Annotated in this window: 47 protein-coding genes (1 of these 47 cut by a window edge); 25 read left to right on the top strand and 22 right to left on the bottom strand. The window is 68.1% G+C overall.

Annotated elements, in window-relative coordinates; all coding sequences use genetic code 11:
• Positions 1–842 precede the first annotated feature (842 nt).
• From DM194_RS27600 to DM194_RS27580, 5 genes are all read left to right on the top strand, one after another.
• Positions 843–1,595, top strand: a complete 753-nt coding sequence (locus tag DM194_RS27600; RefSeq protein ID WP_111070818.1) for a phage tail protein — start codon at positions 843–845, stop codon at positions 1,593–1,595.
• The gene (locus DM194_RS27595; RefSeq protein ID WP_111070817.1) at positions 1,595–1,918 is read left to right on the top strand and encodes a DUF6916 family protein; all 324 of its coding nucleotides are present in this window, start codon (positions 1,595–1,597) and stop codon (positions 1,916–1,918) included. The genes DM194_RS27600 and DM194_RS27595 overlap by 1 nt, the downstream gene beginning before the upstream one ends.
• 112 nt (positions 1,919–2,030) lie before the next feature.
• Positions 2,031–2,678, top strand: a complete 648-nt coding sequence (locus tag DM194_RS27590) for a GNAT family N-acetyltransferase (protein WP_111070816.1) — start codon at positions 2,031–2,033, stop codon at positions 2,676–2,678.
• 1 nt (position 2,679) lies between these two features.
• Complete coding sequence (locus DM194_RS27585) at positions 2,680–3,471, top strand: 2OG-Fe(II) oxygenase (RefSeq protein ID WP_111070815.1); 792 nt, start codon at positions 2,680–2,682, stop codon at positions 3,469–3,471.
• A gap of 35 nt (positions 3,472–3,506) precedes the next feature.
• Positions 3,507–4,205 (top strand): hypothetical protein, encoded by a 699-nt coding sequence (locus DM194_RS27580; protein ID WP_111070814.1) that lies wholly within the window; start codon positions 3,507–3,509, stop codon positions 4,203–4,205.
• A gap of 355 nt (positions 4,206–4,560) precedes the next feature.
• On the opposite strand, the gene DM194_RS29045 is transcribed toward DM194_RS27580, so the two are convergent.
• Both DM194_RS29045 and DM194_RS29040 read right to left on the bottom strand, forming a co-directional pair.
• Positions 4,561–4,689: a hypothetical protein gene (locus DM194_RS29045; protein WP_281280358.1), complete on the bottom strand. Its 129-nt coding sequence runs from the start codon at positions 4,687–4,689 to the stop codon at positions 4,561–4,563.
• Positions 4,690–4,732: 43 nt separating this feature from the next.
• Positions 4,733–4,864 (bottom strand): hypothetical protein, encoded by a 132-nt coding sequence (locus DM194_RS29040; RefSeq protein WP_281280357.1) that lies wholly within the window; start codon positions 4,862–4,864, stop codon positions 4,733–4,735.
• A gap of 382 nt (positions 4,865–5,246) precedes the next feature.
• On the opposite strand from DM194_RS29040, the gene DM194_RS29035 reads away from it, so the two are divergent.
• From DM194_RS29035 to DM194_RS27545, 6 genes are all read left to right on the top strand, one after another.
• Entirely contained in the window at positions 5,247–5,738 is a 492-nt protein-coding gene (locus DM194_RS29035) for an RT0821/Lpp0805 family surface protein (protein ID WP_111070812.1), read from the top strand.
• 349 nt (positions 5,739–6,087) lie between these two features.
• A complete protein-coding gene (locus DM194_RS27565; protein ID WP_111070811.1) occupies positions 6,088–7,434 on the top strand; it encodes an FkbM family methyltransferase in 1,347 nt (448 codons plus the stop codon).
• A gap of 93 nt (positions 7,435–7,527) precedes the next feature.
• On the top strand, positions 7,528–8,616 hold the full coding sequence (locus DM194_RS27560) for a tetratricopeptide repeat protein (protein ID WP_111070810.1): 1,089 nt from the start codon (positions 7,528–7,530) through the stop codon (positions 8,614–8,616).
• Positions 8,613–9,719 carry a hypothetical protein gene (locus DM194_RS27555; protein ID WP_111070809.1) on the top strand — a complete coding sequence of 369 codons (1,107 nt, stop codon included), beginning with the start codon at positions 8,613–8,615 and terminating at the stop codon, positions 9,717–9,719. The genes DM194_RS27560 and DM194_RS27555 overlap by 4 nt, the downstream gene beginning before the upstream one ends.
• Before the next feature lie 19 nt (positions 9,720–9,738).
• Positions 9,739–11,004 carry a glycosyltransferase gene (locus tag DM194_RS27550; RefSeq protein ID WP_162630205.1) on the top strand — a complete coding sequence of 422 codons (1,266 nt, stop codon included), beginning with the start codon at positions 9,739–9,741 and terminating at the stop codon, positions 11,002–11,004.
• An 81-nt stretch (positions 11,005–11,085) separates the two neighbouring features.
• Positions 11,086–11,850, top strand: coding sequence for a class I SAM-dependent methyltransferase (locus DM194_RS27545; RefSeq protein WP_162630204.1), 765 nt, complete (start codon positions 11,086–11,088; stop codon positions 11,848–11,850).
• Between the two features lie 20 nt (positions 11,851–11,870).
• On the opposite strand, the gene DM194_RS27540 is transcribed toward DM194_RS27545, so the two are convergent.
• From DM194_RS27540 to DM194_RS27530, 3 genes are all read right to left on the bottom strand, one after another.
• A complete protein-coding gene (locus DM194_RS27540; protein WP_111070806.1) occupies positions 11,871–12,941 on the bottom strand; it encodes a glycosyltransferase family protein in 1,071 nt (356 codons plus the stop codon).
• A 26-nt stretch (positions 12,942–12,967) separates the two neighbouring features.
• On the bottom strand, positions 12,968–13,654 hold the full coding sequence (locus DM194_RS27535) for a TylF/MycF/NovP-related O-methyltransferase (protein WP_111070805.1): 687 nt from the start codon (positions 13,652–13,654) through the stop codon (positions 12,968–12,970).
• A gap of 247 nt (positions 13,655–13,901) precedes the next feature.
• On the bottom strand, positions 13,902–14,555 hold the full coding sequence (locus tag DM194_RS27530) for an FkbM family methyltransferase (RefSeq protein WP_162630203.1): 654 nt from the start codon (positions 14,553–14,555) through the stop codon (positions 13,902–13,904).
• A gap of 505 nt (positions 14,556–15,060) precedes the next feature.
• On the opposite strand from DM194_RS27530, the gene DM194_RS27525 reads away from it, so the two are divergent.
• Both DM194_RS27525 and DM194_RS27520 read left to right on the top strand, forming a co-directional pair.
• On the top strand, positions 15,061–15,951 hold the full coding sequence (locus DM194_RS27525) for an FkbM family methyltransferase (RefSeq protein ID WP_162630202.1): 891 nt from the start codon (positions 15,061–15,063) through the stop codon (positions 15,949–15,951).
• 3 nt (positions 15,952–15,954) lie between these two features.
• Positions 15,955–18,066, top strand: a complete 2,112-nt coding sequence (locus DM194_RS27520; RefSeq protein WP_111070802.1) for a glycosyltransferase family protein — start codon at positions 15,955–15,957, stop codon at positions 18,064–18,066.
• Between the two features lie 102 nt (positions 18,067–18,168).
• On the opposite strand, the gene DM194_RS27515 is transcribed toward DM194_RS27520, so the two are convergent.
• Complete coding sequence (locus tag DM194_RS27515) at positions 18,169–20,589, bottom strand: hypothetical protein (RefSeq protein ID WP_111070801.1); 2,421 nt, start codon at positions 20,587–20,589, stop codon at positions 18,169–18,171.
• A 17-nt stretch (positions 20,590–20,606) separates the two neighbouring features.
• Positions 20,607–21,701: a 3-oxoacyl-ACP synthase III family protein gene (locus tag DM194_RS27510; RefSeq protein ID WP_111070800.1), complete on the bottom strand. Its 1,095-nt coding sequence runs from the start codon at positions 21,699–21,701 to the stop codon at positions 20,607–20,609.
• Between the two features lie 252 nt (positions 21,702–21,953).
• Between DM194_RS27510 and DM194_RS27505 the strand changes: the two genes are divergently transcribed.
• Both DM194_RS27505 and DM194_RS27500 read left to right on the top strand, forming a co-directional pair.
• Entirely contained in the window at positions 21,954–22,733 is a 780-nt protein-coding gene (locus DM194_RS27505) for an SDR family NAD(P)-dependent oxidoreductase (RefSeq protein WP_111070799.1), read from the top strand.
• A 46-nt stretch (positions 22,734–22,779) separates the two neighbouring features.
• The gene (locus DM194_RS27500) at positions 22,780–23,343 is read left to right on the top strand and encodes a GNAT family N-acetyltransferase (RefSeq protein ID WP_111070798.1); all 564 of its coding nucleotides are present in this window, start codon (positions 22,780–22,782) and stop codon (positions 23,341–23,343) included.
• Between the two features lie 89 nt (positions 23,344–23,432).
• Here DM194_RS27500 and DM194_RS27495 read toward each other — a convergent pair whose 3' ends face one another.
• The 4 genes from DM194_RS27495 to DM194_RS28380 all read right to left on the bottom strand — a co-directional run bounded on the left by DM194_RS27495 (position 23,433) and on the right by DM194_RS28380 (position 30,462).
• Complete coding sequence (locus DM194_RS27495; protein WP_111070797.1) at positions 23,433–24,566, bottom strand: aromatic ring-hydroxylating oxygenase subunit alpha; 1,134 nt, start codon at positions 24,564–24,566, stop codon at positions 23,433–23,435.
• Between the two features lie 69 nt (positions 24,567–24,635).
• A complete protein-coding gene (locus tag DM194_RS27490) occupies positions 24,636–25,778 on the bottom strand; it encodes a sialidase family protein (RefSeq protein WP_246024696.1) in 1,143 nt (380 codons plus the stop codon).
• A 138-nt stretch (positions 25,779–25,916) separates the two neighbouring features.
• Entirely contained in the window at positions 25,917–26,861 is a 945-nt protein-coding gene (locus DM194_RS27485) for a glycosyltransferase family 2 protein (protein ID WP_111070847.1), read from the bottom strand.
• 13 nt (positions 26,862–26,874) lie between these two features.
• Positions 26,875–30,462, bottom strand: coding sequence for a glycosyltransferase (locus tag DM194_RS28380; RefSeq protein WP_246024712.1), 3,588 nt, complete (start codon positions 30,460–30,462; stop codon positions 26,875–26,877).
• 381 nt (positions 30,463–30,843) lie between these two features.
• Between DM194_RS28380 and DM194_RS27470 the strand changes: the two genes are divergently transcribed.
• The 8 genes from DM194_RS27470 to DM194_RS27435 all read left to right on the top strand — a co-directional run bounded on the left by DM194_RS27470 (position 30,844) and on the right by DM194_RS27435 (position 35,748).
• Positions 30,844–31,503, top strand: coding sequence for an NUDIX hydrolase (locus tag DM194_RS27470; protein WP_111070795.1), 660 nt, complete (start codon positions 30,844–30,846; stop codon positions 31,501–31,503).
• 26 nt (positions 31,504–31,529) lie between these two features.
• Positions 31,530–31,853, top strand: a complete 324-nt coding sequence (locus tag DM194_RS27465) for a hypothetical protein (protein ID WP_111070794.1) — start codon at positions 31,530–31,532, stop codon at positions 31,851–31,853.
• 426 nt (positions 31,854–32,279) lie between these two features.
• The gene (locus DM194_RS27460; RefSeq protein ID WP_111070793.1) at positions 32,280–32,501 is read left to right on the top strand and encodes a hypothetical protein; all 222 of its coding nucleotides are present in this window, start codon (positions 32,280–32,282) and stop codon (positions 32,499–32,501) included.
• Between the two features lie 47 nt (positions 32,502–32,548).
• Complete coding sequence (locus DM194_RS27455; RefSeq protein ID WP_111070792.1) at positions 32,549–32,770, top strand: hypothetical protein; 222 nt, start codon at positions 32,549–32,551, stop codon at positions 32,768–32,770.
• Positions 32,771–32,909: 139 nt separating this feature from the next.
• Positions 32,910–33,311 (top strand): hypothetical protein, encoded by a 402-nt coding sequence (locus DM194_RS27450; protein ID WP_111070791.1) that lies wholly within the window; start codon positions 32,910–32,912, stop codon positions 33,309–33,311.
• A 3-nt stretch (positions 33,312–33,314) separates the two neighbouring features.
• Complete coding sequence (locus tag DM194_RS27445) at positions 33,315–33,677, top strand: hypothetical protein (protein ID WP_111070790.1); 363 nt, start codon at positions 33,315–33,317, stop codon at positions 33,675–33,677.
• Entirely contained in the window at positions 33,674–34,615 is a 942-nt protein-coding gene (locus DM194_RS28880) for a LysM peptidoglycan-binding domain-containing protein (protein ID WP_246024695.1), read from the top strand. The genes DM194_RS27445 and DM194_RS28880 overlap by 4 nt, the downstream gene beginning before the upstream one ends.
• Positions 34,616–34,647: 32 nt before the next feature.
• The gene (locus DM194_RS27435; RefSeq protein WP_111070789.1) at positions 34,648–35,748 is read left to right on the top strand and encodes a hypothetical protein; all 1,101 of its coding nucleotides are present in this window, start codon (positions 34,648–34,650) and stop codon (positions 35,746–35,748) included.
• A gap of 20 nt (positions 35,749–35,768) precedes the next feature.
• Here the strand turns inward: DM194_RS27435 and DM194_RS27430 are convergent, their stop codons facing one another.
• From DM194_RS27430 to DM194_RS27415, 4 genes are all read right to left on the bottom strand, one after another.
• Complete coding sequence (locus DM194_RS27430; RefSeq protein ID WP_111070788.1) at positions 35,769–37,286, bottom strand: glycosyltransferase; 1,518 nt, start codon at positions 37,284–37,286, stop codon at positions 35,769–35,771.
• On the bottom strand, positions 37,283–38,386 hold the full coding sequence (locus tag DM194_RS27425) for a lysylphosphatidylglycerol synthase transmembrane domain-containing protein (RefSeq protein WP_246024694.1): 1,104 nt from the start codon (positions 38,384–38,386) through the stop codon (positions 37,283–37,285). The genes DM194_RS27430 and DM194_RS27425 overlap by 4 nt, the downstream gene beginning before the upstream one ends.
• 142 nt (positions 38,387–38,528) lie before the next feature.
• Positions 38,529–41,273, bottom strand: a complete 2,745-nt coding sequence (locus DM194_RS27420; protein WP_111070787.1) for a right-handed parallel beta-helix repeat-containing protein — start codon at positions 41,271–41,273, stop codon at positions 38,529–38,531.
• Positions 41,274–41,461: 188 nt separating this feature from the next.
• Positions 41,462–42,532, bottom strand: a complete 1,071-nt coding sequence (locus DM194_RS27415) for a M23 family metallopeptidase (protein ID WP_111070845.1) — start codon at positions 42,530–42,532, stop codon at positions 41,462–41,464.
• A 227-nt stretch (positions 42,533–42,759) separates the two neighbouring features.
• Here DM194_RS27415 and DM194_RS29030 point away from each other — a divergent pair, with 227 nt between their 5' ends.
• Positions 42,760–44,205, top strand: coding sequence for a carbohydrate-binding domain-containing protein (locus DM194_RS29030; RefSeq protein ID WP_162630200.1), 1,446 nt, complete (start codon positions 42,760–42,762; stop codon positions 44,203–44,205).
• A gap of 75 nt (positions 44,206–44,280) precedes the next feature.
• Here DM194_RS29030 and DM194_RS27405 read toward each other — a convergent pair whose 3' ends face one another.
• Together DM194_RS27405 and DM194_RS27400 are read right to left on the bottom strand one after the other, a co-directional pair.
• Positions 44,281–45,840 (bottom strand): HlyD family type I secretion periplasmic adaptor subunit, encoded by a 1,560-nt coding sequence (locus tag DM194_RS27405; RefSeq protein ID WP_246024693.1) that lies wholly within the window; start codon positions 45,838–45,840, stop codon positions 44,281–44,283.
• Between the two features lie 14 nt (positions 45,841–45,854).
• Positions 45,855–48,185 carry a type I secretion system permease/ATPase gene (locus DM194_RS27400; protein WP_425457350.1) on the bottom strand — a complete coding sequence of 777 codons (2,331 nt, stop codon included), beginning with the start codon at positions 48,183–48,185 and terminating at the stop codon, positions 45,855–45,857.
• A gap of 262 nt (positions 48,186–48,447) precedes the next feature.
• Here DM194_RS27400 and DM194_RS27395 point away from each other — a divergent pair, with 262 nt between their 5' ends.
• A complete protein-coding gene (locus DM194_RS27395) occupies positions 48,448–49,404 on the top strand; it encodes a hypothetical protein (protein ID WP_111070786.1) in 957 nt (318 codons plus the stop codon).
• An 85-nt stretch (positions 49,405–49,489) separates the two neighbouring features.
• Here DM194_RS27395 and DM194_RS28860 read toward each other — a convergent pair whose 3' ends face one another.
• The 5 genes from DM194_RS28860 to DM194_RS27370 form a co-directional block, all read right to left on the bottom strand.
• The gene (locus tag DM194_RS28860; RefSeq protein ID WP_246024692.1) at positions 49,490–52,498 is read right to left on the bottom strand and encodes a DUF4347 domain-containing protein; all 3,009 of its coding nucleotides are present in this window, start codon (positions 52,496–52,498) and stop codon (positions 49,490–49,492) included.
• A 466-nt stretch (positions 52,499–52,964) separates the two neighbouring features.
• On the bottom strand, positions 52,965–53,564 hold the full coding sequence (locus DM194_RS27385) for an IMPACT family protein (RefSeq protein WP_111070785.1): 600 nt from the start codon (positions 53,562–53,564) through the stop codon (positions 52,965–52,967).
• Positions 53,565–53,583: 19 nt separating this feature from the next.
• Positions 53,584–56,019, bottom strand: coding sequence for a calcium-binding protein (locus DM194_RS27380; protein WP_111070784.1), 2,436 nt, complete (start codon positions 56,017–56,019; stop codon positions 53,584–53,586).
• Between the two features lie 87 nt (positions 56,020–56,106).
• Entirely contained in the window at positions 56,107–56,403 is a 297-nt protein-coding gene (locus DM194_RS27375) for a hypothetical protein (RefSeq protein ID WP_044553747.1), read from the bottom strand.
• Between the two features lie 154 nt (positions 56,404–56,557).
• Positions 56,558–57,671, bottom strand: the 3' portion of a protein-coding gene (locus DM194_RS27370) for a flippase (RefSeq protein WP_111070783.1). Its footprint extends 380 nt past the window's final position; 1,114 of the gene's 1,494 nt are visible here — the last part of the coding sequence; the start codon falls outside the window, past its right edge; its stop codon occupies positions 56,558–56,560.

Below are 57,671 nucleotides of genomic sequence, written 5' to 3'. Positions count from 1 at the left end.
AGAACAGTTAAGGAAGTTTTGCGTGCGGATCGTCCGCTGAACCAGGGCTGCGGATCGGATACGGAGGCGTACATACTCCTGCATGTCGTCTTCGGAAAAATTCCCAGGAAATCACGGTTTTCTGAGTGAATGTGCCGGGAAAGAACCGGAAATCCGATTTCATGGGTTCTTAATTTCGCGAAAACAGGGTGTTTTCGGGCTGAAATGAAGACGCATGGGGGAAAATTGAGAATGGGCGGCGTCCTGTGCGACCGGACGCCGCCATGCCGGCGGTTCTTGGCGATGACTTTCAAAGGACATGATCGGCAGGAGGGGATGGCACTTCCCGGCCGCTGTTCATGCGAGGATGAAGAAAATCCTTTTGTGGGAATTTGACTTTCGGACGCGATTGACCTCCCCGCGAGAGGGCGCGGCAAGACTCCAAACGGCGCTTGGTGGGTGCGCATGCATTGCGATGCATTATTGAAATATTATTCGTTTTATTGGAAATAAATATGCGGCCATGCTGCATGCCGGTGGCGAAACCGGCGGAAAGCCTCTACCCTGCACCGACGATTTTTGGTCTGTCATCCCTCCTGAGACACAACTGGCGCGCAAAAGGCTGATCAGCTTCTTTCGTACAGGCGGTCGGTCTAGAGGGGAAAATCTATTTTTTGGCCAATGTTATATGTGTACAGTGATCGCAATTCATTACAAGAAAGCAAACATCGCGAGAAAATGAGTCGGAATATCGACTCTCGCGGATTGCATTGGTATAGGATGACAACCGGTCAAGAGAGATCTTCAAGCCGGATCCCGTTCATTGTGCAAAGCACAAAAATATTCGAAAGAGAGGATTTGCAATGGATCCGATGCTCGGTATGGTGTTCATGGTTCCGTGGAACTGGGCGCCGGCGGATTATGTCCGCTGCAACGGCCAGCAGATGAGCATCCAGCAATATGCGGCGGTTTACTCCCTGCTCGGCACCGTCTACGGTGGCAACGGCTCCACCAACTTCAACGTTCCGAACCTGCAGTGCCGCATGCCGATGGGCTATGGCCAGAGCACACTGACGGGTGCGCCCGGCGTGCTGAACGTCGGCCAGCTCGGTGGCGCCTTCGTCTCCACCCTGAACCAGGCCAACATCCCGCTCCACATCCACACCTCCACCTTCACCGCCGGCGGCGCCGGCGGCACCTCCACCATCACCGGCACGGCGACACTGCCGACCTCCACCGTCATCCCCAGTCTGGCGGTGAACGGGTCGATCACCCAGAACTCGATGACCACCACCACCATCGGCGGAACTGCGGTGCCGTCGCCGACCGCCAATGTTCTTGGCCGCGGCTCGGCAACCAATAACGCGTATTATCCGACGGCTCAGGCCAACGTTGCCGGTCCGGCCGCCAGCTTCACCCTCAGCACCGATGCGACCACCATTGCCGGTTCCGCGTCCGGCCCGGTCACCCTGACCGCCACCGGCGGCACCGGCGGCGGCACCGTCACGGTCGGCCCGAACGTCGGCGGTGCCGGTATTCCCTTCGGCACCGTGTCGCCCTATCTGGCGCTGAACTTCATCATCGCCATCAACGGCACCTATCCGATGCGCAACTGATGACCGATATCAGCCAACTCTCCGCCGGCCTCTTTTCCCCCCATCTGAACAGCGTCTTCACCATGACGTCGGAAGAAGGGGTGGTGATCGAGGCGACGCTGACGTCCTGCACGGAAAGCCCCAAGGGCACCATGCCCGGCAGCCCGCGCACCGCCTTCAGCCTGATCCTGGAATGCCCGGCCGACGGGCTGCCCTTCTTCAACGGGGCGTCCTTCACCGTCACCCATCCGCAGATGCCGGCCTTCGGGCCGGTCCATATGGAGCGGATCCTGCCGGAAGCCGGCGGATCGGACCGGGCGGTATTCCAGATCACGTTCAACTGAGGCTGACGTCACGGTCGGCCGCCGCCTTTCCCTTGGGGGTTCCCTCCGGGAAAGGCGGCGGCCTTCCGCCCTTCAGTGATTTGCCATTCCTTCGCGGAGGATGCGTCGAACCATGTCCGGCTTTTCCGGTTCCTTTTCCTTCCCCGGCAACCTGACCGTCCGCTTCGCCACCGCCGGCGACGAAAGCTTCCTGCTGGACCTGTTCATCGAGGCGCGCCCCTGGCTGGCCTGGGCGCAGGGGAGCCCCGATTTCCTGCGCGCGCTGTACGAACAGCAGTACCGGGCGATGCGGGTAGGGCAGGAGACGGTCTATCCCGAACACATCGATCTGGTGATCGAGAAGGCCGGCGACCGCGTCGGCCAGGTGGTGGTCGATCTCGGCTATCGGAACTGGCGGGTGTCGGAACTGCAGGTTCTGGAACGCGCCCGCGGCAAGGGCATCGGGTCGGACGTGCTGCGCGGGTTGCAGGCGGCGGCGACCGGGCCGATGATGGGCATCACGCTGTCCACCCCGATCATCGGGTCGCATGGGCGGCAGGTCTACCAGCGCCTGGGCTTCCGCACCACCGGCTACGAGCCGCCGCATTTCCACATGGGCTGGCTGCCTCCCGGCCATCCGGAAGCCGACGCGCTGGAAGCCCTGTCCGTCCAGGTGGAGGCCCAGGCACAGGCCCACATCACCAGAATGATGGCCATGCAGGCCCAGGCCCAAGCCCAGGCCCAGGCCCAAGCCATGAGTGCCGCGAAAGGCGGAAATTGACGTGCGTTCACTGCTTGCCGGCGTCACCCCGGCCGACATCCGGACCGATCCCTTTCCCCACATCGTCCTGTCCGACGTTCTGGACGAAGACACCCACCGGGCGCTGAACGCCGGCTTTCCCGGCTTCGCCCAGATCGGCTGGGCCGACCCGAGCCGCGCGCCGGGCAGCAACCGCCGATACCAGCTGTCGGCCTCGCTCATCATGAACCATCCGGAACTGCCGCAGGTGTGGAAGGACTTCGTCCGCCGGCACAGTTCCCCCGAATGGCTGTCCGAGGTGGCGGCGCTGTTCCGCGGCCATTGGCCGGACGGCCTGCTGCGCACGCTGGGCGGAAGCCTGACCGGGCATGGGACGGGATTGTTCCTGCGCGACGGCTTCGACCGGGCGCGGATCCTGATGGATGCGCGGGCCGAGATCAATACGCCGGTCACCGGCCCGGCCTCATCCTCGCGCGGGCCCCATCTGGACACGCCGAACCGGCTGTTCACCTGCCTCTATTACCTGCGCCGGCCGGAAGACGACGCCGAAGGCGGCGACCTGGAACTGTTCCGCTGGAAGGGCGGCCGCATCGCCAGCCTGGAACATTACGAGCTGCCGGCCGACGCGGTGGAGCGGGCGGCCGTCATCCCCTACCGTTCAAACCGGATGGTCATCTTCCCGCAGAGCGCCCACGCCCTGCACGGCGTCGGCATCCGCCATCCCACCCAGCACACCCGCCAATACGTCTTCATGAGCGCTGAGATCGAAGAGGATTGGCTGACTGCAGGGCAGGGGACGGAGCAGATGGCCTGACCGCTCCGCCACGAAAACGAGGAAATCCCCAAGCGATGCGTCTCCTGGTTTATGGCATGCAGTCGAGCGGCGCGACCGCCTTCACCCTGTTCCTGGCCCAGCGGCCGGATTGCCTGGCGCTGGTCGACATCCTCAACAACTACGCCGCCCCGCGGGTGGACACCGGGCTGGACATGGTGGTGAAGGCGGTGGTCACCACCGCCTATCCGCTGGAGGTCCACCGGGAACGCTTCCGCCCCGACCGCACCGTCCTGCTGCTGCGCGACCCGCGCGACACTTACCGCAGCCTGTCTACCAAGTCCTACCGCAACCATTCCGGCCTGATCGACGAGAAGTTCGCCCTGATCGACGAGGTCTTCGCCGGCCGGGAGGACCGCTTCGACGCGGTGGTGCATTACGAGGATTTCGTCGCCCGCAATCCCCTCGTGCCGGCCGCGATGACGGCGCTTGGCTGGCCGGTGGACGACAGCTTCTACGACTACCGCCGCCGCCACGAGGAACTGGCCGGCGCCCTGTGGCGGCATGTGCCCGACCTGATGGACCGCATCGAGTTCGCCTTCGGCAACGTGCAGGGCCGGGCGGTGTCGGAGCGGTTCCGCGACAAGCCGCGCGATCCGGATCTGGAAGCCCAGGCGCTGGAAGCCCAAGCGCTGGAAGCGAAGCTGGAGACGCTCTGCCCGCGCCTGCTCACCCATTACCGGCAGCGCGTTCCAAACCTTCACCCTTCAGCTTGAAGCGGGCCGCAATCCGCTTTGACCGCGACGGCGGCCCCGGCCGCCCGTGCGGCCGAAGCCCGACCGGCGAATGAGATCATGTAAATTTAAAGCGAATGCAAATTCGCTTTAGGGATAAGGTTCCGCGACAGATCTTGGTGTCTTCTGATATCTGCGGTCATTGATGATGACGGCTGGGATGATGACGGCTGGCATCCGCGCCGATAGGGCAGCGGAGGCTTCTGTGGACCCCGCGCAGAGGCGCCAGGTGCCGTCCCAGAAACGACAAAGCGCCGTCCGGGCGGGCGGCGCTCTTGTCGGTGCGGCTGGCGACATGCCAACCTGGCAGCTGGACGTCGTCGGTGCTGATCGGTGATCAGAGGACGGCGAAAAGGCGGGACTTTTCGATCCAGGCGTTCATGAAGGCAACGAAGCCCTTCAGGAAGCTGTCCGAGGAACGGTTGTCTTTGCGGGCATGGAAGTCAGAAAGGTTTGCGTAGGCCATCGTTAGTCTCCGTCATGTATGAGGAAGGGTTTCGAACCGAGGCTCAGCGGGTGGTCAGAGCCTGGAAGATGAAGAAGGCCGGGGTGGCCTGGAACCAGGACACCAGGAAGTCACGGATGGCCGGACGGCCTTGCGAGGCGGTGGGCCGGGTGGTCGAGAAGGTGAGGGTCGTCATCGCTCTCTCTCCATCGTCTGTTGAAGAGAAGATATCCTGGTATACCAAATACCAGAAACGCAAAGGCCGCAAACCGGCGATGCCAATAAATTACGGCCGCACGGATGACTTGCCGGTATTGCAGATGGCTGTACAGAATGTTGATACCGTCAATCAAATGACATGAAAGATGGATGAGGCGAGGCGGCATGCTCATGCATCGAGGATGCAAAGCGAGGCCTATCTCCGCGGTGAACCGCGACGTCTCCTCCAGCCGCAAGGCCGGATGAGGGAGACCCCTTCGACAAGAAAGAGGAGACGTCGCCGGGAGAGGGCGGCTGCACAAACGGCACCGCTTGCGCTATAACCGGGGGACAATCCTCGGAAAGGAAGAGAGCCTCCGATGCGTGCCCACAGCCGTTTCCCCCGGATCGCAGCCGTCGCGCTGCTTGCGCTGTCCACCACGCTGGCCGGCTGCCAGACCGGTTCGATGGGCAGCAAGGAGGGGTTCGGCACCGTCGGCGGCGCCGTTGCCGGCGGCCTGATCGGTTCGCGCTTCGGCGGTGGCTCGGGCAAGCTGGTGGCGGTCGGCATCGGCACGCTGCTGGGCGCCTTCGCCGGGCGGGAACTCGGCGCCTCGCTCGACCGCGCCGACCAGGCCTATGCCGACCGCGCCGCCTATCAGGCCTACAGTGCCCCCATCGGCCAGCGGATCAGCTGGAACAACCCGCAGTCCGGCAACCAGGGCGTCATCGTCCCGGTGCGCGACGGCTATGACGGGTCCGGCTCCTACTGCCGCGAGTTCCAGCAGACCATCGTCGTCGGCGGCCGCAGCGAACAGGCCTTCGGCACCGCCTGCCGCCAGCCCGACGGGTCGTGGAAGATCGTGGGGTAATGCCCGTGGGACCACTGCGGTTGAGGGGCTTCTCTGATCGAGCTAGACGGGCCAAGACGCAGGCAGCGTCTTGGCTGTCGTTGGTCGGTCCGCTCCTCTCGACATGTCCTGCGATCTCAGCTGATCACTCTGAGAGAAGCGGTCACAGGTATAAACGACCGCACCGGCATGTCCTGCAGAATTTGGCTTCGGCAAGAGCACCAATGCTGTTTGTGTCAGCCATATCACCTGTCAGCGATGGGACGGGACGCGACTGTTGCGGGATGCGCTATTCAGGCGACATTGATATACACACCATCGGCGGCCCGGATGGCGGGCACACATAAAAATCGGGCGAAAAGGCGGGATTATGGTTGCTCCGGCCGAGGTTGAGGTTATCCACCGTTTTGTCCGGTCTGGTGACACGGTGGTCGATGTCGGTGCGAATGTCGGGGCTTGGACGCGCGAAGTGCTCGCCGCGCAGCCTGACTGCCGCGTTTTCGCACTGGAACCGCTCGCGGCAACAGACAGCGGGCTCGTTGGGCAGTTGGCCGGGCTGGGCCCACGGGTGAGGGTCTTTCCAATCGCACTGGGAAACGCGGTCGGGACGCGGTCCTTCACCCACTACAGCACCCACTCCAGTTTCAGCGGCTTTCACCGGCGCACCCACCCGATCTTCGACGACATCCCGGAGCCGCGCCTTCTCGACATTGATGTCACCACCCTCGACCGGTTTTGTGACACTCAAGGGGTGCGCCATGTCAACTTCCTGAAGATCGATGTGGAGGGGGCGGAGCTTGAGGTTCTGCTCGGTGCCCGCCGTCTGCTCCGGCACGGCCGCGCTGACATCATCCAGTTTGAGTATGGGGGAACCTACACCGACGCTGGCACCCGGCTGGAAACAGTGTTCTCGCTGTTGACCTCCGAAGACTACCGACTGTTCAAGCTGGGACAGCCCTTCGACCAGCCTCTGACCTGGTCGCCGGCGCTCGAGGACTTCACGTACGCGAATTTCCTCGCCATCCACGGGCGGCTCACAGACTTTCTGTTCGCCCACCCACCCCGCATGCTGGATCTGGCAACGCTGCTGCCTGCCCACGGCATCCGCCCGCGCGGTGTCGTCCATGTCGGTGCTCATGAGGGCCGTGAAGCGAACGCTTACCGCGCGATGGGAGCAAGCCCGATCCTGTTCGTTGAGGCGAATCCTGAGTTGTCCGGCACGCTGGCGCACCGCTTTGCCGGCGCCGACGACGTGTTCATCGCGGCTTGCGCGGCGGGCGAGGCACCGGGACGGGCTGTGCTCCACCTCACCTCCAGCGACCAGAGCAGTTCACTCTTGCCGCTCGGCCTACACAGCCGCATCTACCCATCCATCACGGAAGTCGGCCAAGTCGAGGTGACCGTCCGGCCGCTCGACGAGATCGTGGCGCGGAGCGGGCGGACCGTTGCCGACTTCAACCTCCTTAACATGGACATCCAAGGGGCAGAACTGCTGGCGCTGCGGGGGGCGTCACAGCTCCTTCAGCACATCGAAGCGATCAATTTGGAGGTCAATTTCGCCGAGCTGTACCAGGGCTGCGCCCAGATCGAGGACATCGAGGCGCATCTCACTGCAGCCGGGTTCCGGCGCGTCGCCATGACCTGTCCCTATCACCCGAGCTGGGGCGACGCGCTCTACGTTCGGATTGCAACACCCGCTGACGCCCCCAAGCGATGATTTTGGACTGACAGGCATCCGGGGGCAACGCTACAGTCGCCCATCAGCCGCGATCGCGAGCATCGGCGGGCCTACGTTGCGGCATACTGGAGCATGACGGTGACGATGAGCGCACTCACCAGCGAGCAGATTGAAGCGTGGCGGCACCGGATCCGCAGCACGACCTTCGCCAACCACCACTATGAAATGGGCGTGGCGCTGTTGCGTTCGGGCGAGACGGACCATGCCGCTGCCGCGTTTCGCCGGGCACTGGACACCCAAGCGGATCTCCATGCCGCCGCCTTTGAGCTGGAGGAGTTGCTGACCAAGCTGGGGCGCACGGACGAGGCACGGACCGTCAGCGACGCAGCCCGCAGGGTAGAGCCGGACTACCGCGTCATCGGGGCCTGCCGGCGCATCGCGACTCTCCTCGACGAGGAGCGGTTTGAAGAGGCGGGGAGCGCTCTCAACGGGCTGACGGGGGCGGACCGCACCCATCCCGCCCTCATGCTCGCTCAGGCAATCCTTTTGCTGCATGCGGATCAAGTCGTCGAAGCCGGTGGTCTTCTGGAGGGGCTGTCCACCAATCGGGTGCCTCATGCCGATGTTTTTGTCAAAGCGTTGGGTGCCGTCGCACGCATTTTGAACCAGCGGGCACAGGATACGGACGCTGCCCGCATCCTCGATATCCTGCTTGCCCTCGCGCCCGATGACGAGCAGGGGCGGCTCCACCGGGCCAGACTCGCGCAGGCCCAAGGCGACCATGATCGCGTCCTTGACCTCATGGAACCGCTGGAGCTGTTCTCCTCACCGATCATCGCCCACCAGTATCGGTTCCTGGCGCTTCTTGGGCTCGGCCGCGTGGGGGAGGCGCACCAAGCGTTGGGGGCAGCCGAATGCCTTGCCTCTGGGCATGGTGTCCTGCTGGCGTTCCGCGCCTTGGCGGAGTTGGCGCAAGGCCACGTCGCCGAGGCCGAGGCTGCCGCGACGGCAGCGCGCAAGGCGATGGATGGCAATATGTGGGTTCAGGTCGCCAGTGCCCTGGTCGATCTGGCGCAGGGGCGGATCGCTGAGGCCGACAAACAGATCGCGGGCGTTGCCGAGGGCGACAGCAACGCACTCCACGCGCTGCTCGCCCGCATCGGGCGGCTTGCGGAGCCGGTGCGGGCCCGGCTCGCGGCACTCCAGACCCCAAACACGTGACGGAGGCCACAGATCCAGACGGCTCGACCGACGCCTTGGACCGACTGTATGGCGAGGCGGCCGCATTGGTGCGGGCCTGCCGCTACGACGAGGCCGCCGCCGCCTATCGATCCGTTCTGTCCTGGCTTTGCGACTATGACGCGCTGGTGGGCTTGGCTCGGGTTATGGAGCACCAGAACGAGCTTGACGCTGCCTCAGAGCTTTATCGGCAAGCCTCGGCGATCGTGCCGGGCATGGCTCGCCCGTTCACGCGCCGTGCCATGCTGGAGGCACGGCGTCTCTGGGGGCCGCCGCCCAGCCGCCGTATCCCGGCTTCGCCCGGCCGGCCGCGCCTGTCCATGACAACGCTCGGGCAGAATGGTCGGTTCGGCAACCAGATCTTCCAATACGGGTTCCTCCGGCTCTATGCGGACTTGCACGGGCTGGAACTGGAACTGCCGGACTGGCTCGGCCGTGACCTGTTCGGATGCGACGAGCCCTATCCAACGGTGACGCTGCCGGAGACGCACGAAAAGGCGGTCAACCTGATCGACAGCTTGCCACCAGGCTCGACCGGGCGGGTGGCCGACATCGATCTTTGGGGCTTTTGTCAGTACCCAACCGCCCGCCTAGCTCCCTGGCGCGAGCACTGGTGCGGCCAGCTTCGCTGGGCTGCACCGGTTGCCCGGCAGTTGGAGCGATGGCTCCAGCCGCTCGAACTCGCCGACCGCACTCTGGTTGCGGTGCACATCCGACGTGGGGATTTTTCTGGCGAGCGATTCTGGCGGTCGCCCACTGACTGGTACCTGTCCTGGCTGCGCGCGCTCTGGCCCAACCTGCGCCGCCCGCTGCTCTATGTCGCCTCTGATGACCCGAGTGTTGTCGAAGATTTCCGGGCGTTCCGGCCAGTGACCGTGGCTGACGCCGGCCAGCTGCCGGGCGCGATGGCGTTCCTGGCTGATTTCGAGCTCTTGCGGCGCGCTGAGTTCCTGGCGATTTCCAACAGTTCCTTCTCGGTTGCCGCAGCCATGCTCAGTGAGGACGGCCGCGACTTCTTGCGGCCGGTGCGTGCACACGACCGGCTGGAGCGGTTTGATCCCTGGAATACAGCGGTCCTGCTATGATCGGCGTGGAAGGTGGCGGGTGAACATCACCTTGGTCAGCACATTCGACCTGAACGGTGGGGCCGCACAGGCCGCGCATCGGCTGCACCGCGCCCTGCGGGGGAGGGGTATCGCCAGTCAGATGCTGGTGAACCGGCGCGACAGCGACGATCCTGACGTAGTCCGTGTCGTCCCGACAAGTGCTGAGGACACTGCAATGTGGGCAGCGCGCTATGCCGCCATCCGGGCTGAAGAAGACGTTTACCCTGTGTTGAAGGCGCACCGATTTTCGCCCTTCCACGGCGAGCGGGCGCCATCGGCCGCCCAATGGCTTGACCGGCTGCAGACAGCGGACGTCATCAATCTGCATTGGGTGCGCGGTTTTGTCGATTGGGAGGCCTTCTTCCCAAGCCAGCCCGCGATCCGGCCTGTGGTCTGGACGCTGCATGACCTCAACCCCTTCACGGGTGGCTGCCACTACGCAGGCGGGTGCACAGGCTTCATCGACAGCTGCGGCCGTTGCCCGGTGTTGGATTCGGATGCGGGGGACGACCTGTCAGCACAGGTGCTGCACCGTAAGCGGGCTGTTCTGGCAAGAAGTCAGATGCCACTCCATATCGTTGCCCCCAGCCGCTGGATCGCCAAGGAGGCGCAGCGGAGCAGCCTGTTTGCCACCCAACCACTGGAGGTGATTCCAAACTCCCTCGACCTCGACCGCTTCCGCCCCTTCGACCGGGAGGCCGCGCGCGCCGAACTGGGGCTGCCCCCCGGCAGCATCATCATGTTGTTTGTTGCCCATCTGCTGGACGATCGCCGAAAGGGGCTGCACCGGCTGGCTGCAGCACTGCGGCTTCTGGGCCCGGTGCCGGGACTGGAGGTGGTGGCCGTCGGCATGGGTACACCGGCTTTCGACGCCCCGGTCCCCCTCACCGTGCGCCCGTTCCAGGCGAGCGGCGCTTGCATCGCCCATCTCTACGCCGCGGCGGATCTCGTGGTGGTGCCGAGCGATCAGGACAACCTGCCCAACACCGTGCTGGAGGCCTTGGCCTGTGGCCGTCCAGTGGTCGCCTTCCCGGTCGGCGGCGTGCCCGACATGATCTGTGACGGCGAAACCGGCCTGCTCGCCCATGGCTTCAGCGACGCTGATCTGAGCGAAGCGCTTGTCCGCGCGCTTCAGGCGCGCCCACGCTGGCCGGCGCTGGGTGAGGCCGGTCGTCGCCAAGTTGAACGCGAAAACGCGCCTGAGGTCCAGGCGCGCCGTTACATCGCCCTGTTCGAGCGAGTGATCCGCGACGCAGCAGGGTGACGGGCCTCACACGGCTGTGGCATGGTCGGGAGGATTGCAAGGCGACCGTCAGGGATGCGCCGCCGGGAATGGAAACGGGCCATGAACAACGAACAGAACGCACGCATCTTGGCGCTCGGCACGGCGTATGGCGGCCTGTCGCCGCTGTCGCTCGGTGCGTGGGATTTCCTGCTGGGCCTGCAGGACGAAGCGGGGATCGCCGGCGACGGGCTGGAAATCGGCCTTCTCTACGGGGCGGCCGCATCCAAGATTGTCGCCCACCTGCATGGGGACGAGCGCTTTTGCGGGCTCGACAAGATGCTACGCGAGGGAGAGGTAACGACCAACATCTGCACGACAACGGGGAGAAGCGCCGAGCAGTTGTCGCTCATCCAAGCCTGCTCGCGCCAAGCCCGGCGGCGCGGACAGCTCGATGCGTTTCGCGCCCGCTGCCGGTTTCTCCACATTGACGGCGAGCATTCCTACGACGCCGTACGCAATGACCTCGACCTCTGCATCGACCTCATGCACGATGGCGGGATCATTGTGCTGGACGACGTCTTGTCAGCCGAATCGGTCTGCGTGACGCATGCCCTCTTCGATCATCTCCGAGACCGGCCGCATCATCTCACCTTGTTCCTGTGCGGTGCCAACAAGGCATATTTGTGCGCCCCGGCCCGGCTGGGCTTCTACCGCAGCGCCTGTTTGGAGCGGCTGGTTCCATTTCTGGAGCGCCAGCATGAGCAATTGATCCGGCTGTGCAAGAACAGCCATGCCTGGGAGCAGAGCTATCTCAGCTTCTTGCCACGCGGCGACGGTGCACCCTTCATGGAGATCAACCTCTATCTTGACCATCCACCGGCCTGATCGGCGTCACAGACGGCCTGCTACAGCAGATTGCCAATCAGGTCAGCCAGTTCGGCAGTGCGGCTTTCCATCGAATACTCGCGCAAGCAGCGCTCCTGGCCACGCCGTGCGATGTCTTCCCGCTCTTCCGGGTGATCGAGATAGTAGCGGATTTTCTCAGCCAACTCGCCGGCTGACGCGAAGGTCTCCACCTCTCGGCCAGGAGCGAACTGCTGCGCCAGCGAGGGGTCGGCTTCCGTCAGCAGCAAGGTGCCGAGTGCGGTCGTCTCCTGCATGCGGATGTTCATTGCCCGCCCGGTGATATCGATGTGGAAGTTCAGGCCGATGCGGCTGCGGCGGAGCGCCCGGTACATCGCCATTCCCCAGAGTGCCCCGCGGTTGTGGCGTGCCAGGATCCCGTCGACGCTGCCCGACAGGTGGAAATCTGTGCGAAATCCAGAGATTGGCCGTTCGGCGGCCTCCGCCACTTGGACGAGGCCGATGGCGCGCTCCTGGTGCTCTGCACTGATCTGACCACAGAAGACGACGTCGTTGCGGCGCGGCTCGTCCGCCAGTGCTGTGGAGATCCATTTGGGAAAGCCTGGGCGGAACTGCACGGCCTGTCGGGCGCCAAGCTCCCGCGCGCGGCGCAGGCATCCCTCGTCGCCAGACAGCAGGATGTCGAAACCGCTCCAGTCCGTTCCTGGCGGGATGACAGCCTGCCGCCACGCCATGACCAACCGCGGCATCCAGGCAAGGCTGCGCAGAAAGCGCGCGTCCAGGCTGATGGGGTCGGAGATCAAAAGAACATCCGGGCGGAAGCGGTTAACACGCTCCACGCATAGCCGCATGGCTCCGGCAACGTCTATCGCCGGTTCAAGCCCTTGTTCCCGCGCCCACTGCGCCTGACCAGACACCCAATTGGCAACAACGAACTCCGTCTCGAATCCCAACGGCTGGAAATGGGGAGCGAGCACATGACCGGCGGAGAACCCGTCCGCAAGCAACCGGTCAAGCTGGCGGTCGTAAGGCAATGCCGCCACGTCCGGATTGGCGCGGTGAAAGGTGCCAAGATAGGCATCATAGTAGGTAACCAGCTGCAGCAGGCGCATGGCACCGTGTCCTTTTCAAGGAGAGCCTATTTGCACTTGATGCCGATGCGGCCTGTGTAGTCGATCCGGTTCAAGAGAATGTGCAGCCCTGTGCTTGAGAAGTATTCGTCCACCGCTTGCTTCGCGCCAGACCAATGGCCGTAGTCGTCGATGATCAGGACGCCGCCTGGGCGTAGGCGGGGAAACAGATGAACGAGTTCATGCCGGGTTGAGTCGTACCAGTCGGTATCCAGACGCAGGAGCGCGATTGTCTCTGGTGCTGCCGCCGGAAGCGTTTCCTCCACCGGCCCTGGCACGAAATGCACGCGTTCCATAGGGAAGCCGGTCGAGGCGACGGTGCGGCGCACCTCCTCCAGCGACGTTTTGCACCAGATCGAAGCGGGGTCGTTTGGATCCGCCGTGGCGAGCAGGCTGGCGGCACTCTCCCCTGTGAGGGCAATGTCCCGTTCACCAGGCTGCGTCATGCCATCGAAGGTGTCATAGAGGACAAGGTCGCGCGGCGCCGCCCCGATCAAGCGCAGGGTCTCCGCCATGATCATGACGGATCCTCCCTTCCACACGCCGCATTCGACGAAGGCCCCATCGATGCCGGCATCGGTCAGGTATCGCACGGCTTGGTACAGGGCATAAGCGCGCTCGCATGAGGTCATGGTGGCCGTGCGACAGCGCTGGTAAATGCCGGCAAAGGCCGGATCCATGTCGGGGGAAATCATATAGCAGGACTCATGTTTGGCCCATCCCCACGGGGAATGTGAGTGTTCACCTGATGGGATGCGACAAGGGTTTCCAGATGCTTAATCACGGGTTGATCTCGATGCGCTTTGCCGATCACCGCCCAAGCGCCCCGTTCTCCCCACCCCTGAGCCAATTTCGAAACGGCGCGTCTTTCCAGGCAGGCAAGGGCTTGCCTGATCATCAGACGGGCTCATACCAGCCCCCTTGCGTCCGCGGCCATGCCCATCACCGGGCGTAGAGGTCGCCCCACAGCTTGGCGTTGTCTTTTGTGATGTTGCCAAGCACGCACACCACGTCATACCAAGCAACCCAATGGTCAAGCTGAAAGCGGGGATCCTCGGCCAGTGCCAGGTTGAACTCCTCATATCCAAGATTGATCAAACGGTGCACAATCTCCATGGTGTGGGAAATATATTCTGACGTAAATTCCAGCGACAAAATGCCTGCTCGACATGAAAGGCCTTGGATTACTTCCCTCTCAAATCCTTCCACATCGATTTTGCTGTATTTCGGCTTTCCGTAAAGCGCGATCAGCTCATCCATCGTGGTGATCTCTACCTCCACCTGCTCGTCCCATTCATAGCCGGAGAAGCGACCAGCCTTCCAATGTGTGGAGAAGGTACTCAGCACCGGAGATTTTGTGCAGATGTCCAAGTTCAGTGTGCCCGGCGCCCTGCCGACCCCCTTCGGCACCACGGTGACAGAGGGGTTGCCCGAAAAGCGGGTCCGCATGCACTCGGCCAACTGCGGCTGGGGTTCCACGCAAACCAGCCTGGCGCCTTTTTGGAGGAACGGGATGGCCTTGTCACCCGCATGCGCGCCGATGTCAAAGACGAGTTCGTCCCTCTCGACGAGTTCCATGATGGTCGGTGACAGCATGGTACGCTCCCAGGCGATGCGATGTTCGTGTGTGAAGGCTTGAGCATGCGGCTCCATGTCTTAGCATCTGACCGATCCTTTCGATAGAGGTGATGTTTGCCCTCTGTTCAGGACATGTTGCAGCAGGAAAAGGTTCTCTATCGAGAGCAAGACGAAGATTTCAAGGGCTGTTTTGTCTGAAGAATGCATTAGGCAAGGTGCTTTGCTTCGCCGATACAGGTATTATAATATGGGGGCAAACTGTCGGTCTCCAGTATGGCTCCACATGACCGTCTTCACCACCATCCAACCATCTGGCTCTCTTTGGCCTCTCATTACACTATAAAGCGCCCGCATCCCCAATGGACCATCACTGAATCAGCCGGTGGGCGGCATCACGCGCTGGTGAGCCTATGACAGAGGCTCGTTGACAAGTTTGCACGAATACGCATGGATTTGCCGCGACAGCCCTCCTGGGGGTGGGCGGGCAAAAGGATGTGCGATGGGCAGGGAAACGTTTGCGGGCATGCTAGCCGAAGGCCGGGCAGCAGTCGCACGGGGAGACGAAGCGGCTGCTCAACACTGGTTCGCCCGCGCTGTGGATGCCGAACCTGACAATCCCGAAGCCCATGTTGAGTTAGGCCGCTGCCTGAACCGGCAAGGGGATCGCCTGGGCGCCGTCCGCTCCATGAGCCGGGCTGTCGCCATTGATCCCGATGCCCACGCTGCACTGAGCCGGCTACGCTGGCTGCTGCGTGACGAGAAGCTCGAAACCCCTTCGGCCCTTGCCCGTATCGAGGCCCGCGGGCTGAAGGTGGAAACCGTTCTGGACGTCGGTGCCTCGGATGGATCCTGGTCGCTGAAGGCACGGCCCTGTTGGCCCCAGGCCCGCTACCATCTGGTGGAAGCGTTTGGCCACTGGCGGGAAAAGCTGGAGACTTTGTGCGGGGCCGAGCCGCAATTCAGCCATGTCATTGCCGCCGCCGGCGCCGAGAACGGAGAGATCTGGTTCACCAATGATCCTGACGCCCCCTATGGCGGCGCAGCCAGCAGCGAGCCGGGGAAGGGGTGCTGGTCGGTGCCGCAGGTGTCGCTGGCTGGAGAGGTGGCACGGCTGAACCTGCCTGGCCCCTATCTGATCAAGCTGGATACGCACGGGTTTGAGCGGCCCATCCTGGAAGGCGCAGCTCCCATTCTGGACCAGACCAGCCTGGTGGTCATCGAGACTTACGTCTTCCACATTCATCCCGACGCCATGCTGTTTCACGAAATGTGCGCCTATATGGCCGAACGGGGATTCCGGGTCATCGACATGTCGGAGCCTCTCTGGCGCGACCATGACCAGGCGCTGTGGCAGGTCGACCTGTTCTTCGTCCGCGCGGACCGGCCGGAGTTCAGCCATAACGGCTACAGTTGATCCATGACCACCCGCCGGACGGGGCCGCGTCTGGCCCTGTTGAACCCCATTGATCCGAGTCACCCCATCGCAGAGCGCGAGTTGGCCCTGCGCATGGCCCAGGCCATCGAACGCATGGGGTGGGAGGCCGCCATCCTCAGCCGCTCCTCTCAGCTCGAGGCCATGGATCCAGATGGGGTGCTGTGCCTGCATCCGCAGATCACGGCCAAGCTAACCCGTCATCCGTGGCTGGCCTGCTACTGGAATCCTCCCTCCTTGCTGATGGGGGTCAGCAACACAGCCCGTGTCCATGGCGAGGCGTTCGAGTTGACCTATGACGCCTATCTTGTTTCCGGCTCCAAGCTGGAGGCCCATCTGGCCGGGCTGATGGCGGAACTGGAGCGTGATCCACCCTACCTGCCCTTCCATGTCAGCTCGCCCCATTCCGCCCTGACACCCAACCTGGGGCCACACAGCCGCTTGTTCTATGTCGGCTCCAACTGGGACGGGAAGCGCTATCCCACCTTGCTGCGCCACCTAGCCGAAGCGGGCGTCCTTGCCCTGCATGGCACGCAGGCGCGCTGGTCGCACCTGCCCGAGGCCTACCAGGGCTCCTTGCCCTTCGATGGGCAGTCGGTGATCAAGACCGCCCATCACTGGGGGATGGGACTGTGTCTGCATCTGCCCCAGCACCGGGCCTATGGCGTGCCCAACATGCGGGTGTTTGAACTGGCTGCCGCTGGTGCCGTCATCATCGCCGACCGCCATCCTTTTATTGAGCACTGGTTCGCCGACAGCGTGCTGTATGTCGATACCAGCGGGGGAGAGGAGGAGACCGCCGCCCGCATCCTGGAGCGTGTCGCCTGGATCCATGCCCATCCGGCCGAGGCCCGAGCCATGGCCGTCACCGCGCAATCCATCTTCAACCGCCATCTCTGCCTGGAGAGGCTTCTGGAGCCGCTACCCGGTCTGTTGGCCGATCTGGCGCGCCGCCAGTCCCGTCCTCGATCCCGCCCCGTCCATGTGGGGGTTCTGCTGCCCGGTGCCGGCGACTTGGCAGGGCGCCTGGAGAGGCTGGCTCGACAAAAAGACGAAGGCGGCCTGTCCTTAACCGCCCTGATCCCGGATGCTCTGCTTTGTGCAGGTAACGCGCAGCTTGTGCCGGCATCGGCGGGGCTGGCAATCCGTCCGCTGGCGGAACCTGCCGGACTGAAGGCCCTGCAGGCGGCGCTGAGCGGGATCGACGCCCTGACCATTCTACCGGAAGGCATTGAGTGGCATCAGTGGCACTTGGCCGGGCTTGCCGCTGCGGCGGAGCCAAGTGGGGCCGCCATCGCTGCCGGCCTTTGGCCTATCCTTGATGAGTTGACGGGCTTTCCCATCGATCCGGCCGAGACGCTGGCCCTGCCCCCGCCCGAGGACAAGCGGCTGCCCGAAGGGCGGCGGCTGGCCCGCGCTTGGCTGCGGGCCGGTGGGTTCTATTGCCGGACGGACCGGTTGGACGGGCTGGCGGTGGAGGGCGACGACTGGCTCACGTTGGCACTCACCCTGCCCCCAGCTCTGGCCGAAGCCGGCGGGTTGTCCCTGCTGCCTGTGCCAAGCCTGACCCTGCTCCGCCTGCCCGATCCCGCCCTCACCCCGATGCTGCGCCCTTGGCCCGGCGCACAGGGAATGGAGCGCCACGAGCAGCCGCCTCGGCTGGCGGGGATCAACGACCTCGACCCAGATCTGGCCGCCAGCGTCCCCTTCCTCTGGCGCCCCGATGATTTCGAGCGGTTGCCGGCGGGTCCCCTCTGGCTTTACGGCGCGGGGCAGGGGGGTGAACTGGTGCATGATGGGCTGCCCGAGGCGGCCCGTGCCCGGTTGCGGGGATTTCTGGACAGCCGTCGGCAGGGGGAGATGCTGGGCCTGCCCCTGCTGCGTCCTGGCGACCTGCCCCCGGCCGAGATGGCGGCGGCCACCATCATCATCGCTGCGCAATATGTGTCCGATATTTTGCTGACCTTGCGGCGTGGGTCCGTAGCCCCAGCCCATATCCTAAACGCCTATCCCTATATCGCAGCCTGCCAAGAATTGCAGGCCACACAACAGACAAGCAAATGCCCTCGCTCCGAGCCCAACCTTGGCTCGAATTGAGTTGATTGATCGGTTCAAGCAAAATTGCCTGAACTGTAAATCACAGGGGAGAACCAAGAGATGAGAGTCCGTCAAGTGTTTCAATGAGCATCTGACAGTCTCTCACCAACGGGTTGGAGAAAACACTTTGACCGGGACGGCTTCCAAATCCGGTCGCCCCAGGGCGATCAATCTTAGGGTCTGCCCGGCTGCGGCAAACTGGTCATGCATCAAGGACGCTAAGCGATCCACATAGCCCAGCGTGACCAATGCGACGGGAATAGGGCCGACCTCGGGCAGGCGCTCAAAGGGCAAGACCGGGACGCCGTGGTAGGGCGACTGTGGGACCAAATGCGGCATCAGATCGGCATAGGCGACCAGTTCCACCCCCGCCTCCCGGGCAATATGAATGAACTCGGGGCCCATTCCGCCATCGCCGCCCACCGCCGCGACACTCACCCGCGCCATCCCACGGCGCCGGATCTCCGCGACCAAGGCGCGGCAGACAGCACCATGGCCTGCCTCAAGGGCCATAGCCTCGGCCGGACGCCAGAAGATGCCGGGATCCCGCAACGTCAACGCCCCTTGCGGCCAAGGCGTTGTCAGCGGCCGCAGCCCCAGCGCCATGCTCATCAGCGGTGCCGATGCCGCCGCGGTCAATCCTTCGATCCCAGCAAGGGCGGTCTCATCACAGAGTCCGCGCTCCAGGCCGGTTCCATCGTTGTAATCATAACGTAAGGCGCCAAGGCGTCGGGCTTCCTCTCCCGTCGGCATCAGGAGGGCACAAGTCAAAGGGAAAAGGGCTTCCTCTCCCGTCGGCAGACAAGTGTCGCCTTTCGACGGACAGCCTGCCCGCAGCATGTCTGCGTACCGGCGGATCCCCGCCTGCAACAAGCGCAAGGCATGGGCCTCTTCGCCATGTGCCGGGGCTTCACCGACTTCCGGGACCCCGTGGCCTGCCTCATCCCATCGATAGCCAAGAGTCGTGCCGCACAGCCCGGTCAAAGCGCGCTCTAGGATTTGTGGGCTACGGTAGAGGATGCGGCCAAATCCCATCGCCCTATCGGTTTCCCCGCAAAAGACGCTGGCGCGGACACCGGACCCGAGCGGTCCTGCCAAATCTGGCACCCCATAGCAAAGATAGACATGCGCGCGCCCGCGACCGTCCGGCAACAGGTCGACAATGATCGTGGGCGTGCTGCCCCGCGCTCCCAGATCGACCAGCGCCACCTGCCCATCGGCGCCCAGCCGGCCGATCAGGTAGTCTTTGACAAGGGCCTGCGTCTCCGCCGCCCGCTCGGCCGCGCCACGGCGCAGATCAGGATCATCAAACAAGGCCAGGACCGTAGCAAGCGCGGCACCGCCAGACGGCAAGACCTGTCCCGCCAGTCTTTCCAAGGTCAGGCCGGCCAGTTCTGTCAATTCCGGGGGAACCTCTCCTCCGGCCTGTCGCAACAAGGCATCCCAGTGCAGATGCGGACGAGCCGTCAGAATAGAGCGGGCCGATGCTCCGTCCAGTTCGGCAAGTCCCAACGGAGCCAAAGCCTGCCGCGACGCGAACAGGGGCTCTACCCGAATCGCATAACCGCGATGGCGAATCCAATCCCGCATCAAGGGGGCGAACAGATCGGCCTCACGCATCAGGGGGGCGATCAGACCAATGTCACGCGTCTTGCAATCCTCGACCACCCAACGGCAATACTCGACCACAGCCGGACCGAGAATGAGTGATCCGAATTCAAGCCAGAACGCGTCGTCCGGCTCATCGTCCCGCCCCGCCAGCGCCGCCAAGCGGCGCGGAAAGGGTGACGCCAAGTCGGTGCTGCCCATCACCATCCGTTCTCGTTCTCGCATCCGGGCCAAACCGGAAGGAGGCACATAGTGCAAAGCTCGCAGGCCGGCAGCGCGGGCCATGGCAACATCGCCGACCGGATCATCGCCCACATGCAAGATGGCGTCGGCAGACAGCCCCGGGTAATCGTCCAGCAGCCGCCGGAACAGTCCACCATCCCGCTTGGAACACCCATGGGCGCAGGATACGTAGAGGTCCTGGTACAGATCATTCCCGATCCCGGCCTGTGCCAGGAGACCGCGGATGACATCGGGTGGAAGATACATATCGGATAGAAAAACCACCGGACGCCTTTGGGCTGCCAGAGCCTGCAACCCTTCCAACAGCAATGGATTGGCAAACAGGGTTTCCGCCTCCACCGTAAGCTCCAGCGCCATCAGGGCAACCGGGTCTCCGACGGCGGAATGACGGTAGATGTCGGCCAACTCCACCTCGTCCGTGCCACGGTCCTGTCGGGACGCTTGGCGAGCACGGCGCTCTGCCTCCTGCCGCGTCATGCGAAACAGGGGTGGGGTCAAGCCGGCATCGATGAGACCGGCTTGACGGGCCCGGCGACCAACCTCTTCGAACACTTTGGCCGGCGTCTCCACCCGGCGCAGCAACACCGTGTCGAAAATGTCGAGAGAAACAAGGGCTGTCGACTCGTCGAGGTTCCAGGAAAAGCGAGAGGAGGGAGGTAGAGCGCGCATCATCGCAAGGCCATGCCGTCTCACACCGCCAGCACCGGATAGCCGTCGGGCAAATCCACCACCTGCGGCTCCGGCATCGGTCCCAGCTCCGCCACCATCGCGCCCCAGGACCAGCCCACCCCGAATCCGGCCATCAGCGTCTTCACCGGCCCGGCCGCCAGCTGGGCGCCCATGCTGTGGCAGATCGCCAGCGGGATGGAGGCGGAGCTGGTGTTGCCGAAGCCCTGCATGTCGATGACGAACCTGTCGGCCGGCGCCTTCACGCGCTTGCGCAGATGCTCCAGCATGAAGGCGTTGGCCTGGTGCAGGACGAAGCGGTCGATGCCCTCGACGTCGGTGCCGGCATGCTCCATCGCCTCACGCAGCAGCGGCGGCACGGCGCGCAGCGTGAAGGAGAACACCTCCGCCCCGTTCAGGGTAAGGCGCGAGTCGCGCTCCAGCTGGGCGGCGGCCTCCTCGTCGGCGATCCGTCCGGCGGTGCCGACCGGCGGGATCAGGCAATGGCGCTTGCCGCCGGCCTTGACGAAGATGTGCGGCGCGCCGGCGCCGTCGGTGCCGATCACCACCGGAATCGGCGGGGCCGACGCGTCGACCTCCAGCGCGGTGGCCGATCCGGCATCGCCGAACAGGGGCAGGGTGGCGCGGTCTTCAGGATGCAGGTGACGGGTGGCGTTGTCGCCGCACAGGACCAATGCCCGTTTGGCCGTCGATCCGCCCAGCAGCTTCGCCGCGATCCACAGGCCGTAGACATAGCCCGAGCAGCCCAGCGGCACGTCGAAGGCCGCCGCACTGGTCGGCAGCCCCAGCCGGTGCTGCATGATGCAGGCGGTGGCCGGCAGCACGTAATCGGCGTCCTGCGAGACGAAGACCAGCACCTCCACCGTCGCCGGATCCCAGTCCAGCTGTTGCATCAGCCCTTCCGCCGCGGCAAGGCAGAGGTCGGACGCGCAATAGGGCGGCGGCAGCACGCGGCGCTCCTGGACGCCGATGGTGGCGGCCAGCTTCTTCGCCTCCTCCACCGTGAACATGCCGGGATCCTCGACGAAGGAATGGCGCTGGGGCGGCACCACCGCGCGCAGGCCGGCGATCCGGATGCCGTCGATGATGGCCTTCATGGCTGTCCTGTCCTTCGCGTGTTCGCGGCCCGGTGGGGGCCTTTTGGGAAATCGGTGGCCGGCACCATAGCGCACACCATAGCGCACAGTGGCGCCGGATTGGTTTCCGGAAGGTTGATTTCGGACAATTGCAGAAGACTGCACCTCCGGCCGGGCACCATCCGTCATCCATCGAAAAAGCCGCAGCCGGGAGCGTGTCGCGCCTGTGCTATGGTCCGCGTCCCGACACGCCACCAACCTGGATTTCCCGCCATGACAGCCGCCCACAACCCGGCCGCCTACAACCCCATGGACCTGACCGGCCGCCGCATCCTGGTGACCGGGGCGTCGGCCGGGATCGGCCGGGCGACGGCGGTGGTGCTGGCGAAGCTGGGCGCAAGGCTGGTGCTGAACGGCCGCGACGAGGAACGGCTGGCCGGGACAGCCGACAAGCTGGAGGGAGACGACCACGCCATCGCCCCCTTCGACCTGTCGGATCTGGAAGCCGTGCCGGGCTGGATGAAGGGGCTGTGCGCCGATGACGCGCCCTTCGACGGCATCGCCCATTGCGCCGGCATCCAGACGCTGCGGCCGATCCGCATCTTCTCCGCCGCCTTCTTCGACGAGGTGATGCGGGCCAACCTGGGCAGCGCCCTCGCGCTCGCCCGCGGGCTGCGGCAGAAGGGCTGCCATGCCGAGCGGGCGGCGATGGCGCTGATCTCCTCCACCGCCGCGACGGCGGCCTCGCCGGGCAACGTCGTCTATGCCGCCAGCAAGGGCGGCATCATCGCCGCCACCAAGGGGCTGGCGGTGGAGCTGCTGAGCGACGGCATCCGCGTCAACTGCGTCGTCCCCTCCATCGTCGAAACCGAGCTGATCGAGCGCGGCAAGCAGAAGCTGACCGCCGAGCAGTACGAGCATCTGCGCACGCTGCAGCCTCTCGGCTTCGGCCATCCCGACGACATCGCCCACATGATCGCCTATCTGCTCGCCGACACCAGCCGCTGGATGACCGGGTCCATCGTCACGGTGGACGGCGGCCGCACCGCCTGAGGCCCGCGATGCGCCATCCCAATCGGACGGGATCGGGAGCCCTGGCATGAGCGGCTCCCTGACCTTCATCGAGCCGACGGAGGAACACGCCCAACTGCTGCTCGACTGGCGCACCCGGCCCGACATCGCCGGCCAGATGCTGAGCGCCGTGGCTTACGACGTCGAGCGGCAGAAGGCGTGGCTACGGCGCTGCGCGGAGCGCGACGATTATGTCCACCGCATCCTCTGCGTCGACGGCGTGCCGGCCGGCCATGTCTCCATCACCATCACCGAGCCGGAATGGCGGATCGCCACCTTCGGCGTGCTGATGGGCGAGCGGGCCGGGCGGATGGGCGCGGCCCCGCTGAACTTCGCCTACATGCTGAACCACGTCTTCTTCACGATGGGGCTGCGCAAGGTGGTGAACCACATCCTGGGCACCAACAGCCCCCGCCTGCTGAAGGGCCAGCCGATGATCGGCTACCGCCCGGTCGGCGTGCTGAAGCGCCAGGTGGTGAAGGACGGGCAGGAGATCGACCTGCACATCTTCGAAATGCTGGCCGAGGACTGGCTGGCGGTGCGCGACCGGTTCGGGGTCTACCGGGACATGGACGGGCGGGAGTGGCGATAGGGGGCTTGATGCCCTCTGCGCAAGGAGGCCGACAAGCAGAATCCCGCTTCGTCCGCGATCCCGCCGGCCGCGAAGCAGCCGTAACGCCACTACACCCCCATCATCCCCCGCCATACCGCGTGGAACTGCTGGATGCGCTCCTCGTTCAGGCCGAGCAGGGCGGGGCGTTCCGTCTGGCGGCAGCCGCGGAAGGCCAGTTCCGAGGCCTCCTGGTCCTCGCGCAGCAGGGCGACGTTGAGGTCGCGCGCGCCCTCCTCGATCAGGCGGCGGGCGGCGGGGCCGCCCCTGCCAGCTTTGCCATCGGCATCGCCGTCCGGATCGGCCAGGAACAGCCGGAGGTTCAACGCGCAGCGGTCGGGGCCAAGCGGGTCATAGGTCTGGACGCTCATCACCGCGCCGCGGGTGAAGCCGATCTCCAGGTTGGGGAAGATGTGCAGGTGGTCGTACTCGCGCAAAGCCGTGCTGGGGCGGAAGCCCAGCCGCTCCGACACGCCGTCCCACCAGCGCGCGCTCTTGTCCGACACGCCGGTCACGCCGCGGGAATGGGCGCCGTCGTAATCGCAGCGCCAGTCGCCCTTCACCAGCTTGCGGAAGGTGGTGGGGTGGGTGAGGTCGGCGTGGTAGACCTCCAGCACGCTCTCCACCCCCATCTTCCAGTTGGCGGCCCACTCCACCGACCGCTCGTCGAAGGGGCGGACGAAGATTTCCGAGGCATGGCGCAGCACGTCGCCGTAGACGCCCAGCCAGTCGTCGAGATCCGGCCCCTCCGCCGCCACCCGCAGGAAGACGAAGCGGCCGCACACCCCCACCGCCACCGGCGTCAGGGCCCGGCCGCAGCGGCCCTCCCGGTCCAGGCCGAAATTCGCCTCGTTGCCGGGGATGCCGTAGGGCACGCCGTCGCGGTCGAAGGTCCAGCCGTGATAGCCGCAGCGCAGCATGCCGTTGCCGCGCGGCGCCCGGTGGATCAGGGCGAAGCGGTGGGTGCAGACATTGCGGAAGCCCCGCAGCTCCCCGTCGAAATTCTGCACCAGCACGTCCAGCCCGCCGATGCGCCGGGTGAGATAGTCGTTGGGCCGGGCGAGGTCGTCGGTGAAGCCGGCGAAGATCCAGCAGCGGCGGAAGACCCGCTCCTCCTCCGCCCGGAGGATCTCCGGGTCGTGATAGGCGGCGGGCGGGATGCCGGGAACGGCTTTCGCCGGAGCGAAGGGCGGGGACTTTTCCATGGGGCCGAAGGGTAGCCCGCTCCCCGCCGCCCGGTCCATGGTGCAGCGGGTCGCAGGGCTCAAGCACCGTCAGGGCCGGAACAGCGTCGCCTCGATCCCGCGCAAGCCGGTGGCATCGCAGATGTAATAGGCGACCATGACGCGCCCGTCCGGCAGCACCGCCGCCCAGGGATAGCCCAGGTCCGGCGCCGGCCCGTCGTCGCGCAGAACCATCTCCGGCACCTCGTCCGGCTGCTGGCGGCGGGGATCGTAGATGCGGGCGCGCACGCCGTAGGGCGCATGGCGGTAGCCGCCGACCAGCAGCAGCCGGCCGTCCGGCAGCGGGCAGGGATCATAGGGATGGCCGACCACCGCATGGCGCCGCCATGGTTCCCAGCTGTGGCCGAGATCGGTCGAGCGCGAGGTCGCCAGATGGTCGTCCAGCCCGGTGGTGCGGTGGAAGGCGTGCAGCACGCCGTCGGCGTCCAGATGCAGCGCCGTCTCGCAGAATCCGGCCCTGGCCTCGGGATCGATGGCGATGATCGCCCGGTGCGCCCAGCTCTCCCCCCGGTCGGTGGAGGCGAAGAGATGGCTGGCATAGGTGCCGGTGGAGGGGTGGTGGGTGTAGCCGGTCTGCAGGATGGTGCCGTCCGGCGCCTCCACCGCCCGGCCGCGCACCGCCCCGCCGTGGAAGGGCCGCTGGCCCGGCACGATGTCGGGATGGCCGGGCAGGGGGGGAAGGTCGCGGTGCGGGGTCCAGCTGCGCCCGTCATCGTCGCTGTGCCGGCTGTAGCCGCCCCAGAACAGGTAGAGGTCTCCAGTCTTCAGCGGGCTTCCCGCCAGCCCGAATCCCAGCGCGCGCAGCGCCTCGCCGTCGGCCGCCGGCACAGGGTACCAGCGGAATCCGGTCAGCAGGATGCGGCCGTCGCGCAAGCTGAGCAGGCTGGCGTCCTGGTCGGCCGCCTGCGGGTCGGGGGGCAGGGCGGTTGCCTCCCCCAGCGGTTCCGCATCGGGGCCGAGCCGCAGCAGGACGGTCTGGGAGCGGGAATCGAGATGGTCGACATGATTGAACCCGGTCTCTCCCGCCCGGTACGCCGCCCCGCGCAGCCAGCGATGGTCGCGCGCGCGCCGGAAGGCCAGCAGCACCGAACCGTCCCGCCCTGCGGTCAGCGACGGGAAGGACGCATAGAAACGCGGGTCGCGGTACAGAACGCGATGTTCGACGCCGGTCATGGCCATCGGCCTCCCTTCCCTCGTTGAAAACGCAGCCGCCATGGCGCCGAAAGACGTCTGCAAGGGGGCTTCAGCGCAGGACATCCCCGCTCCGTTGGTGAAGCAGTTCCATATGACACCACGGCAGGCCGGGCCGCTTCAGTACATGTTCGACCCCGCCGCATATCCGAGTTGGTAGTAGAGATCCGCAATTGCCCGCAAGCCGACTGGATCGAGCATCTGCACGTCCAATGCTATCAGTTTGCCCAGGCTGAGGGTGAAGTCCTGCGGCAGCTTGCGCAGTCCGTAACGACGGTGGGCGATATAGTCCGAGACACCCTGGAAGAACATCCGCCGCAGAACCCAGGCCTTGTCGAGCCGGTCAGGATGGATGTAGTGGGATACGCGGGCGCCGGGCACGTAATAGACGGTGGCGCCGGCGGCACGCAGGGCGGTGAACAGCATGCCCTCGCTCGACATCAGGCCATCGCCGCTGCGGCCGACATCGGTCGGAAAGCCCCGTCCGTCCAGCAGCCGCTTGCGGAAAGCGCAGTTGCCTTCGCCGAACCATTCGCCGGGCTTGAGGAAGCGGGACTCCGTGTCCCAGCCCCAGTGGCAGGAAAAAACAGCCAGAAAGTCATCGGTCAGCCAGTCCGGACGGGCATGAGCGCCGAAATCGGGATCGACCTCACCGGCAACCATATCGACACCCGGATCGGCGAAGGGCGCCACCAGCGCCTCCAGCCACCCGTCGCAGGCCCGCTCGTCGTCGTCGATGAAGGCGATCAGCTCTCCCGCCGCCTCGGCCACGCCGCGGTTGCGGGCAAAGCTGACGCCGGGCTGCTCCTCCAGGATATGGCGCAGCGGCACGCCCCGCAGGGCGAAGGCGGCCTGCCGGCTCTCGACGACCGGGCGTCCTTCCGCCAGGGCGGAATTGTCGATCACCAGGATCTCGTGAACGAAGTCCGGGGAGCCGCCGCCCACCCGCTGCCCGATCAGGCTGTCCAGGCAGGCGCCGAGCAGTTCGGGGCGCCGATGGGTGCAGACGACGATGCTGACCGCGATCCTCGGATCAGCGGCGGCGGGGCGCTTGGTGGCCGGCATGATGCTTCGGTTGTCAGTGATCGGCATGGACGATGCGCAGGCCCGGCAGGCCCCAGGCGGTGACGCCCATGTCGCGCGCCATCGCCGCCAGCCCTTCCGTCTCGATGTAGCCGCGATGGCTGTAAGGCGGGAAACACAGCCCCTCCCGGTGAAGATCCGCACGGACCAGCAAGGCCGTGCCGCCGACCCCGTGCAGCGGCACGGCCTCCTCGCCGGCGAAATCGCCCAGGTAGCGCCGCCCGGCGCCGCGCGGCGGCTGGAAGATGCCGTCGGCCAGATGGCGCGGATCCTCCTCCCCCGCCGCCGTCCCGTCCGCCGTCCCATCCAGGCGGAAGCTGTTGAGGTCGAAGGTCCGCCCGTCGGGCAGGACGCAATGGGGAACGGCGATGTCGCGCCCGGCGGCGAGCAGCCTGGCCAGCAGATCCGGCGGGTAATCGACCAGATCGGCGTCGAGCCACAGCACCCAGTCCTCGTCGCCCAGCGCGCCGGACAGCAGCCGGTTGCGCGCGCGGGCCAGCACCTCCCGCCGCCGCCGCTGGATCGCCGGCGCCCAACGCGGACCGTCGGGCCGGAATCCGTGGTCGTGACGCAGCAGGGTCACCCGGCGGTAGCGCTCCCGCAGTTCCGGCAGCCGGCCGGCCAGCCAGTCATGGGTTCCGTCGCGGCTGTCCCCCTCCAGAAAGCCCAGAGACAGTCGGGACGGATCATGGTCGAGCCGGCCGAGCAGTTCCAGGTAACGCGGCAGATGGGCGACGGCGTCCTTCACCGGGGTCAGCACCAGCACGCGCTCCGCCCCGCCCCCTGGCCGTCCGCTCACCGGAGAGGGGGCCGCCGGAACGGGAGCGGGGGCGGGGGCGGAGCGCGCCGGCATCAGGGCAGCCAGACGGTCGCGCATCCGGGCACCGATGGCCTCGGGACTGAAATGGGTCCGTATCCGGGCGGCGGCGCGCGCGCCCATCGCCCGCGCTTCCTCGGGATCGGAAACCACCCGGCGCATCAGCCGGGCAGCCTCCTCCAGGTCGGGATCGGCCCAGACGGTGCCGCGCCGGTAATAGCCGTCGTCCGCCTCCAGCCTGGTGAGGCGGCAGGGCACCAGATAGGCGGTGTCCGGCGTGGTGATGTCCATCGTGCCGGAATAGGCGGTGGCGATGACGGGCTTGCCGCAGGCCATCGCCTCGGCGACGGTCAGTCCGAACCCCTCCGCCCGGTGCAGCGAGACATAGGCATCGCACGCCGTCATCAGCGCGGCGACCCGCTCCGCCGTCCAGGGTTCGTTGACGATGCGGATGTCCGGACGGCCGCCGGCCACCGCCTCCAGCGCGTGGCGCTCCCCGTCCGACAGCTTCTTCGCCTTGACGATCAGCAGGGTGCCGGATTCGGGATCGGGGAAGGCGGTGCGATAGGCGCGGATCAGACCGGCCGGGTTCTTGCGCGTGATGTTGCTGGTCGCATCGAACAGGAACAGGAAGCAGACCGTGCCGTCGGGAATGCCGAAGGCCTGGCGGTCGAACGCGGGGGGAGCCGGCGGGGCCGCGACGGCATGGGGCATGGCGATCACCGGCACCGCGACATGGGGCGCCACCGCGGCGGCGGTGAAGGTGCTGGGAACCCAGATCTCGTCGACCAGCGGCAGGCAGGCCCGCCAAGGCTCCGGAATTCCCGACGACGCCTCCCAGGCCCAGTAGCCGATGGTGAAGCGGTCGAGCAGCCGGCGGGGATCGAGGCGGGGATCGCGGCGGGGGGCGCTCAGCGCCCGGCGCAGGGCATCCGGGTTGGTGTGGATCAGCGTCACCGCGAAGGCATCGCGAGCCGCCGCAGGCGCCAGCCCCTCCGACGTCGTCCCCGCTGGAAGCGCGGGCAGCGGAACGGGATGGGTTTCGTCGAGCGGCAGGTCGATCGCCGTCACCGGCAACCCTGACGCCCGCAGCGCGGTCACCGTTCCGCGGGCGGCGCTTCCCAGCCCGACCGCCGCGGTCAGGTGCCCGGCGACCTCGAGATCGACGCTTGCTCCGGCCGGGCCGCTTGCGGAAGCAGCGTCCGTCGCGCGGCTCGCCACCATGCGGCGGTAAGCCTCCACCGGCAGGCGCTTGCCCATCTCCTCCAGCACGGCGCGGCAGCGCGCGCCGTCGAAGCGGGCGGCGGCCATCTTCCAGTGGGTTTCGAAATGGGGAGCCGTGAAGGTGTTGCCGCCATGGACGACATAGGTGTAGAGCCGCGGCAGGTCCATGCGGACGACGCGGGCGCTGCGGCGCAGCTGCTCGACCACCGGCGTGTCCTCGCCGCGGCGAAGGGCGGGGTAGCGGGGCATCGCCGCCTTCTCGCACAGGAGCGAGCCCTCCCAGTCCCGTTCGCCGGACACCGCCAGCCGCTCTTCCGCCGGCCACCAGATCATCCAGCGGCCGAGCAGGCAGGCCTGGGCGCCGGTGGCGGCCAGCACCCGCTGCTGCATCTCCAACCGGCAGGGGTCGTAAAGGTCGTCGTCGTCCCACTGGCAGACATAGCGGCCGGCCGCCTGGTCGACGGCGATGTTGCGCAGTTCGCCCAGCGTGAGGCTGGCCGGCCGGGAGCCGGATTGGGAGGTGCTCCTCACCCGGATCAGGCGGATGTTCGGACAGGCCGCGTCGCGGATGGCGCGCTCCAGCGGGTCATCCTGCGGCAGAGCCGGGCTGTCGCAGACGATGACCAGCTCGCGGTTCGGATAGGTCTGGCGCGCGAAGCCCTCGATGGCGAACTTCAGCAGACCGCTCCGCCCTCTGGTGATCATCAGGCAGGAGATCAACGGCTGCCCTTCCGTCCTGGCTACGGCCGGACGCTCTCCTTCCGGCCGCCCGTCGGTCATCGCCGCCGCGACTTGCCGGGGCAATTCGGCAGCGGGTCCGGCGCCGCGTTCCGCAGCACCGCGGAACCATGTCCCCTCCCAGTAATGGACGGCATAGGCGTCGCGCGTCGCCCGCTCCCAGAAGACCGGGTCGAACAGACGGCGGCTCCAGCAATCGTCCTTGGTGACGGGGTAGAGCAGTTCCGGCGGCAGCACCGTCACCGCGGCCCGGCCCTCCCCCTCATAGGCGGCGTGGGCGCGGGTCAGCAGGAAGGGACCGGTGGCGTCCAGCACGTCCCGGCAATGCCGCGCCTCGACCAGCCGGGACAGCAGATGGTCCCAGAAGGGGTGGTCGGGAACGGAGGCGAGGAAGGACGGGCAGAGGATGCGCGGCAGTCCGCGCTCCGCCGCCTTCGCCAGCCGGCCATGCTCCTCCGGCTCCATCCCGACGATGAAGCTCCGGCCCTCCAGCAGCCCGTCGATCGGACGCAGGCATTCGAAGTCGAGATCCGCATAGACTCCGCCGAAGCGGCGCAGGATCAGGTAACGGGCCAGATCGATGCGCGCGATGGGGGCGGCATAGCCGCGGAAGACCGGCAGCAGGGCCGGATGCTCCTCCGCCATGAAGTGCTCGATGTCGTCGTCGGTCCAGAACCGGTAGGTGAAGCCGGGATTCCGCTCGGTCCAGCTGCGCTGAAGGGCCTGGAACTCCGGCGGGACGTCACGGGTCTTCCAGGTCTGGTGTATCAGGCGCGGAATGGGGGAACAGGTGTCGGGGCGCATGGACTTCAACGGCAATAGTTCATGGACCGATAGGCACTTTGCCAAACCGATTCAATCGAAATGAATACTTCGTAGAAATGCGCCACATTTGGCTACATCTGTCACACGCAAATGTTGAATTTTGTAACAACTTCTTCTCTTTGCGTTGCCAAGGTGGCAGGGGCTGGATTGAAGGACTCTTGGAAACACCGCGCCCTTCTGGTTGCGCTGCATCAAACTCAAGCACTCATAAGACGTCGAAGGATTGCGGTCTTCACGCCAGAGTGACTGCGTTTTCCCCTTGCGGATGACTGGACGCCGACATGGCGCTGCTGCTAGGCCATCACCGGCATGTCTCCCCGCCGCCTCCCTGCGGCATCCGCCAGAGAGCAAACCCAGCCCATGACCGGACACCGCCCCTATCGCCTTCACCGCCCCTGGACCGTGCTGGGCAGCCGCGAACTGCTCGATGCCGATCCCTTCCTGAAGGTGCGGGTGGAGACGGTGGAGCTGCCGGACGGGCGGCGGATCGACGACTATTACCAGTTCGACCAGCCCTCCTTCGCCTGCATCTTCGCAGAGACGGCGGATGGGCGGATCGTCACCTACCGCCAGTACCGCCACGGGCCGCGCAAGGTCGGACTGGTCTTTCCCGGCGGCCACCTGTCCCCCGGCGAGGAGCCGCTGGCCGCGGCCAAGCGCGAGCTGATGGAGGAGACGGGAATGGAGGCGGAGGCCTGGACCGATCTCGGCGCCTACATCGTCAACGCCAACCAGGGCGGCGCCTGGTCGCACATGTTCCACGCCACCGGCTGCCGCCGTATCGCCGATCCGGTCGCCGATCCGATTTCCGCCCCGATTTCTGCCCCGATTTCCGACGACCTGGAAGATACCGAGATCCTGTTGCTGACACGGGCGGAACTGCTGGAGGGCATCGGCCGCGGCGAAATGCACCTGCTGACCCAGATCGCGCTGGTCAGCATGGTCTGGCAGGCCGACATCGCGCGGGTGCTGTCCCGCCCCCACCCCCCGGACGCAGCGTCACCAGCCACAGCCCGTTGAGGAAAAGCCCGTTGAGGAAAACTCCGATGACCCGTTTCGCCCTGTCCGCTCCGATGGCCGCCCTTCTGTTGGCCGGCGCCCTTGCATTCCCGGCCGCATCCCCGGCCGCCGCCGAGCCGATGAAGGGACGGTACGAGCTGCGCTGCCAGGATCCGCAGACCCGGCAATGGACCGTCGCCGGACAGCTCACCGACCCGGAGATCGTCGATCCACCGGCATCCGCCGGCCAGGCCGGGGGAAAGCCCGGCGGCCCTCCCGGCGGACGCGAGGTGCGCGGCACCGGGGCCGACGGCAAGCCGGTGGTCCTGCCCATGCCGTCCGATCGCACCTGCATGCTCAGCGCGCGCTGACCAACGGACGGGCGGCGCGGCGATGCCAGCCGCTTGCCCTGATGAGGGTTCGGGAGACATCAGCCAAGACCAATCCGTCCGCCGATCCTCCTGATACACCGCGCCCTGGCCGGGCTGCCTCTGCTGCCGGGCGCCGTCGAGTTCGTCGGCATGGCCGCTCCCTCCAGCGGGTTATGACGGCAAAGCCCCGGGGATTCCCTGGGGCTTTTTTCTGTCCACGCTGGGGATGCGCGCCACCACCACCGAAAGAAGTAACACTACCGCCAAATCGCGAAGCAGCGTTTGGCGGTATTTTTCTTGGAAGTGGTAATCACCAATCGACCTGAAACCAATCGGTGATCTTAACGCCTCGTTAACTGGGCGGATGGCTCAATAAGATCATCAGAACGGGCAAAAGACCCCACCACGAATACAGGGATCGCCACCATGTCCAAGACCGATTACGCCGTCGAGATCTTCAATTCTTCTGCTCTGCACCTGGATATCGTCGATGAATTCATCACGATCACCCAGTCGAAGCTGAACGGCGCCGCCAGCGAATTCAGCCGCGACAGCCTGATCGACCTGCTGTCGGGCCTGACCGAGCAGCGCGAGACCTACCGCGCCGTGCTCGCGACCGTTCAGCCGGCCACCGCGCTCGCCGCCTGATCCTGCCGCTCCCTTTCCGCTCCTCCTCCTCGCGAAAGACCGCCGCCATGACCGCCCCGATCGCCGCCCCCATCGCCAAGGACGTCCTCGCCTCCGCCACCCTGCACCTGGAAGTTCTGGAGGAGTTCATCGGCGTCGTGCGCCGCAAGCTGGCGGCGACCACGGACAGCTTCGCGCGCGACAGCCTGACCGACCTGCTGCTGAGCCTGACCGAACAGCGCGACGGCTACCAGGCCCTCGCCATGCCGACGGCCATCGTGACCGCCTGACGGCAGGGGCGTCACCACCCGATGGCGCTGCGATGGTGAATCGGATGCACGGTCAACGGAGTGGACAGGCTCGGTTGCTTTTGTGAAGCTCCCGCTTGCCTGTTTTCACCCCGACCGGCCAAAGGGTTGCCAAAGGGTCATGGTTCCGCTTCCGTCCTCCACCGAGGGACGCCTGCTCCTCGCGGCGTTTTTCGTCCTCCTGACCCTGATCGGCCTTTCCATCCTGGGAGAGCGCAGCCTGCCGCTGTTCGGCGGCAACCGCGATCTTGCCGCCCGGGCCTACAAGGCGCTGTTCGTCGGGCTGGGCGGCGGCATGCTCGGCCTCGCGGCCCCGGCGCTCGTCACCGGCCTCATAGGCCGCCTGCGCGCCCTCTTCACCCGGATCGAGGCCAAGGGCGCCATCGCCGACGCCATCCTGCGCGACCGCGCTCTCGATCAGGCGCAGGCCGCCGGCTTCACCCTGATGGCGCTGTTCCTGCTCGCCGGCGGCGTCGCGGCGGTGCTGGTCTGGACCGGCATCCTGTGGCCGGGGGAGCGCTGAGCCATGCTGCGCATCTCCGACCGGCAGCAGGAACAGCTCCTCGCCGCGCGCGCCGACGCCTTCCATGACCGCCTGCGCGCCGCGGCGGCGGCGATAATGGCGCGGGAAGCCCCCGACGTCCCGGCCGGGGAGGTCGCCGCCCGAATCGAGGCGGCGCTCGCCGCCGCTCCCGCCCACGGCATGGAGACCGAGCGGCGGATCACCCGCTATGTCCACATCCTGGCGGCCTTCCCGGCGGACCATGCCCGGCGGGAGGAGTTCGCCTGGCTCGGCGCCCTGCTGGACGGGCCGGGCGATGCCGACGCGCGGCTCGACCAGATCACCGCCGCCCTGACGGCAACTGGCACGCCGGAGGGCGCGCGATGACCGTGCATACCGTCCAGCGCGGCGAGACGCTGTCCGCCATCGCCCGGCGCAACGGCACCACCGTGGCCGAGCTGCAGCGGCTGAACGGCATCTCCAACCCCAACATGATCGCGTCGGGCCAGCGGCTGGTCGTGGCGCCGCCGCCGGCCCCGCCGGCAGCCCCCGCCGCCGCCCGCGCCGGACAGGCCGCGGCGCAGACGGCGGCGCCCGCGCCGCCCGGCGCACCGGTCGCCCCCTGTCCCAAGCAGCCGGCCTTCCTGAAGCGGGCGGGCGGCGACGACAATGTCAGCGCGTTCTACGCCATGGCCGACGGCGAGGCGAAGCGCCAGGGCGTGCTGGGGCAGGCCAAGGGCGAGGTCGGCGTCGGCATGGTGAAGATGGAGCATGCCGGCCACCTGGGAAACCGCTATGTCGGCGGCTCGCACAAGATGGAGAGCCTGACCGCCGAGGCGAAGGCCGCCGGCGGCATCGTCCATGGCGCCGGCGGCACCGCCTCGGCCAAGGCGGTGATGGTCTCGCAGGAAGGCACGCTGTTCGCCGGCACCGACAAGAACAACCCCTGGGCCGAGGCCGGCGGCGAATATGCGCTGATGCAGGCCGAAGCCAAGGCCGACGGGCTGATCGGCTCGGACGGGCGGCGGGCCGGCATCGCACTGGGCGCCAAGGCCGGCGCGGCAGCGGCGGCCGGCGACCTCAAGGGCGAGATCAACATCCCGATTCCCTTCACCGACTACACCGTCAGCCTGCGCGGCAAGGGCGGCGCGTCCGCCGGCTCGGTCGGGGCGGGGGCGTCCGCCCATGCCTTCAAGGATCTGGAGACCGGGCGCTACCATATGGGGATGGCGGGCGAGGCCGCGGCCTTCCTGGGCCTGAAGGCCGATGTGGACCTCAGCGTCGGCCCCCGCTACACCGGCCGGGAACGGAGCGCCGGGCCATGAGTCCGGCCGGCCTCGCGACGGGAGAGTAGAGCATGGACCCCAGACTGCCGACCCTGCTGACGGCGCCGCTGTCGCCGCGCCCGGTGATCGAAGCCACCTATCTGGACGTCCTGGTCCGCGATGGCCTGCCGGCGGGAACCGGCTTCTCCATCGCCCTGCCGCGGGGCTGGGCGGTGGAGCGGACGGCGACCGCCGCTCCCGGCCCGGAGGCCCCCCTCGTCCCGCTGGCCCGCTTTTATCCGGGGGAGCCGGAGGCGCCGGGGGCGGCGGAGGGGGTGGAACTGGTGGTCTGGGCCGCCTTCCTGCCGCGCGAGATCCACGGGGCGGACTGGCTGCGCGCCTGGATGCGCTCGCAGGGCTACCGCGAGCTGGATTTCCGCCAGGCGCCTTCGCCGACCGGCATGATGGGCGACGCGCTCGCCGCCGGCCGCCATGACGGGGGCTTGCGCCTGCACCGGCTGCTGACGGTGAAGGACGCCGACCTGCTGTTCCTGATCGACGGGCGCATGCCCCAGGGAGGGATGGGGCAGGGCGGAAAGGCCGACCACCGGGTGATGCAGGAGATCGCCCTGCTCGCCGCCATGCGCTTCCGGCTGGCCGAGCCGACCGGCCAGACCTTCGCCGAAGGCTTCGAGTGGACGGAGCTGAAGGGGGCGCACGCCGTCCGCTTCCTCGCCTCCGGCCTGTGGCGGGAGACGCCGGGCGGCGACGCCCCGCCGGACGGCGCCTCCCTGGTGCTGGACCATGTCGGGCCGGACGGCTCCACCGGCCGCGGCAGCCTGATCGCGGTGCTCGGCGCCGCGGAGGGGAGCGCCGACGCCGCACTCGCCGCCGCCGCGGAGATCGAGCGGACCACGCTCGCCAAGCTGGCCAACCAGGGCTTCACCCTGTCCGCCGACGCGGAGCCGATCGCCGAGGAACGGACGGCGGAGCGCAGCCTCCTCCTCCACCGCCGCAAGGCCCGGCGGAGCGGGACCTCCATGACCATTCTCGCGGCCCGCATCGCGCTCAGCGAGGATGCGCACGGCCTGCCGGTCTGCCTGATCCTGCTCTCCCCCGACGAGGACTCGTCGTTCGAGGCCTGGGCGATCAACCGGCGGGCCTTCGAGATCGCCCTGTCGACGGTACGGTAGGGCGACGGTGCGCTGAAGGCTCAGAACGCCTTCAGCTTCTTCCAGGCGAAGACCACCATGCGGGCCAGCAGCCAGCCATGGGTGAAGCGGGAGATCTGCGTCTCGCCATAGCTGCGGTCGGCGTAGCGCACCGGCACCTCGACGATCTTCAGGTTCTGCTTGGCGGCGCCGAAGATCAGGTCGAAGTCGCCGAAGGGGTCGAAATCGCCGAAGTAATGGCGGTTGGCGACGATGGTCTCGTAATCCTTGCGCCACAGCACCTTGGTGCCGCACAGCGTGTCGGTGAAGCGCTGGTTCAGCAGGAAGGAGAAGATGCGCGCGAAGGCCCGGTTGGCCAGGAAGTTCAGGAAGCGCATCGCCTCCGGCGCCATCGGGTAGACCAGCCGCGTGCCGTTCACGAACTCGCCGCGCCCCGACACCATGGCCTGATAGAATTTCCCCATCGTCTCCGGCGGCACCGTCAGGTCGGCGTCGAGGATGATCAGGATGTCGCCGCGCGCCACGGCGAATCCGGCGCGCACCGCGTCGCCCTTGCCCTTGCCGGGCTGCTTCATCACCTTGATGTCCCAGTCGGGATAGGCGTCGCGGACGCGCAGGCACTCCTCGTAGGTGTTGTCCTGGCTGTTGCCCTCGACATAGATCACCTCGATGTCGGGGGCGAAGCGGGGCAGGCGGCGGATGGCGTTCTCGATGTTGCCGCGCTCGTTGCGGCAGGGGATCAGGACGGTGACCGAGGCCGGCTTGCCGTCGACGGTGACCTCCTCCACGGTGGGCTGCGGCCGGGCGACGACATAGTTGCGCACGCACAGCCGGCGGATGCCGGGCAGGGGCGCGACGTAGCGGTTGACCAGCGTGCCCAACCCGAACAGCCGCTTGGGGATCAGCTGGCGCCATTCGCGGCGCACCGGCTCCCAGCCGGCCAGATCGAGCAGATTGACGATGTCGCTGGTCGACAGCCAGTTCTGCTGGCCTTGCGGCATGCGCATCCCCAGCTTTTCCGCCACCCACAGGATCGGCTCCCAGACGCGGGAGTGATAGCTGACGATGATGCGGGTCTTGGGCGTGGCGACCCGGCGCAGCAGGCGCAGCGTCTCCTCGATGTCGTCGAGGAAGCCGATGGTGCCCGACAGCAGGATGTGGCTGAACGGCCCCTCGATCGCGTCGATGGTCGCCGGGTTCTCGGCGTCGGCGGCGATCAGCTCCAGTTCCGGATAGCGTGTCTTCGCCACCGCGATGGTCGCCGGGCTGAGGTCGATGCCGACGCCGCGCGCCGGCTTCAGGGCCGCCAGCGTGTCGCCGACGCCGCAGCCGATCTCCAGCACCGTCGCCCCTTCCGGGATCAGGAAGCGCAGATAGGCGCGGTCGGCGTCGTGGAAGGCGCTGTTGCGCTCCGCCCAGCGGTCGCGCAGGGGGGCCATCGCGTCGAACAGCCCGCGGATGCGCTCCTGCCGGGGGGAGAGGGCGCGCGGCACGCCGGAAGCCGGAGCGGCATCCGGGGCGGTGTTCCCGTCGAGCGTCGGAAGGGGCTGGTCGGTCATCGGGCTGAATCCGTGGAAAGGGCGGCAGGCACTGCGATGCCCGGCTGGACAGGATCGGGCCGGGAGGCGGTCTCGTTGCGCAACAGCAGCCAGAACAGGCCGCCGGGCAGCGACAGGACGGCGATCGACAGCCCGATCAGCAGCGAGACCAGAAGCGCCGCGTCGGCATCGAAGCCGAGCAGCGCGAAACCGGCGACCATCGCCCCCTCGCGCACGCCCCAGCCGCCGAGCGAGACGGGCAGGGCTGCGGCGACGATGGCGGCCGGCACGATGGCCAGCCCGTCCAGCCAGTCGAGCGGCAGGCCGACGGAGCGGGCGAACAGGATGGTGGAGGCGATGGTGGCGAGATGGACGCCGACGCTGTGGCCCAGCGCCGCCCAGGCGGAACGGTTGCCGGCCATGGCGCGCAGCTGCGCCACCGCCTCCCAGGTGGTCCGCACCGGCGCGCCGTCGCGCAGCCGCCTCGGAATCGGCAGCCGGTCGCGCGGGATGCGGCCGGCCAGCAGCAGCAGCCCCATGGCCACGGCCAGGACCAGCGCGCCCGCCAGGACGGTGCCGGCGACGGCGGGCGGCGCCACCGCGGCCAGATGCGGCAATCCGATCAATCCGATCAGCACCACGCCCAGCAGCGCCATCAGCCGGTCGACCAGCAGGGCCAGCATCACCGGGCCGGCGGGGTGGCCGAGCCTCCAGGTGAACCAGCCGCGCAGCAGGTCGGCCCCCACCGATCCCGGCAGGATCTGCCCCAGGAATCCGCTGGCCATCTGCAGGCGGAAGGCGGTCCAGCGGGTCAGCCGGAAGCCGGCGGCCCGTCCGACCGCCCGCCACCGCTGCGAGGCGAAGGGCAGGGTCAGCGCCTTCACGGCGAAGCCGGCGGCGAACAGCCACGGGTCGGCGGCGGCTAGGCGCGCGAGGATGCCCTGCCAGTCGGCCCCGGCGGCGAGCGCGCCCAGAATGACGACCGTCACCGCCAGCTTGACCAGCAGCGGCCACCGCCGTCCGGCCGGTTTGCCGGGGCCTTTCCCCAGCGGGTCCGTTCCCAACGGATTGGGCCCGGCCGGCTGGGCGAAGGAGGTGTCGAGAAGAGCCTGAGCCATCATCCCCGCATGGAAATCCGGGTGCCGCGGGACAGCGGCGCCGAACGGGCCGTTTTAACGGCTCAAGCCCGGCTTGTCACCCGATCAGGCGGCATGGGCAGGCGGCATGGGCAGGCGGGACGGGGGCAGGCGGGAGAGGGCACACTCACCCCATCCCGGCGGCGGCCAGCATGACGCTTTCCGGCGACAGCCCGGCGGCGCGGGACGCGGAGGCCGGGCTCAGCGCCCGGCCTTCCAGCCGGCCGTTCTGGATGTAATGCCGCATCGCCGCCGTCAGGTCGCCGCCGGTGGCCGCGGCGACGTCGCCGTTGGCCGCCAGATAGGCCGAGGCGTTGAAGCCGGTGCTCCGCCCTTCCGTCCGGCCGATGCCCAGGTAATGCAGCCCGGCCTGGGTGGTGTCGGTGCCGAAGGCGGCGGCGAGGTCGGTGTTGGCCGCCAGATAGGCCAGCGGGTCGAAGCTGACCGTCCGCCCCTCCCCCCGGCCGCTGGTGATGTAGTGCATCGCCCCCGCCGTCCGGTCGGTGCCGAAGGCGGCGGTCAGGTCGCCGTAGGAGGCGATGTAGGCCAGCGGGTCGAAGCTGACCGTCCGCCCCTCCGCCCGGCCGTTGGTGATGTAGTGCATCGCCGCCACCGTCCGGTCGGTGCCGAAGGCGGCGGTCAGGTCGCCGTGGGAGGCGATGTAGGCCAGCGGGTCGAAGCTGACCGTCCGCCCCTCCGCCCGGCCGTTGGTGATGTAGTGCACCGCCCCCGCCGTCCGGTCGGTGCCGAAGACCGCCGTCAGGTCGCCGTGGGAGGCGATGTAGGCCAGCGGGTCGAAGCTGACCGTCCGCCCCTCCGCCCGGCCGCTGGCGGCGTAGTGGGCGGCGCCGGCGGCGGCGTTGGTGCCGAAGACCGCCGACAGGTCGGCATAGGAGGCGATGTAGGCCAGCGGCGAGAAGGCCAGCCCGGCCGCGGCGGGCGCACCGCCGGTGCCGGCCGCCGGGGAGCCCCCGCTCCCGTATCCGCCACCGGATCCGACCCCCGGCCCGCCGCCGGCACCGGGGGCGGGGATTCCCGGCACCGTCAGCGGCGCGCTGCCCATCCGCGCCCAATCCAGGTCACGGATGCCGAGCCCCGCCGCGGCGGCGCTGCCGAGCCGGAAGTCGCCGGCCGCCGGGTTGACGAACAGACCCGACGACACCCTGTCTCCGCCGTTCAGACCGCGGATGCCCTGCAGCAGGTTGCCGGTGACGTTGTAGGAGCCGGGTGTCCAGAACTCCCAGTAATCCACGCCGGTCGAGGAGGAGATGACGTTGCCGGTGACGCTGTTGTCGGCGAGCAGGCCGATGGCACCGGCGTTCGGCACCCATTCCAGCCGGATGAAGCGTTCGCGCGGGTTGGACAGGACGGCGAAGTTGTTGGTGACGCTGTTAGAATCGCCACCATGGATGAAGACGCTGGCCCAGCCGGTGTTCTGGATGAAATTGTCCTGGACGGTGACGCCGTTGGCCATGTCGTCCAGATAGATGCCGAAGCTCTTGTGGCGGTCGAGCCAGCCCGACCCGTCGGTCGCCAGCCCGCCGACGTTGCGGATGTCGTTGCCGCGGATGACGGTGCGGGTGTCGACGTTGGACCGCCCCAGCATCTCGATGGCGCCGCCGTCGGCGGTGGCGGTCATCGTGTTGTAGATGCGGTTGTACTCCACCACCGTGTCGGTGTTGACGGTGGCGCCGTCCCAGTTCTTGATCGAGATGCCGTAGCGCGTGCTGTTGCGGATGTCGTTGCCGGAGATCAGCGTGCCGCTGGTGCCGTAGAGCTGGATGCCGGCGACGTCCTGCAGCACCTCGCCGATGCCGTCGATGCTGTTGGCGCTGACGCGGTTGCCGTTGCTGCCGTAGGCGAGCTTGATACCGCTCGCCCCCAGATGCTCCATCCGGTTGGCCTCGATCACGTTGCCGGACGAGCCGGTCAGCGTCATCGCCGTGCCGGCATTGACGAAGCGGTTGCCGGCGATGCTGTTGGCGGACGCGTTGGTCAGCGTCAGGGCCGAGCCGTCCCAGACGGTGTCGGCGAAGGTCAGCCCCTGCAGGATGACGCCGCTCGCCCCGTTCAGCGACAGGAGCGTGCCCAGCCGCGCCACCACCGCCCCCTGGGCCAGCAGCGCGCCGGGATCCTGCGGCTTCACCACCAGCCGGCCGGTTTCGGCCTGCCAGGCGAACTCGCCGGCATCGCGGATGAAGGCGTCGTCGTTCAGCAGGCGATAGGTGCCGCCGCTGCGCAGGGCGTATTTCGCCGCTTGCGTGAAGGTGATGGTCCCGCTGCCGGCATCGGTGGAGGCGATGCCGACGATGTTGTCGGACAGCCGCTCGGTGTCGAAGGTCTGGACCATGGTGCCGGGCTGGACCCCGGCGGCCAGCACCGCGGCCATCGCCCAGTCGCCGCCGCCGACCCGCAGGCTGGTCCTGCTGGCGCCGCCGGAGGCCGCCTCCAGGATCGACCAGCCGGAGCGCGGATCGCCGGCGTTCCAGTCGCCGGTCTGCGCCACCTTCTGCCGGACCCCGCCGATGGAGAGGTCGAGCCCGGTGGCGGAGGTCGCCGCGGCGTACAGCCCGCCGCCGATGGGGGTGAAGCCGCCGACCCGCTCGCCGCCGCTGAACACCGGCGTCTCGCCCGGATAGGCCATGATGCGGACGCCGTTGTCGGCCCCGGTCAGCGTGACCGTGCGCGTCATCGCATAGGTGCCGCCGCGCACATAGGTGTCGCGGATGCCGGTCGCCCGCATCGCGCCCTGCGCGCGTTCCAGCGTGGCGAAGGGACCGTCGGTGCCCTCGGCATTGGGTGCCGCCAAACGCCCCGACCAGGAATCGTTGCCGTTGGTCGCGACGTAGAAAGCCTGTTGAGTGTCTGTCATTGCCGGATTGCCTTGCCGATACAGGGCAATCTCACAGCAGGAACACTTAATAAGGAGGTGCAATCATCCTTTCGGATGTACAATTTCGCGCGGAATTGCTGTGTTCATTTCGTGATAAATACCCGGCATCGGGCAGTTGTCACTTGCGGCGTCCTTCCGGTTGTCTTGCCGAACCCGCCTCAACCCGCTCAGCGCAGCTCCACCCGCCGTTCCTCCCGCAGCACCGTCTCGTTGCCATGGCGCAGCGTCACCGTCACCCGGTAGGGGCCGGGCGCCCAGGGACCAGGGGCCGGCTTCTTCACCTCGGTGCCGAGGAACAGCACGGCCAGCGGGCGCGGCACCGTCCCTTCGCTGCGGAGCAGGCGGCGGCCGTCGGGGCCGGTCACCTCCAGCATCACGCGGTCGCCCTGCCGCCCGCCCATCAGCTCCGCCCAGACGCCCAGCGTCGGGGCGCCGGCCGGCAGAGGCTTGCCGCCATAGCCGCCGTTCCGCGCAATCTCCTCCTTCGGCGCCTCGGGCGCCAGTCCGGCGCCGAGCAGGGCGCTCGGCTGGTAGGCCAGCGTCCGGCGCGCCTCGGCGCTCCACAGCGTACCCGATGGAACCGGCGCGGCACCCTGGGCGGCGGCGCAGACCGGCGCCTCACCGGCCCCCGCCTCCTTGCCGGTATAGGGATCGAGCGTGCGGCCGTCATGGCGGAGGCCGAAATCGACATGGGGGAATTCGGTGTTGCCGGACAGGCCGATCTCGCCCAGCGGCGTGCCCGCCTCCACCCGGTCGCCCGGCTTGACGACGACGCTGCCGCGCTTGAGGTGGCTGTACTGGGTTTCCCAGCCGTTGCCATGATCGACCACCACCGCGTTGCCGGCCTCCCGCCCGCCGGGGGAGCCGCCGCTCTGCCGGATGCTGACATCCTCCACCCCGTCGCGCACGCGGGCCACCGTGCCGGGCGCCGCCGCCACCACCGCCACCCCGCGCCGCATCGCCTCCAGGTCGGGCAGGCGGAAATCCGTCCCCTTGTGCCCGTCATAGGTCAGCCGCCCGCAGGCGAAGTCCCGCATCCCCGGCCCGGGATCGGTATCGACGTAGTTCTGGACGAAGCACTCCGCCCCGATCCGGCAGCGCACCGGCAACTCCAGCGCCGGCGCACCGGCGGGCAATCGGGCGGCAGGGGGCTGGGCGGCGGGAGGCTGGGCGGATGCCGCGGACGGCAGGAACACCAGTGCGGCGAAACCCCAGCGATAATGGACCGGCACCCTCATCCATACCCCTCGCACGGCATTGCTCCCTCTTGCCCGATCATCCTTCAACAGGTGAGCGTTTAACAGGTGGGCCGTCGCAGAAGGGGGAGCAGACCCGCCCTTATGCGACGGCGCATAAGGGGTGGCCCGCCCACAATCCGCCCCGCCCTTATCATCCGAAGGCCACACCGCCCGCCTTCATACTTCGCCCCGCTTTTCATCGACGGCACACAGCGGGGACCGACAGCATGGCGAACAGCACCTACACCGGCAGCGGCAAGACGGTCGTCGTCATCGACAGCGGCTGGTCGCCGACCTGGGGGGCTGCCTCCTCCGTGGTCTACCAGCACGACTACGCCGACAATGACGGCGATGCGCGCAACCCCAACGCCGACACCCACGGCGCCCTGGTGACCTCCCACATCCTGTCCCAGGCACCGGACGTCGGCATCATCGCGCTGAAGGTGATGCCCGACGGCTCCACCACCGCGTCGGGGTCGGCGATCGAACAGGCGCTGCAATGGGTCGTCGCCAATGCGTCGGACTACAATGTCGTCGGCGTCAACCTGTCGCTGGCCGGCGGCTCGGCCACGTCGGAGATGACGACCATCCTGTCGGACGAGTTGGCGAGCCTCGCCGCCAAGCGGGTGCTGGTGTCGGCCGCCGCCGGCAACAACGGGCAGAACGGGACGGCGGACGACGTCTCCTATTTCGCCGCCGATCACAACACGCTCTGCGTCACCGCCTCCACCGGCGACGGGGCGCTGCCGGGCTGGGCCCAGCGCAATCCGGGCATCACCGACCTGTGCGCCGACGGCACCGACATCCGGCTGACCGATCTGGCCGGACGGACCGTGACGGTCAACGGCTCCTCCTTCGCGGCACCGACGGTGACCGCCGCGGTGGCGCTCGCCCAGCAGGAGGCCCTGGCGTTGCGCGGCAGCGCCCTGACCCAGGACGAGTTCCTGTCGCTGGCGAAGCAGACCGGGACGCCGATCGGCGCCACCGGCTACACCGACCTGAACACCCAGGCGCTGCTGGCGAAGATCGGCGAGACCTACGGCGCGCCGGAGACGCCCGACACCGGGAGGAGCGCGCCCGCGACCGCCGACGCCACCATCCTGGTCAACGCCAAAGGCACCGCCGCCGGCGGGATCGACGCCCATTTCACCCTGCTGGTCGACGGCCAGGCCGTCGGCGACGCCACCGTCGGCAGCGCGGCGGAGACCTACGCCTTCACCACCGCCGTGCCGGCCGACAGCGCCCACAAGGTGCAGATCCGGTACGACAATGACGGCTTCGCCGGCGGCCAGGACCGCAACCTGTTCGTCGACAGCGTCAGCGTGAACGGCCACACCTATGCCGCCACCGACGACGCGGTGACCTACGACAAGGGCGCGCTCGACGGGCACGACGTGATCAAGGGCCAGAGCGGCATGTGGTGGAACGGCACGCTGGTGGTCGCCGCCGACAAGAGCCTGTTCGGCGCACAGACCCCGTCCCAGGCGCAGATCGCCGATCTGCAGGCCGGCGACCTGCTGGGCCACGCCGTGACGGCCAACGCGGCGTCGCACGGAACGGTCGAGGTCACGACACCCTGGATGCCGGAAACGGCCTCCGGCTTCGAGGACGCCGCCCACGGCCTGTACGCCTGGTACGACGCCCACGATCTGGCGCATGGGATGACGGCGTAACGGGACCGGAAGGGGAGCGGGGATTTGCCCACCCCGACCCTCCCCCGCTCCCCGCGGGGGAGGGGGAGGAGAAGATCACCGCTCCTGCATGGCTTCCTGGGCACTGCGCGAGAGGGGGGAGAGCAGGTAGTCGGCGATGCGGCGGCGGCCGGTCTTGACCTCGGCGGTCACGGTCATGCCCGGCTGCAGCCGCGTCTCCTTGCCGTCCACCTCCAGCGTGTCGCGGTCCAGCGTGATGCGGGCGGCATAGACCGATCCCGCCTCCGGCGCCTTGGCGCCGCTCCTGTCCGCTCCCCTGTCGGCCTGCTGCTGCTGTTGCACGGCGTCGCTGGACAGCGAGGCGACGCGGCCGGGGATCAGGCCGTATTTGGTGAAGGAGAAGGCCTCCACCTTCACCTCCGCCACCTGGCCGGTCTGGACGAAGCCGATGTCCTTGTTGGGGATGAAGGCCTCGACCTCCAGCCGGCTGTCCTCCGGCACGATGACCATCAGCGGCTGGGCGGTGGTCACCACGCCGCCCACCGTATGCACCGCCAGCTGCTGGACATAGCCGTCCACCGGGGCGGTCAGCCGCAGAAGCTCGACCTGCTGGTCGGCCTTGGCCAGTTCCTGCTCCAGCGAGGCGGCCTTGCGCTCGGCCTCGGCCAGGCCGGTGTAGAGCTGGCGGCGGAACTCCGCCTCGGTCTGGCGGCGCTGCTCGGCGATGGCGGCGATGGAGGCGTCGGCCTCCGTCAGCTTGATCTTCTGGACCAGAAGCTCCTGCTCCTGCCCGACCAGATCCTGCTGGATCTGGAGATACTGGAAGCGGGACGAGGTGCCGCGCGACGACAGGTCGAACAGCGCCTCGGCCCGTTCGCGGATCAGCGGCAGGGTGGCGTTCAGCTTGGCGATGGTCTGCACCACGGTAGCGCGGTCGGCCTCGCGCCGGGCCTTCTCGCGGTCGATCGCGGCCAGCTTGGCGCGCTGCTCGGCGATCTGGCTGTCGAGAAGCTGGCTCTGCATCCGCGCCAGATCGGGCGACAGCCCGGCGGGAGCGGCGAACACGGCGCCGGGGTTGCCGTTCACCACCTCCAGCGCCGCCCGCAGCCGCGCCACCTCGGCCCTTGCCGCCGACAGGTCGGAGCGGATGCGGTCGCGGTCGGCCGCCGCCCCGGTCGGGTCCAGTTCGATCAGCGTCTGCCCGGCCTTGACCAGCTGGCCGTCCTGCACCTGGATGGCGCGGACGACGCCGGTCTGCATCGGCTGCACGGTCTTGGTCCGGTCGCTCGGCACCACCCGGCCCTGCGCCACCGCCACCACGTCGACATGGCCGAACCACGCCCAGGCGCAGGCCGCGGTGAAGGCCAGCATGATGACGGCGGTGAAGGTCCGCGCGGTGGGGGAGGGCGGCCGTTCCAGGATCTCCAGCGCGTCGGGCAGGAAATCCATCTCGTCGCGCCGCCGCTTTTGCGGCCGGGTCGGCGGGCGCGGCTCGCCGGGGGTGCCCGGCGCGTTGGCGGGCGGCCTCACCCCGGCGGGGGCGGCAGGGGCGGCGGGATTGGCGCCGTTGGGGTTGGGGCCATCGGGATTGGGCCCATTGGGATTGGAATCGGGAATGGCGGGGGTGGTCTTCACCGCGGCGTTCGTCTTGCTCATGGCGCTCCTCCCCCTCAGCCCGCGACCCGTTGTTCGATCAGCCCGTCCGGGGACGGGGCGCCCGCGCCCGGCAGCTGTCCCATCTGGCCGCGGAACATCGTCGCGTAACGGCCGCCGCGGCGCAGAAGCTCGTCGGGGGCGCCGTCCTCGACGATGCGGCCGCGCTCGATGGTGACGATGCGGTCGGCGATGGCGACGGTGGACAGGCGGTGGGCGATGATCAGCACGGTGCGGCCGGCGCAGATGCGGCGCATGTTGGCCTGGATGATCCGCTCGGACTCATGGTCCAGCGCCGAGGTCGCCTCGTCGAAGATCAGGATGCGCGGGTTGGTGACCAGCGCGCGGGCGATGGCGATGCGCTGCCGCTGCCCGCCCGACAGGCTGGCGCCGCGCTCCCCCACCACGGTGTCGTAGCCGTCGGGCAGCTCGACGATGAAGTCGTGGGCGCCGGCCAGCTTCGCCGCGGCGACAACCCGCCCCATCTCCATGGTCGGGTCGGTCAGCGCGATGTTCTCGCGGATGGTGCCGGAGAACAAAACGTTGTCCTGCAGCACCACGCCGATCTGCCGGCGCAGCCACACCGCGTCGGCGGTCGACAGGTCGGTGCCGTCCACCATCACCCGTCCCCGCTCCGGCACGTGGAAGCGTTGCAGCAGCTTGGCCAGCGTGCTCTTGCCCGAGCCCGACGTGCCGACGATGCCGACCACCTGACCCGCCGGGACATGCAGCGACACGTCGCTCAGCGTCTCCGGCCCGTCATGGCGGTAGCGGAAGGTGACGTGGTCGAAGGTCAGGTCGCCCCTGATCGCCGGCATGGCGGCGCGGCCGGGGCTCTGCAGCGGTTCGGGCGAGGTGTTCAGGATGTCGCCGATGCGGTGCATCGACAGCCGCACCTGCTGGAAATCCTGCCAGAGCTGGGCGATGCGCAGCACCGGCTGGACGACGCGGCCGGCGAACATGTTGAAGGCCACCAGCTCGCCCACCGTCAGGCTGCCTTCGATCACCAGCTTCGCCCCCAGCCACAGCACCAGCATGGTCGAGAGCTTGGAGACGAACTGCACCGACTGGCTGACGACGTTGTTCAGGTTGCCGGCGCGGAATCCGGCGCGGACATAGCCCGACAGCTGGTCCTCCCAGCGGCGCTGCATGCGCGGCTCGACCGCCATGGCCTTGACCGTCTCGATGCTCGACACCGTCTCGACCAGGAAGCTGTGGTTCTCGGCGCCGCGGGCGAATTTCTCGTCCAGCCGCCGGCGCAGGATCGGCGTCGCCACCAGGCTGATCAGGACGTAGATGGGGAAGGAGGCGGCGACGATCGCCGTCAGCATCGGGCTGTACAGCAGCATCACGCCGAGGAAGACCACGGTGAACAGCAGATCCAGCACCAGCGTGATGGTGGAGCTGGTCATGAAGTTGCGGATCGTCTCCAGCTCGCGCACGCGGGTGACGCTGTCGCCGACCCGGCGCGCCGCGAAATAGCCCATGGGGAGCGACAGCAGCCGCTGGTACAGCTTGGCCCCCAGCTCCACGTCCAGCCGGTTGGCGGTGTGGGCGAAGGTGTAGGTGCGCAGGCCGCCCAGAATCGCCTCGAACAGGATGACGGCCAGCATGCCGACCATCAGCACGTCCAGCGTGCCCAGGCTGCGGTGGACCACCACCTTGTCGACCACCACCTGGAAGAACAGCGGCGTCACCAGCGCGAACAGCTGGATGAAGAAGGAGGCGAGCAGCACCTCGCCCAGGATGCCGCGGTATTTCCAGGCGACCGCGCCGAACCAGCGGGCGTCGAAGCGCGGCTGGCCCATGCCCATCGTGCCCTTGCGCCCCAGGCACAGAAGCCGGCCGCTCCACAAGGGCTCGAACCCCTCGCGGTCGAGGATGCGGGTCTGGTTGGTCGCGGCGTCATGCACCAGCACGCGGCCGTTGCCGGCCTTGGCCAGCACCAGGAAGCCTCCGTCGGGGCCGGGGACCAGGGCGGGCAGAGGCGTGCGCTCCAGCCGCTCCCATTTGGTCTTCACCACGCGGGCCTTGGCGCCCAGCCGGTGGGCCTGGCGGACCAGGCCGGTCAGGTCGGGGGATTCGCCGCCGCAGGCATGGCGCACGCTGTCGTAATCGGCCGGGATGCCCAGCATGCGCAAGGCCGAGACCAGCCCGGCGATGCCGGGATCGAGAGGCGGGCCGGGCCTTGGACCGGGGTTGGGACCGGGGCCGGGGTTGGGGCCGGGGTTGGTTCCTTGATCGGGGCCGGGCTGGGAACCCTCGGCCTGAGGCTGCCCTTTGGAGGAGAGGGGGGAGGAGGGGTCCCGCGCCGGATCGGCCGGCGATCCGTCTCGCATCTGTTCCATGAAGGCTTCCCGATTCCGAAACTCTAAGAGGTGGCGCCGAACGGCTACGGCCAATCCAAGGTGTGCATTGCGCCGACGGGCGGCCACCCGAACGATGGGGTACCCCGCATCGTTGGCGGGCAAAGGGGGTGCTAGCCGAAAAAGCACCCACCGGCGGCCGGCGGCTTTTCCTGGACCGGACGGCGCGCTTGGGAGTAGGCATGCGGGGAACGCCGGGCCGACGGGACCGGCGCCGTTTCCCCTGTGCCGGACGCGCCCCGCCTTGTCGCCGATCTCCCAGCTGCTGCGCCTTCTGCTTCTGCTGCTGACGCCCATGTGGCTGTCGCTGGCGGTGGAAGGACTGGGCCTGCACGGGTCGCTGATGTCCGGCCTGCGCCGCACCACGCAGATCGACAGCGCCCTGGCGCCGCCGACCGGCTGGCGCGAACGGGGCTATCTGGCCGCCAATCCCGACGTCGCCGCCGCCATCCGCAGCGGACAGGCCTCCAGCGGCTACGCCCACTACGTCCAGCATGGCCGCGCCGAAGGCCGCACCGGCGGCTTCGTCGAGCAGGACAAGGAGCCGGCCAAGGCGGTCCTCCCTGCGAAAGCCGCCATCCAACCCGCCGCCTCGCAGCCCGCCGCGTCCCCAATTCCGGCTGCTCCAATTCCGGCCGCTCCGGTTCCGGCGGTGAAGCCCGACCCCGCCGCCGCCGCCGCGCCCGTCCGCCCGGAACCCGCGGTGGAGGTCCTGCGGCCCGGCGTCAAGCCGGTCCCGGACGCCCCCGCCCAGCCGGTCGGCTTCCAGCCCGCGGCGCGCCCCGAAGCTCAACGCCCGGACTCCCGGCGTCATGTGGAGCGGATCCGCACCGCCAACGGCGGCGACGGGGTGCGCGTCGTGCTCGACCTCGATCAGGACCCGCGTTACGAGACCCCGGTGCCGCGCCCCGACGGCCGGCTGGAGGTGAGTCTGCCCGGCACGTTGTGGCAGGCCGCCCCGTCCGGCCGCCTGCCGGCGACGGCGCTCGGCTACCGGGCCGAGCGGGACGGCGGCGGCACCCGCCTGTTGTTCAGCGACGAGGATGGCGCGGGCGAGGACGCCGCCAAGGGCGGGGCGGTGCGCCTGCTCGCCGTCTCCACCTTGGCCCCGGACAAGGACCGCGGCCACCGGCTGGTGATCGACGTGGCGCTGCCCTCCATGGCGAAGGCCGAGCGCGCCCGGACCACCGCCGGCCGCTGACGGTCCGCACCGACGGAAAACGGCGCCGGGGAAGCCCCGGCGCCGCCATCCTTTCATCAGGCCCTTCCCCGAATCTCGGCGCCGTTCAGGCGGGAAGCTCCATCCGCTCCCGGCCGGACAGCCCGCCGTCGCCCGCCGCCAGCATGCCGAGCGCGGTGCCGGAGAATGCCGGGTCGTGGAAGCCGCTGCCGATCCCCAGCGCCTCCGATCCGGTCATCTCGGCCGCCAGCATGGTGACGGCGATGGGCGCCCCCGCCATGGCGGCAAACGGCATGGCGGCAGACGGCATGGCCGCCGTCTCGGTCGAGGTGCTGCGCTTGATGTAGGCAAGCAGGATCGCGGCGTCGCTGGTGCCGAACTCCGCGGCGATATCGGGATTGCTCGCCAGATAGGCGGCGGGGTCGAAGGCGGTCAGCGACCGGCCCTCGGCATAGCCGATCTGGATGTAATGGAGCTCGGCCGCCTGGACGTCGGGGCCGAAGGCCTGGATCAGGTCCGGGTTGCTGGCGATGTAGCGCAGCGCGTCGAAGCCCTGGGCCGGCCGGCCTTCCGAAATGCCGTTCTGGATGTAGTGCCGGGCGGCGGCATCGGGATCGGCACCGAAGGCGAGCGCCACGTCGCGGTTGGCCGCCAGATAATTGTAGCCGTCGAAGGTGACGCTCCGCCCCTCGGCATAGCCGTTCTCGATGAAATGCCGGGTGCCGGCGTCGGCGTTGGTACCGAAGGCGGCGATCAGGTCCGGATGGGAGGCGATATAGGCCAGCCCGTTGAAGTTCGGGATGCGACCCTCTGCCCGGCCGAACTCGATGTAGTGCCGGGCGGCGGCCTCGGCATTGGCGCCGAAGGCGGCGATCAGGTCCGGGTAGGAGGCGATGTAGGCCAGCCCGTTGAAGTTCGGAATGCGACCTTCTGCCCGGCCGAACTCGATGTAGTGCCGGGTGCCGGCCTCGGCATTGGTGCCGAAGGCGGCGATCAGGTCCGGGTAGGAGGCGATGTAGGCCAGCCCGTTGAAACCAGCCGGGAGTCCGCCGGGGGACGATGCCTGGGGAGGGGGGGAGGGGCCGGCCGGCGGAACCGGGGTGGGGATCGGGGTGGAATCTGGGCTTGGAGTCGGCGGCGGGGGAGGAGCAGGCGGGGAAGGAGGAGGGGGCGAAGCGGCCTGAACGATGGTGACGCCGCCGTTGCCGGCCTGGAACTGGCTGGCGTCGAAGCTCCCGGTCAGGGTGACGGCAAGCCCGTCGCCGACGCGCAGCACGGTGGAGCCGGCGGCGGTTTCCACCCGCATGCCGGCAAGGTCGGCGCCCTCCATCACCAGACGGTCGCCGATGGCGGCATCGGTGACGGTGACGGCACCGGTGGTCCCGGCGGCGATGCGGATGATGTCGTCGCCGCCGTTGCCGGTGACGGTGGTTCCGGCTCCGACCGTCAGGTCGTCGGACCCGGCGGTGCCGGTCAGCGCCAGCCCCGCCAACTGCGAAGCCGCGAGCCTCAGGGTGGCACCGCTGCCGATGACGGCGATGGTCTCGATTCCCGACAGGGCCACCACCGACAGGTCGGCGCTGCCGGCGATACGCAGGGTGTCGGTCGCCGCGCTGCCGACGATGGCCTCGAAGCCGGCGGCCTGCGCGCCCGTCAGCGTCACGGTGTGATCCTGGCTGCCGGTCAGCTCCAGCCGCTCCACACTGGCCAGCGTCATACCGGTCAGATCGATCGTCGGGGAGGCGACGGCGGTATAGTATTCCAGGTCGTAGCCGTTGTAGCTGGTCAGGTTGTCGGACCGGACCTCCAGCGTGTCGGTGCCGGTGCCGCCGTCGAAGCTGACGGTGCCGGCGTCATACTGGCTGACGACGATGTAGCGGTCGTTGCCGGCCTCGCCGAAGATCGTGTCGGCCTGGGTCTGGGCATAGCTGCCGGCGGTGACGATGCCGGCCAGGATGGTGTCGTCGCCGTCGCCGCCATGGATGGTGTCGCGTTCCCAGTCGCCCTTCAGCAGGTCGTTGCCGGCATCGCCATGGATCAGGTCGGCGCCGCCGCCGCCGGCCACCGTGTCGTTGCCGTCCTGGCCATGCAGTTCGTCATTGTCGGCGCGGCCATAGATCAGGTCGTTGCCGCCGCCGCCGAAGACGCTGTCGTTGCCGTCGCCGGCCTCCAGCGTGTCGTTGCCGGCCCCGCCATGCTCGATGTCGTCGCCGCCATGGCCCCAGAACCACACCGCCGTGTCGCCCGCCGTCATGCTGTCGGCATATTCGGAGCCGATCCAGCGCTGGATGTTCTCGAAGGTGTCGCCGGCCGCCTCGCCGGTGTTGTTGGCGCCGTTGCCCAGGTCCAGCGTGATGCCGGTGGTGGCGTCCTCGTAGGTGACGATGTTGAAGCCGCCGCCGCCGACATAATGGTCGGCGCCCAGCCCGCCGTTCATGGTGTCGCCGGCCGCCACGCCGCTGTTGCCGCCGCCGACCAGCGTGTCGTCGCCAAGCCCGCCGATCAGGCTGTCGTTGCCGGTGCCGCCGACAATGCTGTCGTTGCCGGCCAGTCCATTGATGACGTTGCCGCCATTGTCGCCGACCAGCGTGTCGTTGCCCGCCGACGGGGTGCCGCTGTAGGCCAGTTGATGGACCCAGTCGCCGGTGCCGGAGAAGGGCAGGGCGGCGCTGACCGGCCCGGTGGTCACGTCGAGATCCCAGGAGGCGCCCAGCGACGGATGGCCGACCGGATGGCTGGCGGCGGCGACACGCGCGCCGGTCGCCCGGGCGAGCGCTGCGGCGAAGCGGCCGCCATCGGCCCCGACGTCGCAGGCATGAATCAGGATCTCCGTGTCCGGCGCCTGCGGCCAGGAACGCCTATCCGCCTCCGCAGCCTCTTCCCCGGCCCCCTCCAGCGCCGCGACGTCGAGCGGACAGGCGCCCAGGCGGACCGCGCCCGGCTCGCCATGGGCCAGCAGATGGATGGCCGCGGGCCGCCCGGCGAGCGCATCGGCCAGGGCCTTCCCGCCATCCTCATCGGCCGCCACCCGGACGACCCGAAGGTCAGGCCGGCAACGGTCGAGCAGCCGGTCCAGATCCGCGAGGCTGGCGTCCGCAATCAGTACGTCGCGCACAGATGGTTCTCCTTGACGGCGGCAGGGCGGCATGACCGGGACGGGGGGACATTTCCCGCCGGCCGCCGGCACGCAACCGCGCTCCGGTGATGATTTCTTGGGCCGATTGGCCATGCTCGCCCAAATGTGAGGAAAAGGCCGCCGCCCACAATTCGATAAGTCGGGGTATCACCAGCTAGAGCGGGCAATCCTTCCAAGTAAAACGGAAGAAGGATGGCGTTACTTATCCGGTGATTTCGGCGGAGCACCGCCTTAACGCGCGCCTGCTCGAAATTTCCATTTTGCGGGAATCAATCATTTATAGCGTACGAAAAAGGGGTAACTTTCCCGTCAGCCTTCTCCATCAGCAGCTAGGCCCGACGGCACCGCGACAAGTTTCCAAACCATGAAATCATCATTTTTGATCATGATTTCATGGAATGGAAAACACATAATTTGACTTATGGAAAAATGCTGGGCTTTCCGCTCAACCGCGCTCGCCGACAGGGCCGATCACCGCCTGCCCACGGGAGAGGTCGGTGACCATGCGGGTGAAATCCTCCACACGGTCGCGGGGCAGCGTGACTAGAAGCTGGACGCCGTCGGCGCTGAAGCCCGTGGTCTCGACCTGGGTGCCGGGAAAGGGGCCGAGGCTGGAGCGGATCCGCGCCTCCTCGGCGAAGGCGCAGGCGACGGACAGGGTGGCATAGTCGACGATCGGCTCGCGCTCCGCCGCCTTCAGGCAGCTGGCCGCCGTGCCGCCATAGGCCCGCACCAGCCCTCCCGCGCCCAGCAGGATGCCGCCGAACCAGCGGCTGACCACCACCGCCACGCGGTCCAGGCCCTGCCCTTCGATCGCCTGCAGGATCGGCCGCCCCGCCGTCCCGCCGGGCTCGCCGTCGTCGCTGAAGCGGTAGATGTCGCCGATCCGGAAGGCCCAGCAATTGTGGCCGGCATCCGGGCTGCTGCCGGCGGCGATGACGCGGCGCGCCTCCTCCTCGCTGCCGGCCGGGGCGGCATAGGCCAGGAAGCGGCTCTTCTTGATCTCCTGCTCGAACCGTTCGGTCCTGACGAGGGTGAACATCATGAGGGTGACCACCGTGCGCCTACAGGACGAAGTCGAAGGCGGAGAAGGTGTAGTTGGCGATGTTGACCTGGATGCGGAAGTCGGCCATGCGATCGCCGTTCACGTCGCCCTCGATCAGCGTGACCGTTCCGGAGGTCTGATAGCGCAGCTCGCCGGCCGCGGTGAAGCCGGCGGTGCCGATGAAGGTGAAGGCATCGTTGGCAGGGGTGCCGGCGATGGCGTCGATTTCCGAAAGGTCGATGCGGTCGCCCTCGGCCCCGACGGTTGCGTAGCTCGCCAGCCCCTGCAGGGCCTGCTCCGCCACGACGGCACCGTTGAAGTTGATGATGACGTCGGGGGCGGCCAGGGTGGATTCGTTCAGGTTGCGGATGGAGAAGACATCCGCCCCGGCGCCGCCGTCCATCAGGTCGGCGCCATAGCCGCCGATCAGCGTGTCGTTGCCGTCGCCGCCCAGCAGGACGTCCTCGTACAGGGTGATGGTGTCGGCGGGGTTGACCGAGATTTCGTGGCTGCGGTCGGAATAGACGTCGCCGAACAGCACGTCGTCGCCGCTGCCGCCGCGCAGCACGTCGGCCCCCGGCCCGCCATAAAGCGTGTCGTTGCCGGCGCCGCCGTCCAGCCAGTCGTTGCCCGCCCCGGCGTCGAGCCAGTCGTTGCCGTCCTCGCCCAGCAGGGTGTCGTTGCCGACGACGTCGATGACGTCGCCGCGCAGCAGATCGTCCCCCGCCCCGCCGAACATCAGGTCGTTGCCAGCCCCGCCCTCCAGCTGGTCGGCGCCGTCGCCGCCCAGCTGGACGTCGTTGCCGGCATTGCCGAACAGCGTGTCGTTGCCGGCCAGCCCGGCGATGGTGTCGTTGCCGGCTCCGCCGCCGATGGCATCGCCCCGGCTCCCGCCCACCAGATAGTCGGCGCCGGCGGAGGCGGCGGGCGAGACGGTCAGCCCGGTCAGCGAAGGCTGGGAAAAGCCGACCAGCAGCCCCACCGGATGAAGCCCGTCGGTGGCCTGCAGCAGCTCGATGCCGGTCAGCGTGTCGGTGCCGTCGGGACCGATGACCAGGAGATTGCCGTTGGCATTGATGGCCAGCGAGTAGGCGGCGAGCGCCCCGGTCAGCACGAAGGTGTCGATGCCGCCCAGCCCGTCCACCGCGTCGGAGATCGGGTTGCCCAGCGCGTCAAAGGCGGGGCTGCCGCTCAGCGTGTCGTTGCCGGCCGTCCCGGTCACCACGACCGGCGCCCCCTGCGGCGCCCCCAGCGGCGCCCAGAGAGGTGCCCCCTGCGTTCCCGGGAGTGCGGCGGCCGGCATGGCCAGCCTCATGGAGGCCGCAGCCGGGGACCGGCCGGCGGGGGGCGCCCGCAATGGCCGTCCCTCATGCCGGCCGAAGACGAGGTAATGGAGCTTGGCGGCCGCGGCATTGCCGCCGGTGGCCGCCGCCACGTCCGCATTGGCCGCCAGATAGGACGCCGCGTCGAAGGTCACGCCGCGCCCCTCGCCCCGGCCGAAGCGGGCATAATGGGCCACCGCCGCCGCCGGATCGATGCCGACGGCGGCCAGCACGTCGGGGTGGGAGGCGAGATAGCCGTAGGGATCGAACCCGGCGGTCCGCCCTTCGCGGGCGCCATAGGCCAGGTAATGCCGGATTGCGGCCCCGGCATCGACGCCGACCGCCGCCAGCACGTCGGGATTAGCGCCCAGGTAGCCCAGCGCGTCGAAGCCGCCCAGGCTGCGCCCCTCGTTCCGGCCGTTCCAGGAATAATGGGCGGCGGCGGCCACCACATTGCCGCCGAAGGCCACGGCAAGGTCGCGGTTGGCCGCCAGATAGCCGAGCGCGTCGAAGGCGAACGCCGCCGGGGCGGCGGTGCGGCCGTCGATGGTGATCAGCTCGACATCGGTCAGCGTATCGGCGTTCCGGCTCGACACCACGGCATAGCGCCGGCCGCCGTCGTCGAGCGCCACCACCACCGGCGTCTCGGCACGGTAGCTGCCGTCCTGCAGGGCATAGCGGCGCGGGTCGGCGGTGTAGATGGCACGGTCGGTGCCGCCGCCGCCGTCGAAGCTGCGGCCGCCGGGCACGCCGAGATAGACGCTGTCGTTGCCGTCTGCCCCGGCGAAGCCGTCGATCTGCTGGAAGATGCGGGCGCCGAGCCGGTCGAGCGTCCCGCCCGTCAGAGCGACGTCCAGCCCCTCGATCCGGTAGCGCAGGGCACCGGCCGCATCGCGGTCGCTCAACCCGGTGAAGCGGACGCCCGCCCCCGCCCCGCTGCCGGAGGCGGCATAGTCCAGCTGGACGGCGTGCACCCGGCCGGCGACCGTGCGGGCGACGGTCAGGCTGCCGGCGCCGGCGGCGATGGAGGAGGCGTCCGGCGCGGCGGTGAAGGCGTCGGCGACGAAGCCGTTCGCCAGCCGGGCCTCATCCAGATCGAGGGCGAAGCCCTGCCCCGCCACCAGCCGCGCCATGCTCGCTCCCCTGCCCGCTCCCCTTGCGGCAGCGTTCCCGCACCGCGGCCCGTCAGGAGCGGGTGCGGCCTCCGGACGCCCCGCCTCTCAGATCACCTGGAGGTAGGCCGGGTCGAGCGCGCCGTGGCGGAACGGGATCCAGTCCTTGTGGTCGGCGCGGTACTGCAGGCCGTAGGGGTTCTTGAAGAAGATCTTCTGCAGCGGCTGGCCGCCTTCGGCGCGGGTGCGTTCCAGGTCGATCAGCGGCGAAGAGGCGAACACCTTCTCCCACAGCTCGGTGTTGTCCACCTCGCGGCCTGCGTTCTTCACATAGTCGCGCGCGGTGTCGCTGAGCTGCCAAGCCTCTTCGACCATCGCGTAATAGTCCACAGTACCCTCGGCCATGGCCTTCGAACTCCAACCAGCGTTGCACAGAGTTTCCGCTCACATAGCGCATTTCCGACGGCAAAGGAACCACCCGCGCACCTTAGTCCTGGCAAGGTGACGCCATACCAGCGGCACATGCCCGCGAAAGCCGGGCGATCGAAAGCCGCTGGTGCTACGTGCGGTCCGCGGCGGTTCCGTCGATCAGCCTTGCCGAGCGGGACTTGCGCAGCGGGGCGGACAGCTTCTCCCAGGACCGGGTGCGCAGCAGCCGGCCGGCGACGCCCAGGCCGACGGCCAGCAGGCCGGCCAGGCTGATCGCCGCCCCCACCGGCCCGCCGACCAGCAGCCCGGCCGTTCCCGCCGCCCCGGCCAGCAGCGCGCGCAGGCCGATGGTCAGCGCCACCGCGCCCGTGCCCGGCGCCACGCGCGGCAGCAGGACCAGCAGAAGCCCGCAATCGACCGCCGTGCGCAGGCTCCAGGCCGCGGCGGCGCCGACGGCGCCGTAGCGGTCGGCCAGCAGCCACAGCACGCCGAGATAGACCGGCAGCTCGGCCAGCTGCAGCCGCGCCGTCACGTCGACGCGGCCGACGCTCTGGATCAGAGTGTTGGGCACATAGGCGGTGGCGTTGAAGAAGACGCCCAGCATCAGGATCGACAGGACCGACGCGCTATTGGCGGCGAAGGCCGGGCCCAGCCACAGCCCCAGAGCCGTCTCGCCGCCGACGATGGTGGCGGCCTGCATCGCCAGGAACACCGCCAGCGTCAGGTGGCCGCCGGCGTCCAGGATGCGGCCCAGCGCCGGCGGATCGCGCCGGAAAAGGCTGGAGGCCAGCGGGAACAGCGCCAGCGACAGGGCGCCGGGGATCACCATCAGCCGCGACAGCAACTCGAACGGCGTCGTGTAGAAGGCGACCATCGCCGCCGGAACCAGGCTGAGCAGGATGAAGCGGTCGGCATAGAGCATCGCCGGGCCGACCAGATTATTCAGCATCATCCAGGCGCTCATGGTGAACAGCCCGCGCAGGCTCTGGCGGCCCCAGCGGATGGGGCGCAGCAGGTCCGGCATCTGGCGCACGGCCAGCACCCCATAGCCGATCAGCCCGATGAAGCGCCCCACCGCGATGGCGGCGATCACCGGCACCAGGCTCTGGCTGAAGGGCAGCACGAAGAGCGGGCTCAGGTAGTTCAGCACCCCCACCGTCATCCGCACCAGACTGATCGGGCGGAAACGCTGGTGGGCCTCCAGAATGCCGCGCAGGCCGGCGGAAACCAGCGCGATCGGCACG

The sequence above is a fragment of the Azospirillum ramasamyi genome (assembly GCF_003233655.1).
GTDB lineage: Bacteria > Pseudomonadota > Alphaproteobacteria > Azospirillales > Azospirillaceae > Azospirillum > Azospirillum ramasamyi.
Note: the sequence above shows the minus strand (reverse complement) of the source record. Positions and strands in the feature narration are given on the sequence as shown.

Bases quoted from the DNA above. Each gene is read 5' to 3' on its own strand.
- DM194_RS27600 (WP_111070818.1), top strand. From the start codon at position 843: ATGGATCCGATGCTCGGTATGGTGTTCATGGTTCCGTGGAACTGGGCG.
- DM194_RS27595 (WP_111070817.1), top strand. From the start codon at position 1,595: ATGACCGATATCAGCCAACTCTCCGCCGGCCTCTTTTCCCCCCATCTG.
- DM194_RS27590 (WP_111070816.1), top strand. From the start codon at position 2,031: ATGTCCGGCTTTTCCGGTTCCTTTTCCTTCCCCGGCAACCTGACCGTC.
- DM194_RS27580 (WP_111070814.1), top strand. From the start codon at position 3,507: ATGCGTCTCCTGGTTTATGGCATGCAGTCGAGCGGCGCGACCGCCTTC.
- DM194_RS29045 (WP_281280358.1), bottom strand. From the start codon at position 4,689: ATGGCCTACGCAAACCTTTCTGACTTCCATGCCCGCAAAGACAACCGT.
- DM194_RS29040 (WP_281280357.1), bottom strand. From the start codon at position 4,864: ATGACGACCCTCACCTTCTCGACCACCCGGCCCACCGCCTCGCAAGGC.
- DM194_RS29035 (WP_111070812.1), top strand. From the start codon at position 5,247: ATGCGTGCCCACAGCCGTTTCCCCCGGATCGCAGCCGTCGCGCTGCTT.
- DM194_RS27565 (WP_111070811.1), top strand. From the start codon at position 6,088: ATGGTTGCTCCGGCCGAGGTTGAGGTTATCCACCGTTTTGTCCGGTCT.
- DM194_RS27560 (WP_111070810.1), top strand. From the start codon at position 7,528: ATGACGGTGACGATGAGCGCACTCACCAGCGAGCAGATTGAAGCGTGG.
- DM194_RS27545 (WP_162630204.1), top strand. From the start codon at position 11,086: ATGAACAACGAACAGAACGCACGCATCTTGGCGCTCGGCACGGCGTAT.
- DM194_RS27540 (WP_111070806.1), bottom strand. From the start codon at position 12,941: ATGCGCCTGCTGCAGCTGGTTACCTACTATGATGCCTATCTTGGCACC.
- DM194_RS27535 (WP_111070805.1), bottom strand. From the start codon at position 13,654: ATGATTTCCCCCGACATGGATCCGGCCTTTGCCGGCATTTACCAGCGC.
- DM194_RS27530 (WP_162630203.1), bottom strand. From the start codon at position 14,555: ATGCTGTCACCGACCATCATGGAACTCGTCGAGAGGGACGAACTCGTC.
- DM194_RS27525 (WP_162630202.1), top strand. From the start codon at position 15,061: ATGCTAGCCGAAGGCCGGGCAGCAGTCGCACGGGGAGACGAAGCGGCT.
- DM194_RS27520 (WP_111070802.1), top strand. From the start codon at position 15,955: ATGACCACCCGCCGGACGGGGCCGCGTCTGGCCCTGTTGAACCCCATT.
- DM194_RS27515 (WP_111070801.1), bottom strand. From the start codon at position 20,589: ATGATGCGCGCTCTACCTCCCTCCTCTCGCTTTTCCTGGAACCTCGAC.
- DM194_RS27510 (WP_111070800.1), bottom strand. From the start codon at position 21,701: ATGAAGGCCATCATCGACGGCATCCGGATCGCCGGCCTGCGCGCGGTG.
- DM194_RS27505 (WP_111070799.1), top strand. From the start codon at position 21,954: ATGACAGCCGCCCACAACCCGGCCGCCTACAACCCCATGGACCTGACC.
- DM194_RS27500 (WP_111070798.1), top strand. From the start codon at position 22,780: ATGAGCGGCTCCCTGACCTTCATCGAGCCGACGGAGGAACACGCCCAA.
- DM194_RS27495 (WP_111070797.1), bottom strand. From the start codon at position 24,566: ATGGAAAAGTCCCCGCCCTTCGCTCCGGCGAAAGCCGTTCCCGGCATC.
- DM194_RS27490 (WP_246024696.1), bottom strand. From the start codon at position 25,778: ATGACCGGCGTCGAACATCGCGTTCTGTACCGCGACCCGCGTTTCTAT.
- DM194_RS27485 (WP_111070847.1), bottom strand. From the start codon at position 26,861: ATGCCGGCCACCAAGCGCCCCGCCGCCGCTGATCCGAGGATCGCGGTC.
- DM194_RS28380 (WP_246024712.1), bottom strand. From the start codon at position 30,462: ATGCGCCCCGACACCTGTTCCCCCATTCCGCGCCTGATACACCAGACC.
- DM194_RS27470 (WP_111070795.1), top strand. From the start codon at position 30,844: ATGACCGGACACCGCCCCTATCGCCTTCACCGCCCCTGGACCGTGCTG.
- DM194_RS27465 (WP_111070794.1), top strand. From the start codon at position 31,530: ATGACCCGTTTCGCCCTGTCCGCTCCGATGGCCGCCCTTCTGTTGGCC.
- DM194_RS27460 (WP_111070793.1), top strand. From the start codon at position 32,280: ATGTCCAAGACCGATTACGCCGTCGAGATCTTCAATTCTTCTGCTCTG.
- DM194_RS27455 (WP_111070792.1), top strand. From the start codon at position 32,549: ATGACCGCCCCGATCGCCGCCCCCATCGCCAAGGACGTCCTCGCCTCC.
- DM194_RS27450 (WP_111070791.1), top strand. From the start codon at position 32,910: ATGGTTCCGCTTCCGTCCTCCACCGAGGGACGCCTGCTCCTCGCGGCG.
- DM194_RS27445 (WP_111070790.1), top strand. From the start codon at position 33,315: ATGCTGCGCATCTCCGACCGGCAGCAGGAACAGCTCCTCGCCGCGCGC.
- DM194_RS28880 (WP_246024695.1), top strand. From the start codon at position 33,674: ATGACCGTGCATACCGTCCAGCGCGGCGAGACGCTGTCCGCCATCGCC.
- DM194_RS27435 (WP_111070789.1), top strand. From the start codon at position 34,648: ATGGACCCCAGACTGCCGACCCTGCTGACGGCGCCGCTGTCGCCGCGC.
- DM194_RS27430 (WP_111070788.1), bottom strand. From the start codon at position 37,286: ATGACCGACCAGCCCCTTCCGACGCTCGACGGGAACACCGCCCCGGAT.
- DM194_RS27425 (WP_246024694.1), bottom strand. From the start codon at position 38,386: ATGATGGCTCAGGCTCTTCTCGACACCTCCTTCGCCCAGCCGGCCGGG.
- DM194_RS27420 (WP_111070787.1), bottom strand. From the start codon at position 41,273: ATGACAGACACTCAACAGGCTTTCTACGTCGCGACCAACGGCAACGAT.
- DM194_RS27415 (WP_111070845.1), bottom strand. From the start codon at position 42,532: ATGAGGGTGCCGGTCCATTATCGCTGGGGTTTCGCCGCACTGGTGTTC.
- DM194_RS29030 (WP_162630200.1), top strand. From the start codon at position 42,760: ATGGCGAACAGCACCTACACCGGCAGCGGCAAGACGGTCGTCGTCATC.
- DM194_RS27405 (WP_246024693.1), bottom strand. From the start codon at position 45,840: ATGAGCAAGACGAACGCCGCGGTGAAGACCACCCCCGCCATTCCCGAT.
- DM194_RS27400 (WP_425457350.1), bottom strand. From the start codon at position 48,185: ATGGAACAGATGCGAGACGGATCGCCGGCCGATCCGGCGCGGGACCCC.
- DM194_RS27385 (WP_111070785.1), bottom strand. From the start codon at position 53,564: ATGATGTTCACCCTCGTCAGGACCGAACGGTTCGAGCAGGAGATCAAG.
- DM194_RS27380 (WP_111070784.1), bottom strand. From the start codon at position 56,019: ATGGCGCGGCTGGTGGCGGGGCAGGGCTTCGCCCTCGATCTGGATGAG.
- DM194_RS27375 (WP_044553747.1), bottom strand. From the start codon at position 56,403: ATGGCCGAGGGTACTGTGGACTATTACGCGATGGTCGAAGAGGCTTGG.